This is a genomic window from Thioclava sp. 'Guangxiensis', from assembly GCF_045348365.1.
Lineage (GTDB): Bacteria > Pseudomonadota > Alphaproteobacteria > Rhodobacterales > Rhodobacteraceae > Thioclava > Thioclava kandeliae.
Window position 1 is genome coordinate 1,530,208 of record NZ_CP155822.1, and the last position, 55,821, is coordinate 1,586,028.

General features: G+C 63.4%; 51 protein-coding genes and 1 tRNA gene (2 of these 52 cut by a window edge). 16 read left to right on the forward strand and 36 right to left on the reverse strand.

The genetic code is table 11. From position 1 onward, the window contains the following. The 4 genes from ABEB22_RS07610 to ABEB22_RS07625 all read right to left on the reverse strand — a co-directional run. A protein-coding gene (locus tag ABEB22_RS07610; protein WP_339113474.1) for an FCD domain-containing protein crosses the window boundary here: on the reverse strand, positions 1–176 show its 5' end (the start). It extends 589 nt beyond the left edge of the window; the window shows 176 of its 765 coding nt (coding positions 1–176); the start codon lies at positions 174–176; its stop codon lies beyond the left edge, outside the window. Between the two features lie 112 nt (positions 177–288). Then, on the reverse strand, positions 289–948 hold the full coding sequence (locus ABEB22_RS07615; RefSeq protein WP_406869979.1) for an OmpA family protein: 660 nt from the start codon (positions 946–948) through the stop codon (positions 289–291). Positions 949–1,095: 147 nt separating this feature from the next. After that, positions 1,096–1,947: a methylated-DNA--[protein]-cysteine S-methyltransferase gene (locus tag ABEB22_RS07620; RefSeq protein ID WP_406869980.1), complete on the reverse strand. Its 852-nt coding sequence runs from the start codon at positions 1,945–1,947 to the stop codon at positions 1,096–1,098. A gap of 75 nt (positions 1,948–2,022) precedes the next feature. Further along, the gene (locus ABEB22_RS07625) at positions 2,023–2,952 is read right to left on the reverse strand and encodes a Hint domain-containing protein (RefSeq protein ID WP_406869981.1); all 930 of its coding nucleotides are present in this window, start codon (positions 2,950–2,952) and stop codon (positions 2,023–2,025) included. Positions 2,953–3,126: 174 nt separating this feature from the next. Between ABEB22_RS07625 and nth the strand changes: the two genes are divergently transcribed. Together nth and ABEB22_RS07635 are read left to right on the forward strand one after the other, a co-directional pair. Then, the gene (gene nth / locus ABEB22_RS07630) at positions 3,127–3,783 is read left to right on the forward strand and encodes an endonuclease III (RefSeq protein WP_339113470.1); all 657 of its coding nucleotides are present in this window, start codon (positions 3,127–3,129) and stop codon (positions 3,781–3,783) included. Beyond that, the gene (locus ABEB22_RS07635; protein ID WP_350934996.1) at positions 3,780–4,763 is read left to right on the forward strand and encodes an adenosine kinase; all 984 of its coding nucleotides are present in this window, start codon (positions 3,780–3,782) and stop codon (positions 4,761–4,763) included. The genes nth and ABEB22_RS07635 overlap by 4 nt, the downstream gene beginning before the upstream one ends. Before the next feature lie 91 nt (positions 4,764–4,854). On the opposite strand, the gene ABEB22_RS07640 is transcribed toward ABEB22_RS07635, so the two are convergent. Continuing rightward, positions 4,855–5,697 carry a phosphatase PAP2 family protein gene (locus ABEB22_RS07640; RefSeq protein ID WP_406869982.1) on the reverse strand — a complete coding sequence of 281 codons (843 nt, stop codon included), beginning with the start codon at positions 5,695–5,697 and terminating at the stop codon, positions 4,855–4,857. Further along, on the reverse strand, positions 5,669–6,487 hold the full coding sequence (locus tag ABEB22_RS07645) for a sulfotransferase family protein (RefSeq protein ID WP_339113467.1): 819 nt from the start codon (positions 6,485–6,487) through the stop codon (positions 5,669–5,671). Before ABEB22_RS07645 ends, ABEB22_RS07640 begins: the two co-directional genes overlap by 29 nt. A 145-nt stretch (positions 6,488–6,632) precedes the next feature. Here ABEB22_RS07645 and ABEB22_RS07650 point away from each other — a divergent pair, with 145 nt between their 5' ends. Beyond that, positions 6,633–8,207, forward strand: coding sequence for a DUF5928 domain-containing protein (locus ABEB22_RS07650; RefSeq protein ID WP_350935000.1), 1,575 nt, complete (start codon positions 6,633–6,635; stop codon positions 8,205–8,207). Positions 8,208–8,218: 11 nt separating this feature from the next. Continuing rightward, positions 8,219–8,584, forward strand: a complete 366-nt coding sequence (locus ABEB22_RS07655) for an HIT domain-containing protein (protein WP_406869983.1) — start codon at positions 8,219–8,221, stop codon at positions 8,582–8,584. Between the two features lie 101 nt (positions 8,585–8,685). Here ABEB22_RS07655 and ABEB22_RS07660 read toward each other — a convergent pair whose 3' ends face one another. Next, a complete protein-coding gene (locus ABEB22_RS07660) occupies positions 8,686–9,162 on the reverse strand; it encodes a transglycosylase SLT domain-containing protein (protein WP_406869984.1) in 477 nt (158 codons plus the stop codon). Positions 9,163–9,314: 152 nt separating this feature from the next. Continuing rightward, complete coding sequence (locus tag ABEB22_RS07665) at positions 9,315–11,747, reverse strand: heavy metal translocating P-type ATPase (RefSeq protein WP_406869985.1); 2,433 nt, start codon at positions 11,745–11,747, stop codon at positions 9,315–9,317. A 281-nt stretch (positions 11,748–12,028) separates the two neighbouring features. On the opposite strand from ABEB22_RS07665, the gene ABEB22_RS07670 reads away from it, so the two are divergent. Continuing rightward, a complete protein-coding gene (locus ABEB22_RS07670) occupies positions 12,029–12,616 on the forward strand; it encodes a L,D-transpeptidase (protein WP_406869986.1) in 588 nt (195 codons plus the stop codon). 100 nt (positions 12,617–12,716) lie between these two features. Continuing rightward, a tRNA-Met gene (locus ABEB22_RS07675) sits at positions 12,717–12,793 on the forward strand. 119 nt (positions 12,794–12,912) lie between these two features. Here the strand turns inward: ABEB22_RS07675 and ABEB22_RS07680 are convergent. The 10 genes from ABEB22_RS07680 to xdhA form a co-directional block, all read right to left on the reverse strand. Continuing rightward, entirely contained in the window at positions 12,913–13,140 is a 228-nt protein-coding gene (locus ABEB22_RS07680) for a hypothetical protein (RefSeq protein WP_406869987.1), read from the reverse strand. 138 nt (positions 13,141–13,278) lie between these two features. Continuing rightward, positions 13,279–15,561, reverse strand: coding sequence for an OmpA family protein (locus ABEB22_RS07685; protein ID WP_406869988.1), 2,283 nt, complete (start codon positions 15,559–15,561; stop codon positions 13,279–13,281). A 183-nt stretch (positions 15,562–15,744) separates the two neighbouring features. Next, positions 15,745–16,830, reverse strand: coding sequence for a BMP family ABC transporter substrate-binding protein (locus ABEB22_RS07690; protein ID WP_339113460.1), 1,086 nt, complete (start codon positions 16,828–16,830; stop codon positions 15,745–15,747). Between the two features lie 51 nt (positions 16,831–16,881). Beyond that, the gene (locus ABEB22_RS07695; protein ID WP_339113459.1) at positions 16,882–17,811 is read right to left on the reverse strand and encodes an ABC transporter permease; all 930 of its coding nucleotides are present in this window, start codon (positions 17,809–17,811) and stop codon (positions 16,882–16,884) included. After that, positions 17,808–18,170 (reverse strand): hypothetical protein, encoded by a 363-nt coding sequence (locus ABEB22_RS07700; protein WP_406869989.1) that lies wholly within the window; start codon positions 18,168–18,170, stop codon positions 17,808–17,810. Before ABEB22_RS07700 ends, ABEB22_RS07695 begins: the two co-directional genes overlap by 4 nt. Next, entirely contained in the window at positions 18,167–19,243 is a 1,077-nt protein-coding gene (locus ABEB22_RS07705; RefSeq protein WP_406869990.1) for an ABC transporter permease, read from the reverse strand. Before ABEB22_RS07705 ends, ABEB22_RS07700 begins: the two co-directional genes overlap by 4 nt. Continuing rightward, positions 19,240–20,757 carry an ABC transporter ATP-binding protein gene (locus tag ABEB22_RS07710; protein WP_406869991.1) on the reverse strand — a complete coding sequence of 506 codons (1,518 nt, stop codon included), beginning with the start codon at positions 20,755–20,757 and terminating at the stop codon, positions 19,240–19,242. The genes ABEB22_RS07705 and ABEB22_RS07710 overlap by 4 nt, the downstream gene beginning before the upstream one ends. Then, complete coding sequence (xdhC, locus tag ABEB22_RS07715; protein WP_339113455.1) at positions 20,754–21,692, reverse strand: xanthine dehydrogenase accessory protein XdhC; 939 nt, start codon at positions 21,690–21,692, stop codon at positions 20,754–20,756. Before xdhC ends, ABEB22_RS07710 begins: the two co-directional genes overlap by 4 nt. Next, the gene (xdhB, locus tag ABEB22_RS07720) at positions 21,689–23,986 is read right to left on the reverse strand and encodes a xanthine dehydrogenase molybdopterin binding subunit (protein ID WP_406869992.1); all 2,298 of its coding nucleotides are present in this window, start codon (positions 23,984–23,986) and stop codon (positions 21,689–21,691) included. Before xdhB ends, xdhC begins: the two co-directional genes overlap by 4 nt. Beyond that, the gene (xdhA, locus tag ABEB22_RS07725) at positions 23,983–25,383 is read right to left on the reverse strand and encodes a xanthine dehydrogenase small subunit (protein ID WP_350935022.1); all 1,401 of its coding nucleotides are present in this window, start codon (positions 25,381–25,383) and stop codon (positions 23,983–23,985) included. Before xdhA ends, xdhB begins: the two co-directional genes overlap by 4 nt. A 298-nt stretch (positions 25,384–25,681) precedes the next feature. On the opposite strand from xdhA, the gene dnaE reads away from it, so the two are divergent. Beyond that, positions 25,682–29,194 carry a DNA polymerase III subunit alpha gene (gene dnaE / locus ABEB22_RS07730; RefSeq protein WP_406869993.1) on the forward strand — a complete coding sequence of 1,171 codons (3,513 nt, stop codon included), beginning with the start codon at positions 25,682–25,684 and terminating at the stop codon, positions 29,192–29,194. An 81-nt stretch (positions 29,195–29,275) separates the two neighbouring features. Here dnaE and map read toward each other — a convergent pair whose 3' ends face one another. Continuing rightward, positions 29,276–30,088, reverse strand: coding sequence for a type I methionyl aminopeptidase (map, locus tag ABEB22_RS07735; RefSeq protein WP_406869994.1), 813 nt, complete (start codon positions 30,086–30,088; stop codon positions 29,276–29,278). Positions 30,089–30,205: 117 nt separating this feature from the next. On the opposite strand from map, the gene ABEB22_RS07740 reads away from it, so the two are divergent. Genes ABEB22_RS07740 through ABEB22_RS07750 form a run of 3 tightly spaced genes read left to right on the forward strand, consistent with a single transcriptional unit; the run spans position 30,206 to position 32,618 of the window. Beyond that, positions 30,206–30,949: a molybdopterin-binding protein gene (locus ABEB22_RS07740; protein ID WP_339113450.1), complete on the forward strand. Its 744-nt coding sequence runs from the start codon at positions 30,206–30,208 to the stop codon at positions 30,947–30,949. After that, entirely contained in the window at positions 30,946–31,668 is a 723-nt protein-coding gene (locus ABEB22_RS07745) for a GNAT family N-acetyltransferase (protein WP_406869995.1), read from the forward strand. Before ABEB22_RS07740 ends, ABEB22_RS07745 begins: the two co-directional genes overlap by 4 nt. Further along, a complete protein-coding gene (locus ABEB22_RS07750) occupies positions 31,665–32,618 on the forward strand; it encodes an OmpA family protein (protein ID WP_339113448.1) in 954 nt (317 codons plus the stop codon). The genes ABEB22_RS07745 and ABEB22_RS07750 overlap by 4 nt, the downstream gene beginning before the upstream one ends. On the opposite strand, the gene ABEB22_RS07755 is transcribed toward ABEB22_RS07750, so the two are convergent. The 4 genes from ABEB22_RS07755 to ABEB22_RS07770 form a co-directional block, all read right to left on the reverse strand. Further along, complete coding sequence (locus ABEB22_RS07755; RefSeq protein WP_339113447.1) at positions 32,619–33,524, reverse strand: LysR family transcriptional regulator; 906 nt, start codon at positions 33,522–33,524, stop codon at positions 32,619–32,621. It abuts the gene before it with no gap. A gap of 224 nt (positions 33,525–33,748) precedes the next feature. Then, complete coding sequence (locus tag ABEB22_RS07760; protein WP_406871136.1) at positions 33,749–34,402, reverse strand: HAD family hydrolase; 654 nt, start codon at positions 34,400–34,402, stop codon at positions 33,749–33,751. Continuing rightward, a complete protein-coding gene (gene rsmD, locus ABEB22_RS07765; RefSeq protein WP_339113446.1) occupies positions 34,402–34,971 on the reverse strand; it encodes a 16S rRNA (guanine(966)-N(2))-methyltransferase RsmD in 570 nt (189 codons plus the stop codon). Before rsmD ends, ABEB22_RS07760 begins: the two co-directional genes overlap by 1 nt. A 3-nt stretch (positions 34,972–34,974) precedes the next feature. Next, a complete protein-coding gene (locus tag ABEB22_RS07770) occupies positions 34,975–36,189 on the reverse strand; it encodes an NAD(P)/FAD-dependent oxidoreductase (protein WP_406869996.1) in 1,215 nt (404 codons plus the stop codon). A gap of 78 nt (positions 36,190–36,267) precedes the next feature. Between ABEB22_RS07770 and ABEB22_RS07775 the strand changes: the two genes are divergently transcribed. The 3 genes from ABEB22_RS07775 to ABEB22_RS07785 all read left to right on the forward strand — a co-directional run bounded on the left by ABEB22_RS07775 (position 36,268) and on the right by ABEB22_RS07785 (position 38,163). Continuing rightward, a complete protein-coding gene (locus tag ABEB22_RS07775; RefSeq protein ID WP_339113444.1) occupies positions 36,268–36,756 on the forward strand; it encodes a peroxiredoxin in 489 nt (162 codons plus the stop codon). A 107-nt stretch (positions 36,757–36,863) separates the two neighbouring features. Further along, the gene (locus ABEB22_RS07780) at positions 36,864–37,808 is read left to right on the forward strand and encodes an aldo/keto reductase (RefSeq protein ID WP_339113443.1); all 945 of its coding nucleotides are present in this window, start codon (positions 36,864–36,866) and stop codon (positions 37,806–37,808) included. After that, positions 37,801–38,163, forward strand: a complete 363-nt coding sequence (locus ABEB22_RS07785) for a YigZ family protein (RefSeq protein ID WP_406869997.1) — start codon at positions 37,801–37,803, stop codon at positions 38,161–38,163. Before ABEB22_RS07780 ends, ABEB22_RS07785 begins: the two co-directional genes overlap by 8 nt. Here ABEB22_RS07785 and ABEB22_RS07790 read toward each other — a convergent pair. From ABEB22_RS07790 to smc, 7 genes are all read right to left on the reverse strand, one after another. Then, positions 38,160–38,561 (reverse strand): 4a-hydroxytetrahydrobiopterin dehydratase, encoded by a 402-nt coding sequence (locus tag ABEB22_RS07790; RefSeq protein ID WP_339113442.1) that lies wholly within the window; start codon positions 38,559–38,561, stop codon positions 38,160–38,162. The two genes, ABEB22_RS07785 and ABEB22_RS07790, sit on opposite strands and share 4 nt — an antisense overlap. 67 nt (positions 38,562–38,628) lie before the next feature. Then, positions 38,629–39,567: a mechanosensitive ion channel domain-containing protein gene (locus ABEB22_RS07795; protein WP_339113441.1), complete on the reverse strand. Its 939-nt coding sequence runs from the start codon at positions 39,565–39,567 to the stop codon at positions 38,629–38,631. A 57-nt stretch (positions 39,568–39,624) separates the two neighbouring features. Next, a complete protein-coding gene (locus tag ABEB22_RS07800; RefSeq protein WP_350935043.1) occupies positions 39,625–40,791 on the reverse strand; it encodes a GNAT family N-acetyltransferase in 1,167 nt (388 codons plus the stop codon). Positions 40,792–40,836: 45 nt separating this feature from the next. After that, positions 40,837–41,604, reverse strand: coding sequence for a glycerophosphodiester phosphodiesterase family protein (locus tag ABEB22_RS07805; protein WP_406869998.1), 768 nt, complete (start codon positions 41,602–41,604; stop codon positions 40,837–40,839). After that, positions 41,597–42,061, reverse strand: a complete 465-nt coding sequence (locus ABEB22_RS07810; protein WP_339113438.1) for a RidA family protein — start codon at positions 42,059–42,061, stop codon at positions 41,597–41,599. Before ABEB22_RS07810 ends, ABEB22_RS07805 begins: the two co-directional genes overlap by 8 nt. 142 nt (positions 42,062–42,203) lie before the next feature. Further along, on the reverse strand, positions 42,204–42,680 hold the full coding sequence (locus tag ABEB22_RS07815) for a YbjN domain-containing protein (RefSeq protein WP_339113437.1): 477 nt from the start codon (positions 42,678–42,680) through the stop codon (positions 42,204–42,206). Positions 42,681–42,696: 16 nt separating this feature from the next. After that, on the reverse strand, positions 42,697–46,155 hold the full coding sequence (gene smc / locus ABEB22_RS07820) for a chromosome segregation protein SMC (protein WP_406869999.1): 3,459 nt from the start codon (positions 46,153–46,155) through the stop codon (positions 42,697–42,699). A 278-nt stretch (positions 46,156–46,433) separates the two neighbouring features. Here smc and ABEB22_RS07825 point away from each other — a divergent pair, with 278 nt between their 5' ends. Together ABEB22_RS07825 and ABEB22_RS07830 are read left to right on the forward strand one after the other, a co-directional pair. Further along, positions 46,434–46,790: a CidA/LrgA family protein gene (locus ABEB22_RS07825; protein ID WP_339113435.1), complete on the forward strand. Its 357-nt coding sequence runs from the start codon at positions 46,434–46,436 to the stop codon at positions 46,788–46,790. After that, positions 46,783–47,499, forward strand: a complete 717-nt coding sequence (locus ABEB22_RS07830) for an LrgB family protein (protein ID WP_339113434.1) — start codon at positions 46,783–46,785, stop codon at positions 47,497–47,499. The genes ABEB22_RS07825 and ABEB22_RS07830 overlap by 8 nt, the downstream gene beginning before the upstream one ends. Before the next feature lie 98 nt (positions 47,500–47,597). Here ABEB22_RS07830 and rnhA read toward each other — a convergent pair whose 3' ends face one another. The 4 genes from rnhA to trpS form a co-directional block, all read right to left on the reverse strand. Then, positions 47,598–48,056, reverse strand: a complete 459-nt coding sequence (rnhA, locus tag ABEB22_RS07835) for a ribonuclease HI (RefSeq protein ID WP_350935050.1) — start codon at positions 48,054–48,056, stop codon at positions 47,598–47,600. Positions 48,057–48,141: 85 nt separating this feature from the next. Beyond that, entirely contained in the window at positions 48,142–48,561 is a 420-nt protein-coding gene (locus ABEB22_RS07840) for a hypothetical protein (protein WP_350935052.1), read from the reverse strand. Further along, positions 48,561–49,508: a 4-hydroxy-3-methylbut-2-enyl diphosphate reductase gene (gene ispH / locus ABEB22_RS07845; RefSeq protein ID WP_339113431.1), complete on the reverse strand. Its 948-nt coding sequence runs from the start codon at positions 49,506–49,508 to the stop codon at positions 48,561–48,563. Before ispH ends, ABEB22_RS07840 begins: the two co-directional genes overlap by 1 nt. A gap of 136 nt (positions 49,509–49,644) precedes the next feature. After that, complete coding sequence (gene trpS / locus ABEB22_RS07850) at positions 49,645–50,697, reverse strand: tryptophan--tRNA ligase (protein WP_406870000.1); 1,053 nt, start codon at positions 50,695–50,697, stop codon at positions 49,645–49,647. 152 nt (positions 50,698–50,849) lie between these two features. Here trpS and ABEB22_RS07855 point away from each other — a divergent pair, with 152 nt between their 5' ends. Beyond that, a complete protein-coding gene (locus tag ABEB22_RS07855; RefSeq protein WP_406870001.1) occupies positions 50,850–51,533 on the forward strand; it encodes a rhomboid family intramembrane serine protease in 684 nt (227 codons plus the stop codon). Between the two features lie 44 nt (positions 51,534–51,577). On the opposite strand, the gene murJ is transcribed toward ABEB22_RS07855, so the two are convergent. Both murJ and ABEB22_RS07865 read right to left on the reverse strand, forming a co-directional pair. After that, the gene (gene murJ, locus ABEB22_RS07860; RefSeq protein ID WP_406870002.1) at positions 51,578–53,125 is read right to left on the reverse strand and encodes a murein biosynthesis integral membrane protein MurJ; all 1,548 of its coding nucleotides are present in this window, start codon (positions 53,123–53,125) and stop codon (positions 51,578–51,580) included. A gap of 13 nt (positions 53,126–53,138) precedes the next feature. Then, positions 53,139–55,821, reverse strand: the 3' portion of a protein-coding gene (locus ABEB22_RS07865; protein WP_406870003.1) for a [protein-PII] uridylyltransferase. Its footprint extends 107 nt past the window's final position; 2,683 of the gene's 2,790 nt are visible here — the last part of the coding sequence; the start codon falls outside the window, past its right edge; its stop codon occupies positions 53,139–53,141.

The window sequence follows — 55,821 nt, forward strand, 5'->3', positions numbered from 1 at the left end:
TGCAGCTCCGCAATCGCCTCCCGCAGAGACGGGCGCGAGACGCCGAGCCTGTCCGAAAGTTCGCGCTCGGAGGGCAGACGTTCACCCGGGCGCAGGATCCCCTGCAGGATCAGCTCTTCGATCTGGCGCACGATGGCCGTGGCAAGCTTTTCCGATTCGATTCTCTGGAACGGCATCGCAGGCACCTCCTTGGTTAGTTTTTCTAGCCAATCTATCCGAAGCCATGGGATCTGGTCAAAAGAAAGGGCCAGCAGATGCCGGCCCCTCCCAAATCGGTAATGGAAAAACTCAGTTGTTCGTCGGCGTGATGATGAACTCGACGCGGCGGTTCTTGGCGCGGCCTTCCGCGGTCAGGTTCGACGCGATCGGGTTCTCTTCGCCGCGACCATAGGACTGGATGCGCGAGGCGGGCACACCGGCCTGCACCAATACGCCGGTGACGGCATCGGCGCGGGCTTCCGAGAGGCGCTGGTTGTAAGCAGCTTCGCCGGTGTTATCGGTGTTGCCGACGACCTGCAGCGTGGAGTTCGGGTAGCGGTTGAGGCTACCGGCCAGCGTGTAGAGGTCGTTACGCAGGCTCGGGCGGACGGCCGAGCTGTCGGTATCGAACAGGATATCCTGCGGCATGGTCACGACAAGGTTGTTACCGTTGTTGACGACCGAGGTGCCCTGTGCGTCGAGATCGCGGCGAAGCTCTTGCGCCTGCTTGTCCATCTGGTTGCCGATGGCGCCACCGATCAGGCCGCCCACGGCGGCACCGGCTGCAGCTTTGGTCAGACGCTCGTCACCACCGGACATGGCGCCTGCGGCACCGCCCAGAAGAGCGCCTGCGATCGCGCCGCCACGGGTGTTCTGATAGGGGTCGTTCGGGTCGGCGGGGGTGGTCACACAGCCTGCCATTGCAAGCAAGGCGACACCTGCCACACCAGGGGAAATCTTCTTGTTCATCTCGTTCCAGCCTTTGTTCACGCGCCCGTATTCTCGGGCGTCCGGTGGATATTACGTCCGAGAGAAGGGGAAGTTCCATCGCGCTTCAATAGCTGGGCGGCATTTTGCCGAAGGGTTCCGGCAAATGTTATCCGCCGCGAGCCAGCGCTACAGCATAGGCGAACGCTCGGCTTCCGAGCGGGCCGCTTCGCGCGCCAGAAGCACACGTTTGGTCGTCAGCCCCCAGTGATAGCCGCCCAGTCCGCCCGATTTGCGAAGCGCACGATGGCAGGGAATCAGCGCGGCAATCGGGTTCTTGCCGATGGCGGTGCCGACCGCGCGGGTGGCCTTGGGCGAGCCGATGGCCGTGGCTATGTCCTGATAGGTGGAGACGGCGCCTTCGGGGATCTGCAGAAGCGCCTCCCAGACCTTGATCTGGAACGCGCCGCCTGTGAGGGTCAGTGAGACGTCCCCCCGCTGGGCGAAAGCTGCCGCGACCCAATTTCCGAGTGCGGCAGGGTCCTCGCGGAACTGCGCGGCAGGCCAGCGTTTTGCCAGATCGGCAAAGGCCAACGCCTCTCCCATTTCTTCGGTAAAGGCCATCCCGCAGATGCCACGCCCGGTGCCCATCGCGATCACAGGACCATAATGTGTCTCGAAGCGCCCCCAATGGATCGTCAGCCCCGCTCCCGCACGCGCGAACTCGCCGGGCGTCATGGCCTCCCAGCGCAGGATCAGATCATGCAGGCGGGCAGAGCCGGAGAGCCCCGTAGCGGCTGCCACGGCGATCAGCGGATGCCGTTTGCGCAGGAGATCTTTGGCCAGATCCAGCTTGAGGTATTGCATGTAGCGCTTGGGAGAGACACCGGCCCATGCGGTGAAGCATTTCTGGAAATGCGCCTCGCTCAGGTTCAGGCGCTGCGCCAGATCGGCCAGCGAGGGTGTCAGCCCCTCGGCATGGGCGGCATCGATCTCGGCGATGGCGCGCGCGATCAGGCGGTAATGATAGCGGTCTTCCATGGGGTAGGGCCTTTTGCGGTTTGGCCCAGATTAAATCGGGCCGCGCCGGAGCACGACCCGAAACCTGTGTGAAATTCAGGCAGCGATGCGGTCCTGACGGGCGCGGCGGTCCTTGCAGAACATCTCTGCCTCCCAATCGGCGAGCCAGACGCGGGCCGACAGGTCATGATATTGCGCCAGCTGCGGCGCAAGGCTGGTGCGCACGCGCGGCGGCATCAGCGACATATAGGGGGAATCTGCCTGAACGGTCGCAACCCACATCCCCTCGGCCAGAACCAGCTCGGGCGCGGTAAAGAGGAGCGAATAGACCATGCGGCGGCCTTCGAGGCGCGGGCTATGGGGCGCCAGATGATCGGCCTGTGCCAGCATCTCGGCCTCTGCAAACCACAGTTCCAGTTCGGGTCCCGCCAGCAAGACACCGGTGCGCGGGCTCATCACCAGCTCGCGCTCGGGCAGGTTTGGGCCGAGCAGTTCGGCGGAGACGGACATCAGCTGCGTGGCCAATGGCGCACGGCGCGGCATGGTGTGATGACCAAGCCAGAGAAGCGGCTGGTAGCCATTATCGCGGGTCAGCACACGGTCACCGGGGCGCAGCCAGTCGATGGGCTGGGGGCCTTCATCGGTGGCAATCAATGTGCCGCCCGCGAGGCAGGGCATGTTTGAGATTTCTTCGGGCGAGGCGGCGCGCGCACCGCTCGAGCTTTGGGAAGCCTCCCGGTAGGGGATGCCGGGTGTCATCACGTCGGAGGGGATATAGAGACAGAGCTGTCCGTCGATTTCGATCCGGTCAAGGCGCAATGTCCCCGAGGTCGATTCGAGCAGAACGGGGATATCGGCGGTCAGATAACCACGGGCCAGCGCTTGACCATCAGGGTCGCGCAGCACCGCGATCTCACCCTCGAACAGGATCTCCAGCATGTTTTCCGGCTGAAAATCGTTCCGCAATGTCCAGACCTGTTCGTCGCGATCCCGTATGATTGCCGAGATCGGATAGCCCATATCCATCTGCACCTCCTCGTATCTGTGCCCCGCATCCTCAATCTGCTTCGAGGATGGATAACATCTGCTTAACGGAAATGACGTTAATGATGATTTCGTGAGTTGCTCCCGGGTTTGACTAGAAAGAAGACAGCGCTGAATGGGCTTGCGATGGAGAGCTCATCTGGGCATAGCTGGACCATGAGCAAACAAAGCGTCAAACAGTTTGGATATAACGAAATGTGCGAGGTTTTCGCACGTTTCCAGGCTTCCGAGGCCGAGCCCAAGGGCGAGCTGGACCATGTGAATGCCTATACGCTTCTGGTGGCGGTCGCGCTCTCGGCGCAGGCGACGGATGCGGGGGTGAACAAGGCCACAAGGCACCTCTTCCCGATCGCCGATACGCCGCAGAAGATGCTGGATCTGGGCGAGGAGGGGCTGACCGAGCATATCAAGACCATCGGTCTGTTCCGCCAGAAGGCCAAGAATGTCATCAAGACGGCCAGAATTCTGGTCGAGGAATATGGCGGGGAGGTGCCATCGTCGCGGGCGGCGCTGCAATCGCTGCCCGGCGTGGGGCGCAAGACGGCGAATGTGGTGCTGAATATGTGGTTCCATTATCCCGCGCAGGCGGTTGATACGCATATTTTCCGCATCGGAAACCGCTCGGGCATCTGCCCCGGCAAAGACGTGGACGCGGTCGAGCGCGCCATCGAGGATAACGTCCCTGTGCAATATCAACATCATGCGCATCACTGGCTGATCCTTCACGGACGCTATATCTGTGTCGCGCGTAAACCGAAATGTGGTGCCTGTCTGATACGCGACCTGTGCCAGTTCGAGGAGAAAACCTTATGAGCAAATATGATGTCGTGGGTATCGGCAATGCGATTGTCGATGTGATCAGCCGCTGCGAGGATGCGTTTCTCGACAATATGGCGATCGAGAAGGGGATCATGCAGCTGATCGAGACCGATCGCGCGGAGCTGCTTTATGGCGCGATGGACGAGCGCAACCAGATCCCGGGCGGCTCGGTGGGCAATACGATTGCGGGCATCGGTAATCTGGGGCTGAAATCGGCCTTTATCGGGCGGGTGCGTGATGACGGTCTGGGCCGGTTCTACGAGGCGGCACTGAAGGCCGAGGGCACCGATTTCCCCAATCCGCCGGTGAAGGCGGGCGAACTGCCCAGCTCGCGCTCGATGATCTTTGTGACGCCGGATGGCGAGCGTTCGATGAATACCTATCTCGGGATTTCCTCGGAGCTGTCGACCGAGGATGTCCCCTTGGACGTCGTCGAGAACACGCGCTACCTGTTCCTCGAGGGGTATCTGTTCGACAAGGATAAGGGCAAGGCCGCGTTCCTGAAGGCGGCGCAAGCAACGCGCCGGACGGGCGGGCAGGCAGGGATCGCGCTGTCGGACCCCTTCTGCGTGAACCGTCACCGCGAGGATTTCCGGCGCCTTGTGCGCGACGAGATGGATTTCGTGATCGGCAACGAGCATGAGTGGGAAGCCCTCTACGAGACCGATCTGGCATCGGCGCTGGAGCAGGCCGCGCAGGAATGCGCGCTGGTGGTCTGCACCCGCGGCGGGGCCGGTGTGGTGATCCGTCGTGGCAACGAGACAGTGGAAGTGCCGGTAAAAGCGGTGACGCCGGTCGATGCGACAGGCGCGGGTGACCAGTTCGCGGCAGGGTTCCTGTATGGTATCGCCACGGGCGCGTCGCTCGAGGAGGCCGGCCGGATGGGGTGTGTGGCGGCGGGCGAGGTGATCACCCATTACGGTGCACGGCCGGAAGTGGATGTGAAAGAGCTCTTTGCCGCAGCCGGTATCTGAGCGATATCATCGGGGCGAGTGTCCGAGGGGGGAGCCTTCCTCGGGCGCCCGAGGGCGCCGCTCACGCGGCTCCGCTGCCGCGCGTAGGTGGTTAGTCCTGCGGGGGAATGTCGGGTTTGGGTCGCGTGGGGAAGAGCCAATCGGCGATCAGCATGCACGCCACCGCCCATGCAGCCCCGATGGACCATCCCGCCAGCACATCGGTCGGCCAGTGCACGCCCAGGGCAACGCGGCTGATGCCGACGCTGACGGCAATGAGCACCGCTACCGAAATCAGATAGGCCCGTGTCCGACGGCGGGCCTGTAGGCGCGCCAGCATCACCGCAAGGGTGAGCCACGTGATCGTGGCCATCATCGAGTGGCCCGACGGGAAAGAGGCCGAGGTGACATCGGTCCCGTGCGGCACCAGGTCGGGGCGGGTCCGATCAAACAGCATCTTGGTGATATTGGAGACAACCTGCCCGCCGATGACGGCGGCCAGCAGCACCCAGACCTGACGCCGATAGCCTTCCATCAGCAAATAGCCCGCGGTGAAGACGGTCAGCGCGCCGAGGACCGTGACCCCGCCAAGCGCGGTGATATCGCGCACCACGGTTTCCATCCATGCAGGCCCGTTGAGCACTGCCAGATCATCGCCATTGCGGAACCACAGAAGGATTGCGCGATCGAAGGCGGTGGTGTCGCCCTCGGTCATCTCGGCGGCGATGGCGCCGAAGGCCCAGATGCCGCCTCCGATCAGGATCAGGCTGAGCAGCACTCCGATCTCGATGCGATCCAGATGCCGCCCGAGCCATGGCCCGACAGGGGCGGGCAGGCGGGCGGCGAGGCGGGCGGGTAGGGTGGGAGCTTCATGCGACATATCCGGCCAACGCAGCTTTCCTAAGCGGGTTCCCCAGCCCGAGAAATTATTGCCCGAGCTTGGCATGGACCTCATCGAGGTCCACCTCTCCCAGAGGCATCTTGTTGTCGGGATTGTCAAAATCATATCTGAAGAGCTGGAAGTCCTTCTTGTAGATCTCCCAGACCAGATGGCGCGAGAGATCATCGAAATAATCGCTGATCGGATGGGCGCGCTTGGGGCCGTGGCCTTCGGATTCGTTGAATTTCGGCACCGCCGAAAGATCCACTTTCACCGGCGTCTGGATATCGTCGAGCACGCTTTGCATGCCCTCGTTGAACTTCTCGGTGAAGAAGATGTTGTTGTAGCGGCCGCCGTTGACGATGAAAGTCGAGATATGGCCGGACATGGCCGACCAGTGGATGTCGGGCTCCATCGGGCGCCGCCAGCGGATGGTATCACGCGCAAACAGCAGGAAGCGGCGGAAGCTCTTGATCTGATCGAAGTCGAAATTATCTTCCGGGGAGCCGACATCGATCCCGTATTTCTGGATCAGCTGCGGCACCAGATTGCCGCGGTAGCGGCGGCCATTGCGCTGGATGCCGGCGATCTTGTCGAAGAAGGATGACAGGATCCGGCCATAGGGATTGCGCACACAGGTGAAGGAATAGGCCTGACCGCCTTTGACGACCCGCTCGATCGGGCCCTGGCTATGCTCTTGCGACCATTTGTGCAGCCCTTCTTTCGAATCGTGGATGTCACCATCGAAGAACCGCCCGTGATCGGAATAGAACATGATCTGGCCGATCGACGAGCAGGCGCATTTGGGCACCACGCGATAGACCACGCTTTCGCTTTCCGTCATCCACGTTCCGGGAAACCCCATCTGTCTGCTCCTTTAACCCGGTGCGCTTATCGTCACCTTTACGCAATGATTAGTCTGAAAAAGCAAACAAACTTTATATTTTCAATGTCACTCGCCGCAAAGAGGGGCGATAGTGGCGTAACCGACATAAGCGACGCCCGAAATCATGGTCCAGATTGCCTTTATCCTCCTGACACACAAAGACCCCGAAACCGTGATCCGTCAAGCGGCACGGTTAACGGCGGCGGGCGATTGTGTCTCGATCCACTTCGATGCACGGGCGAATCCCAATGATTTTGTCAAAATTGCCGATGGTCTGGCCGATAATCCGCAAGTGACCTTTGCCAAGAAGCGGCTCAAATGCGGCTGGGGCGAATGGAGCCTTGTGGCGGCAACCCTCGAGGCGGTGAAGGCGGCAGTGGAGGCGTTTCCCGAGGCCACGCATTTCTACATGCTCTCGGGGGACTGCATGCAGATCAAATCCGCCGAATACGCCCATCAGCGGCTTGCGGACGAGCAATGCGACTATATCGAGAGCTTCGATTTCTTCAACTCGGACTGGATCAAGACCGGCTTCAAGGAAGAGCGGCTGATCTACCGCCACTGGTTCAACGAGCGCACCCATAAATGGTGGTTCTACAAGAGCTACGAGTGGCAGAAACGGCTCGGGATCACCCGCAAGGTGCCTGCCGATGTAGAGATGATGATCGGCTCGCAATGGTGGTGTCTGCGCCGCGATACGATCCTGAAAGTCCTGCAATTCTGTGTGGACCGCCCAGAGGTGATGAAATTCTTCTCCACGACATGGATCCCCGACGAGACCTTCTTCCAGACGGTGGTGCGCCATGTGGTTCCCGAGCGAGAGATCCGCTCGCGCACACTGACCTTCCTGATGTTCACCGATTACGGCATGCCGGTGACCTTCTATAACGACCATTACGACATGCTTCTGGCGCAAGACTACCTGTTTGCCCGCAAGATCAGCCCGACGGCGAAAGAGCTGAAAACGCGGCTCGGCACGCTCTGGGGCGAGGAGGGGATGGCGTTTCCGATCTCCAATGAGGGCCGCGCCATGTTCGGCTTCCTTACGCAGAAGGGCCGCGAGGGACACCGGTTCGCGCCGCGCTTCTGGGAGACCGAGGCGACCCTTGGCCGCGATCGCGCACTCTATGTGGTGGTATGCAAGAAATGGCATGTGGCCAAGCGCCTCGTCGAGCAGATCCGCACGCGTAGCGACCTTCCTTGCGTGAACTATCTGTTCAATGAGGAGGAGGAGCTGCCGCCTTTGGGGGGCATCGAGAAGACGCTTGAAAAACGCAACCGTCACCGTCGGGCACTGCTGCGGATGCTCTTGGAATATCACCGCAGTGACCGGCTGCTGATCTGTGTCGACCCGTCGGATTTCGATCTACTGCGCGATCTGACCTCGGATAAATCCGAGACGCGGATTCTCGAGATCCAGACGGAGTTCTCGGACGACTATCTGGTGGGCCATGCGCAGCGGATCGGGCTGGCGGGCCATGACAGCCCGCCGCAGATCTACGAGCGTGTCCTTCCGACGATCCGCTACGATCTGCGCTACGAGAGCGAGCGGATCCGCGATGCGGAATTCGAGCATTTCTGGCGCATCCGCGAGGCATCGGGTCTTGCGGGTAATGCCGAACCGCTTGCGCAATTCCTGAAGATCGATACCGATACCGCTGCCGAAATAGCGGCAACCCACTACCTGTTTTCCGACTGAGGAGGCTTCCCTTGTCCTATTCCTACGATAGCGAGAATATCTTCGCCAAAATCCTGCGCGGCGATATTCCCAACGCGACCGTGCTCGAAACCGATTACACGCTGGCCTTCAAGGACATTACCCCCAAAGCACCCGACCATGTGCTGGTCATCCCCAAGGGGGCCTATGTGAATTACGACGATTTCTGCCAGAACGCCTCCGACCCAGAGATCCTCGATTTCATGCGGGCCTGCGGGCAGATCTGCAAGGATCTGGGCGTCGAGAACAAGGGCTTCCGCGCGATCACCAATGCGGGCGAGCATGGCTGTCAGGAAGTGCCGCATTTCCACATGCATATCCTAGCGGGCAAGGTGATGGGGCCGCTTCTGGCCGAATGATCCGTGCCTGAATGATCCCTGAATGAGCAAGGCACCGGTTCGCGCCGGTGCCTTCGGGACATGGGTGGGGCTATAAGGTCGGCTCGGTTACAAGGTCCGGCTCAGTTGCGCAGGCCGGTCTCTTTCAGCATCCCGCGGCGCTTGGCCTCATAGTAATAGCCGCGCGAATAAAGCGAGACGGCCTTATCGCTCGAGCCATCCGACAGCAGCCAGGCGCCGCGGAGGTATTTGCCCGCATATTTGAGATTGGTTTCGGCATCCAGAAGGTTGCGCGGTGCGCCACTGAAGCCCATAGCGCCTGCGGTCTGGGGCGAGATCTGCATCAGGCCGTAGTAGCTGCCATTGCGCGCCTCGGGGCGGTAGGAGCTTTCTCGGGTGACCACACGGTGCATCAGCGCGCGCGGGATCTCGTATTGATCGGCATAGCTGTTGATCATTCTGCGTAACTCGGGCGTTTCGTTGGGGCGCAGGTTCATCTGCTGGGGGGCCGCCTGTTTCTGGGGCGTGCTGCATGCCGCCATCCCGAACAGAGCCACAAGGAACAGCCCGAAAACAATGATCCGCTTTGTGAAATGCATCTATCTGCGCGCTCCGGAGAAACCGATGGCGGCAGTTAGCCACAAGTTTACGGTGGGGAAAACCTGGCAGATCCGCCCGCCAGAGACAGGGGATGCCGGTTCGGCGATGTTTCGCCCATAGGATCGGCGGGGATCTGCCTATGCGGCAGATCTCAGAGCTTCAGTCCCCGCAATCTTAACGCATTGGCCACCACGAAGGTCGAGGAAAACGCCATCGCTGCCGCCGCCAGCAGAGGCGACATGCCCGGCCCGCCAAAGGGTTTGAGCACGCCCATCGCCACAGGAATCAGCGCCACATTATAGGCAAAGGCCCAGAAGAGGTTCTGGCGGATATTGCGCATGACGGCGCGCGAAAGCCGCACTGCCTGCCCCACGCCGCGCGGATCGCCCTGCATCAGCACGACCTCGGCGGTCTCGATGGCCACATCCGTGCCGGTGCCGATGGCGATGCCGATATCGGCGGCAGCCAGAGCAGGCGCGTCATTGATGCCATCGCCGACAAAAGCGGTGGTGCCCTTGGCTTTCATCTCCTCGATGGCGGCCACTTTGCCATCGGGGAGCACGCCAGCCACCACACGGGTGATCCCCAGCCCCTGCGCCACGCTTTGCGCTGTGCGTTCCAGATCGCCCGAGATCATCGCAGTCTCTACATGGGCGCGGTTGAGCGCCTGCACGACCTCGCCCGCCTGCGGCTTGATCGGGTCGGAGACGGCCATCAGCGCTACCAGCTCCCCATCCACAGCCACCCAGATCGGAGTCTTGCCCTTGGCGGCCAAGGCTTCGGCCTCGGTGCGCAGCGCATCGGTGGCGATGCCGGCTTCGGCCAGTGCCGCCGCATTGCCGATCACCAGCTGGTGGCCATCGGCCTCGCCGGTCAGACCACGGCCCGTCTGGCTGCGCACGCGTCTGGCAGCGGCGGGCGAGAGCCCCCGCGCCTCGGCCCCTGTCACGATGGCCTGCGCCAGCGGGTGTTCGGAGCGCGCCTCGATCCCTGCCGCCAGCCGCAATGCTTCTGTCGCGGGCAGGCTGTCTTGGGCGGCAATAAGGTCGGTCAGGGTCGGGTGGCCCTCGGTCAGGGTGCCGGTTTTGTCAAACGCGACGGTCTTCACCTCGGCCAGCCGTTGCAGAGCGTCCCCACGCCGGAACAAAAGCCCCATCTCTGCCGCGCGCCCCGTGCCCACGAGGATGGAGACGGGCGTGGCCAGCCCCATCGCGCAGGGGCAGGCGATGATCATCACCGAGATCCCCGCGACCATCGCGTGGGTGAAGCCCTGACCGGCGATCAGCCAGATCAGGAAGGTCAGCACCGAGAGCGCGATCACCACCGGCACGAAGACCCGCGTCACGCGGTCCACCAGCGCCTGCACCGGCAGCTTGCCGCCCTGTGCCTCCTCGACCATCGAGATGATACGCGCCAGAACCGTCTCGGGGCCGGTGGCGGTCACGCGATAGACCAGAGGCACGGTGCCATTGACCGTGCCGCCGGTGATGGCTGTGCCCTCGGTCTTGGCCACGGGGGCGGGCTCGCCTGTGAGCATCGACTCGTCGATCCAGCCTTCGCCCTCCGTCACGATCCCGTCTGCGGCGACCCGCGCCCCGGGGGGCAGATGGACCAGATCGCCCGCCGCCAGTTCGGCCACGGGGAGGTCGATGATTTGATCTCCACGCTCCACGCGGGCGGTGTCGGGGCGCAGCCCCACCAGCCGCGAGATCGCCTCGCCCGCTCGGCCTTTGGCACGGGCCTCGAACCAGCGGCCCAGAAGGATCAGTGTCACGATGGTGGCGGCGGCCTCGAAATAGACGCCGCGCGCGGCTTCGGGGACAACAAAAGGCAGCAGGGTGACCAGCGTCGAATAGCCCCATGCCGCCAGCGCCCCGAGCGCCACCAGCGAGTTCATCTCGGGCGAGCGCCTGAAAAGCGCGGGCAGCCCGAGATCAAGGAACACTTTCCCCGGGCCGAACAGCACGGCAGTGGTCAGCACCAGCTGGATCACCCAGGACACACGCTCGCCGATCGTCGCCTCGATCAGATGATGCATGCCGGGGATCAGGTGGCTGCCCATCGCCAGCACGAAGACCGGCAGCGTCAGCACCGCCGACAGGATCACGTCACGGCGCAGCTTGCGGGCCTCGGCTTCCTGCTTCTCGGCGCGGTCGGGCAGGGGGCTTTCGTCCTTGCGGGCGGTGGCGGTGATCCCGAGGGGGGCGATCAGCTTCACCATCTCGCTCGGAGCAATCGCACCTTGGGCATAGCGGATACGGATCTCGCGGGGGGCGGGGGTGGCCTGCAGAATGGCGGGATGGGCCAGCAGAGCCTCGCGCAGGGCGGTCTGCTCCTCGGGGCTTGCCTCGCGCGCGAGCGCCAGAACGGTCTCGGCCTCGGCAATGGGATAGCCCGCCTGATCGAGCGAGGCGGCCAGGTCGGCAGAGGCAGGCCCGTCAAAGACCAGCGTGACATTGCGCGCCATCAGGTTGGCATTGGCTTGCGATACACCCGGCACCGCCAGAAGCGCGCGTTCCACACGGCCCGTGCAGGCCCCGCAATGCATCCCGTCCACGATGAACCTTGTGCTTTGCTCTGTCATGATACCCCCGCTTGCAGATGTCCTGTCTTCAGATAGGCAACAAAATTGTCTGATGCCACCGGTCTTCGTGCAAATTCGGGAGAGGAGCGGGGGAGGGCCGCTTCTGACCTGTGTCATCTTTGCGATGTGTGAAGAATTTCTGGGCTAGCATCTTGGCAAGGGCCCCCGATTGCCGCTCCAATAGGGGTAAGAAGTTTTGATAGAGATGCGGAATTTTACCGCCTGTTCGGGTTTTATGTGTACGCGGTTGACCTGCATCTGACTGTAACAGGAGGTTACATATGAAGCGTCGTTGCGTGATTTCTGGCTTGGCGAGCCTGCCTGTTCTGGCCTCTCCGGCCCTGTCGTTCGCTCAGGAGGTGGAGACCGCCTCTGCCCCCGAACCCAAGATCTGGCCGATTGCCGAGCAGTATTATCCGCGCGAGGTGCGGGTGAAACCCGAACTGGCCGTGGGCTCTATCATCGTGCTCTCGGACAAGTTCTTCCTCTATCACATCACGGCCCCCGGCGTCGCGATGCGCTACGGGGTGGCTGTGGGCAAGAGCGAGCTGGTCTTCCGCGGCGAGGCGACTGTTGCCCGCAAGGTGAAATGGCCGAGCTGGACGCCGACCCCCGATATGATCAAGCGCGAGCCCGACCATTACGCCAAATATGCCGATGGCATGCCGGGCGGTCCGACCAACCCGCTGGGCGCGCGGGCGATGTATCTCTATCAGGACGGGCATGACACGGCGATCCGGATCCACGGCACCACGCAACCCAGCTCGATCGGCCATGCGGTGTCGAATGGTTGTCTGCGGATGGTCAATGACCATGTGATTGCGCTCTATGATACCGTCGAACTGGGCACGCCGGTGACTGTCTATTGATGGCCTGTTTCGGGCGCTCCGAAAGAAAAACGAAAAAGATGACGTTTTTTCAAAATCGGGGTTGACGGTCCGATGCCCAGACCGTAGATAGCCGCCCAGTGGCTAGGTAGCTCAGCTGGTTAGAGCACACGACTCATAATCGTGGGGTCGGGGGTTCAAGTCCCCCCCTCGCCACCACTTCCAAACTTCCAGCGAAATCAAAGACTAATGCCTTCGGGCAACCGCCATATGATCCGGTGGCCAAGTCTGTGCGCAGGTCGTCCTGATGTCCGGATTGCTGTGAAAAAGGCGGCCTTTCAGCCGCCTTTCTGGTCCATATCCGCCCCGTTCAGTCTGCCATGCAGCGCCTCCAGCGCGGCGATCGTGTCGTCATAGCTTTGCAATGATTTCGGATGATCCTGACGGTTCCGGCGGTAGAATGCGATCCAGTCGGAAAGCTCCCCGACAGGATAGGTATTGAACCACACGCCAACTGTCAGGGTGAAGGTCTTGCCGCCTTCGTCGAGTTCGGCTGTTGCTGGCATCTTATGCTCCGTTTGACTTCGGGCCGTCTGTCTTTGGGCCGTCTTACTGCGTGGTTCTAGCCGAAAGACGCTGCCATGACAAAGCCCGAGGTCCGGGGCACAAAGTAAAGGGCGCCGCATGGGCGCCCTTTAAAATGCTTAGTTCGAGGCCACGCGCAAAAGGTCGGTCACGCGGCGGACTGTGACGCGGCGGTTCTCCTCGGAGGCACCTTGCGTGTCGACCTTCAGATACTCTTCGCCATAGCCCTGCACCACGAGGTTCTCCGGCGGAATGTCGAAATATTCCGTCAGTGCCAAGGCCATGGATTCGGCGCGGCGGTCCGAGAGCGCCAGGTTATAGGCGGCATTGCCAATAGCATCCGTGTGACCCTCGATCAGGAAGATCTCGCGCGGATTGTCGTCGATGCGCGCTTTGATCGCCTCGCCCAGCTGTGACAGCTCCTCGGCCTGTGCGGGCCGGATCGCGGCAGAGCCGGTCTCGAAGGTCACATTCTCGACCGAGATCGCGGGGGCAAGATCGCGCACATCTGCAATCTGGCGAACCTGCGACAGGGTGAAGCCACGATCGGTGTCGGCGCTGCGAGCCAGCGCATCGCGCAGGGCGTCCTCGTCGCTCGTGCTCGAGACATCGCGGAAATTCGCGCGTGGCAGGTCGGAGACCCGAACCGGCTCCGCCCCTTGGCTATCGTCGATCAGCACATAGCGTGTCCCGTCCGGTTCGATCCGCGTGCGCTGCACGATGCGGCGCTGGGCGTCATAGACCGTCACGATCTGGGCGCCGTCCTCGCGGCGGGTGATCGTGCGGGTCGAGCCGTCATCATAATTGCGCGTGCTGATCCGCGCGCCCGGTTGACGCAGCAATGCGTTATCATCCTTGATCAGCCCGTAGGAGCCATCAGGGTTCTGCACGACGACACGGTCGCCGGAATTCACCGCAACTTCCGAGCCGTTATTCAGGATCGCGCCAACGGCCAGAGCCCCGAGACCCGCAATCGCGACCTTCTCGAAATCGGACAAACCCTCGTCCTTATCATCGCGGTCACGGTCCTGCGCCTTGGCGTTGACGGCCGTGGTGAAATCCTCGTTCGAAGAACGGGCATTCTCCTTGGTGATGACCTCTTCGGTCATTTTCGGATCATCCGCAGGTGCGGCTTTGGCGTCGCCATCGCGCGGCATCTCCGCCTCGGCGGCGAGGGCCTCGTTTTTCACGGGAGCGCCTTCGCTGGCCCGCTTCTGGGCATCCTCGGTCGCGGCAAGGGCTTCCTCGACGCGGCGCGACTCATTGGCCTTGGCCGCGTCATCCGTCTTGGCCGCGTCATCTGACTTGGGCTGTGCATCTTTGGTCCCGGCGTCAGCCGCTTGCGGGTCGCGGGGCTCGGGCGCGGCCTGCGTATCGGCCTGAGCTTGGGCATCGGCATCCGCTTTGGCCTCGGGCTTCACATCGGCATCGGGCGCGTCCTCTTTCCCGGCGAGCGCTTTGGCCAGTGAGTCGGGATCGGTCCGGCCATTGGCCTTGTTAGGCGCTTCCTCTTCGGCACTTTGCTGCGGGGAAGGGGGCGCCATGTCGCGATCCGCGGATTTCTCCTCTGCGGGCATGTCGGCTTTCGCGTCCGCGTCTGCTCGGGCCTGCGCGGGTGTCGCATCAGAGGGCCCTGCATCGGCAGCCCCTTTATCGGCGGCCCCGGCATCAGCAGATTGAGCGTCGGATGCGGCTTTGGTCGCTGACGGTTCTTTTGCCTGCGCCTGATTGTCCTGTGCCTTATCGGCACCATCCGTCGTCTTGCCTTCCAGCTTTCGTTTCAGCGCATCGACCTTGCCGCCCTCGGAGGGCGTCTCGCCGGTTGCGGCTTCCTGCGCTCGGGGCTTCGTGTCCTCATCCGTCTGGGCCTGCTTCTGGACACCGGATTTCGCTTCGGCATCCTTACCGGGCGCCGTGGTCACCTCGGCCTTGGCTGTGCCTTTGGCAGCCGGCTTGGCCTGTGCCGTATCATTTGCCGCATCATCCTGTGCGGCGGCTTTGGCATTGCCGCCACCCATGGCTTTACGCGCCTCTTCGGTGCTGTCCTCGGCCTTTTGGCGGGCCTGTTTCTGGATGGCATCCTCGCTGCGCTTCTCGGCCTCCGAGCCGGGGGCGCTTGCGGTCATGCCCTCGCACAGATCGGCGGCCGCCTTGGCGGAGACACCATTCTGGCTCTGGGTCTCGATACAGCTGTTCTGGCGGGCCTGACCGCGGGGCTTCTCTTCCGCGCCGGTCGACACGCGGCCATGATCGGGGTCCGATTTGCCTTCGGCCCCTGTCTGGCCTTCTGCCTGCGCCTGTCCTGCCGCCAGAGGGGCGGTCTGGGCCATGGTCAGGCCGGGGGTGACGGTGGCAAGAGCCGCAATCAATGCGGTGGTGCTACGAAGTGTACTCTTCATCATTCCTCCAAGGTGACAGCGCTCCAATGGCTAGATACTTTGGCTGGGGCTGTCTTTTCAGGCGGATAACACCGAGAGAATGATAAATGTTCCTGATGTGCCGGAATGGCGCTTCCGGATCGGCGGATTTTTGCACGAAAAAGGGGCGCGATAATTCGCGCCCCTTTTTAAATCAATGGGTTATTGTTAGCTTGGCATCTCTGCGGTGATGCCGTCAACATAGAAGTTCATTCCCGCCAGCGTGCCGTCATCGGCCACTTCGCCGTCGGCCAGCCAGTCCGATCCATCCTGTTTTTTGAGCGGACCGGTGAAGGGATGATACTCGCCCGTGCGCATCGACTCGATCAGCGCCTCGGCCTCTTCCTTCACTTCGGCGGGCACGGCATCGGTGATCTCGCCGATCTCGACCATGCCGGTATCGATGCCCCCCCAGGTCGCATCCGATTCCCATGTGCCATCCAGAACCGCCTGCACGCGCTTCTTGTAATAGGGCGCCCAGTTGTCGATCGTGGAGGTCACGCGCGGCTTGGGCGCGAAATTCGACATATCCGAGGCTTGACCGAAGGTGATCACATTGCCCGCTTCCTGAGCCTTGGCTTGCGGCGCGGTGGAATCGGTATGCTGCATGACCACATCCACACCGCTTGCGATCAGCGCGCCTGCGGCATCGGCCTCTTTCGCCGGATCGAACCAGCTGTTGATCCAGACCACCGACATCTCGACATCGGGATTGACCTTCTTGGCGTGGATATAGGCCGCGTTGATGCCCTGAATACATTCGGGGATCGGGAAGGAGCCGATATAGCCGATCTTGTTCGACTTGGTCATGCGGCCCGCGATGGTGCCCTGAACGGCGCGGCCCTGATAGAAGCGCGCGTCATAGGTGCCCACATTCTCGGCGCGCTTATAACCGGTCGCGTGCTCGAATTTCACATTAGGGAATTTCTTGGCGACGTTCTGGACCGCATCCATATAGCCGAAGGAGGTCGCGAAGATCAGCTCGTGGCCTTCCAGCGCCAGCGAGGTCAGCGAACGCTCGGCATCGGGGCCTTCGGGCACGGATTCGATGAATTTGGTCTGGATCTTGTCGCCAAATTCGGCTTCTAGCGCCTGACGGCCCTGATCATGCTGGTAGGACCAGCCCATATCGCCTACCGGACCGACATAGATGAAGCCGACTTTCAGCGGGTCGGCCTGTGCAAAAGCGGGCGCGCCACTGGCTGCGATGCCGGCCATAGCGGCCGAGGAGGCAAGGAAGGTTCTGCGTTTCATGGAGGGTTCCCCTTGGATGATGGGCATCTTGATGTGCCCGAAGTTAGCCCCTTAGCGGGAGGCATGGAAGGATTTTCCGAGGCTGCCCGGTCCGGCCTGAGCGCCGTTGCGATGCATCGCGGAAAGAAGGACGAGAGCGAGGATGGTCACCAGATAGGGCGCCATCGACAGCAGGTGGACGGGGATCGCATAGCCCGCGGCCTGTAGCTGCAATTGCAGCGCGGTGATCCCGCCAAAGAGATAGGCTCCGATCAGCGCGCGTTCGGGCCGCCACGAGGCAAAGACGACGATTGCCAGCGCGATCCAGCCCGCGCCTGCGGTCATGCCCTCGGTCCATTGCGGCACACGCACGAGGCTGAGATAGGCGCCGCCAATCCCTGCCAGTGCCCCCCCATAGGCCAGCGCCATGAAGCGCACGGCCACCACGCGGTAGCCGAGCCCGTGAGCCGCGTCATGGTTCTCGCCCACGGCTTTCAGGATCAGCCCGCCACGGGCGAATTTCAGGAAGGCCCATGTGGCCGCGCACAGGATCAGCGAGAGATAGACCACCCAGTCATGCGAGAAGAGAATACGCCCGAGCACCGGAATATCGGAGAGCGGGCCGAAATCGAGCTTGGTGGTCGGCGGCGGGCGCACACCCTCGAAGGGCTTGCCCAGAAGCGCCGAGAGCCCCAGCCCGAAAAGCGTGAGCGCCAGTCCCGTGGCCACCTGATTGGACAGAAAGACCTGAGTCAGAAGCCCGAACAGAAGCGCCAGCACCACTCCCGAGAGGGCGGCTGCGATAAAGCCCAGGACGGGGCTGCCGGTGGCCACGGCCGCGGCAAAGCCGCCGATCGCGCCCATGACCATCATTCCCTCGACCCCGAGATTGAGCACGCCCGAGCGTTCGACCACCAGCTCGCCCGTGGCCGCCAGCAGAACGGGCGTCGAGGCGGTCATCAGCATGGCAATCAGCGTGACGATATCGATACCACCGATCATTGGGCGTCTCCGTAAAGGCTTGTGGGGTCGGGGATAGGCCCCCAGAGAAGATAGGCGATGGCCAGCCCGATCAGGCAAGCCACGGCAAAAAGAACCAGATCCGCGCGCGAGCGGCGCAGGGCACGGGCCGCGCGACCGGCATGGAAAGCCTCGTCCTCGGTCGCGGCCACGTCCAGCCGCTTGCGGGCCAGATCCGAGAGGCGGCGGGTCACCTCCAGCACGGCCAGAAGCCCGATGGCAATCGGCACATAGAGGATGGCTGAGGCCGACCAGACCAGTAGATAGTAAAGGGCCAGCCCGCCAAGCACCCCCATCCCCCCCAGAACGGGACGGTGGAGCGAGGGAAGCCTGCGGCTCATACCGCTTTCCCCAGTTTCACGCGGTAATTGGTCAGCACGTCAAACCCCAGGAGGAAGAACAGGAGCATTCCCTGGAACACCTGGATTGCGGCGGGGGGCAGTTGCAGCATCAGCTGGGCCACATCACCGCCGATATAGGTCAGCGCCATCAAAAGCCCCGCCAGCAGGATGCCTACCGGATGCAACCGGCCCAGAAAGGCCACGATGATCGCGGTGAAACCATAGCCCACATTGAACCGGTCGGTGATCTGGCCTGCAGGCCCCGCCACCTCGAAGAGCCCCGCAAGCCCCGCCAGCGCGCCCGACAGGCACAGGCAGGTAACGATCAGTTTTGCGGGCACGACGCCTGCAAAACGCGCCGCCCTTGGTGCCTCGCCCGCCACGCGGATACGAAAGCCCATGATATGGCGGTGCATCAGGATATAGGTGAAGATCACCGCAATGAGTGCGGCGACCACGCCCCAATGCGCGCCGGTGCCCGCGATCAGCTCCCCGTTGAAGGCCGAAGGATATTGCTGCAGGTTACGCGAGCCGGGCATGCCGAAGCCTTCGGGATTTTTCAGCGGACCGAAGGCCATATAGGCCAGAAAGTTCTCGGCCACATAGACCAGCATCAGCGACACGAGGATCTCGTTCACCCCGAACCAGACCTTCAGGAGCGCGGGGATCAGCCCCCATACGAGCCCGCCCAATGCGCCCAGCACGATCATGGCCGGAAAGAGCCATGCGGCTTCTGCGGGATACATATGCAGCGCGAGCCACGCGCCCGCGAGCGCGCCCATGATATACTGGCCCTCGGCGCCGATATTCCAGATCCCTGCGCGGAAGCCTACCGCCAGCCCCGTGGCGATCAGGATCAGGGGCGCAGCCTTCACCAGAAGCTGGCTGCGGAAATAGGCGGCATTGGGGCCGAGGATCGGGTCCCAGAAGATTGCCTTGATCGCGGTGAACGGGTTGGTGCCAAGCGCGGCAAACAGCAGCCCGCCGGCGATCATCGTGGCAATCACCGCAAGGATCGGCGTGGACCATGCCCAGTGGCGCGAGGGGGTGGGGCGGCGGATCAGCGTGATCATGCGCTGGCCTCCTGCATCCCGTGGGCACCGCCCAGCATGAGGCCGATCTCTTCGATCGTCAGGCCCTTGGTCGGGCGCGGTGCCGACAGGCGTCCTGCATTGAGCGCCGCGAAATGGTCGGAAATTTCCATCAACTCGTCCAGATCCTGAGAAATCACGATGACCGCGCCCCCTTTGGCCGCCACATCCAGCAGTGCCTGCCGGATCGAGGCGGCAGCAAGCGCATCTACCCCCCAGGTGGGTTGGTTCACGATCAGCACCGCAGGCTCCTGCAGCACCTCGCGGCCCACCACGAATTTCTGGAGATTGCCCCCCGAAAGTGCGCGCGCCGCCACATGCGGCCCCGGAGTGCGCACATCGAAGGCCTTGATGATCTCCTCGGCAAAGGCGCGGGCGGCGGCCATATCGACCATGCCTCCCTTGGCCAAGGGGCGCCGGATCGTGCCGGTCAGCAAGGTGTTCTCGGTCAGGCTCATGGCGGGCACGGCGGCATGGCCCAACCGCTCCTCGGGCGCGGCCAGAAGGCCGAAGGCGCGGCGCTCGTTGGGGCCGAGCCCCGAAAGGTCACGCCCCGCCAGCACTACGCTGCCCGCAGCCGAGGGGCGCTCGCCCGCCAGCGTGGCCAGAAGCTCTTCTTGCCCGTTTCCGGCCACACCGCCTATGCCCAGCACCTCGCCCGCGCGCAGACGCAGGGACACATCCTTGAGGGATGGACCGAATTGCGAGAGGGGGGCAAGGTCGAGCCCCTGCACCTCCAGAACCACATCCCCAAGCGTGCGCCCCTCACGGTCGGTCACCTTCAGTTCGGCCCCCACCATTAGTTCGGCCAGCTCGCGGGCGGATTTCTCGCGCGGGATCGCATCGCCCACCACCTTGCCGCCGCGCAGGATGGTCGCGTGGTCGCACAGCGTGCGGATCTCCTCGAGCTTGTGGCTGATATAGAGGATCGCCGTGCCTTCCGCCGAGAGCTGGCGCAGGGTGCGGAAGAGGATCTCCACCTCCTGCGGCGTCAGCACCGAGGTGGGTTCATCCATGATCAGAAGCTTCGGGTCCTGCAGCAAGCAACGCACGATCTCCACGCGTTGCCGCTCCCCCGCCGAAAGGTCGGCCACAAGGCGGGCAGGGTCCAGCGGCAGGCCGTATTGGGTGGAAATCTCACGGATACGCCGGGCAAGCTGGCGCATGGGGGGCGGGTTCTCCATCCCCAAGGCCACGTTCTCGGCCACATTCAGCGCATCGAATAGCGAGAAATGCTGGAACACCATCGCCACTCCGCTCGCGCGTGCGGCGCGGGGTTCGGGCGGCGCATAGGGCATGCCGCGCAGGGTCATGGTGCCCTCATCGGGCTTCACCAGCCCGTAGATCATCTTCACCAGCGTCGATTTGCCCGCGCCATTCTCGCCCAAGAGCGCATGGATCTCGCCCTGACCGATCTCGAAGCCGACATTGCTATTGGCGATCACGCCCGGATAGGCCTTGGTCAGGCCCTCAAGTTTCAATAGGGGATCGCTCATGCTTCTCTCGCGTCCTGACTGTCGGGTTTTGACCGGATGGTCGTTTCTTGTCTCAATACTCCGGCAGCGACCCCGATCGCAATGGCCTGCGGATGTTTGCCCAAGGAAGGATCGCCGATGGGGCATTGTATTTGCCCGATTTTCTCTGCGCTATGGCCCAGATCCCGCAACCGGCCCCTGAACCGCGCCCATTTGGTCTCTGATCCGATCAGCCCCAGATGGCCGAAGCCATGGGTCAGCAGCCGGTGGCACAGATCCAGATCCAGCGCATGCGAATAGGTCAACACATAATGATGCGCATGACAGGGCGCGAGCGGCACCAGATCGGCGGGGTTCTCGGCGATCAGGGGTGTGACACCCTGCGGCAGGGTCGCAGGGAAGCGCGTGGCATCGGTATCGGCCAGATGGATCGCATAATCGGGGAAGGGCGCGAGGGTGGCGGCAATCGCGCGCCCCACATGGCCCGCGCCCCAGATCCATACGGGCAGGGCGGGGGGCGCCACTGGCTCCACCAGCCAGCCATCGACCAGAAGCTGCGGCACCTGCCCGCGGTCGCGGTGGCGGGACAGCGCACGATGGACTGAGAGCGGCATCTCGGCAGGCCCGTCGAGGCGGCGGGCATGGAGCGGACCGAAGCTGCGGTCCAGATCCTGCGCGGTTATCGCTTCATAGGCCAGGGTTACCGCGCCGCCACAGCATTGGTTCATCGCAGGGCCAAGCGGGATGGAGTGGCGGCCTGTCCGGCCTGCGCGGGCTGCCTTGATGGCCGCATATTCCAGCGCGCCGCCGCCGATCGTGCCCTCGATATGGCTTGCAAAGACCAGCATCTCGGCGCCTGTCTCGCGCGGGGTCGAGCCCTTCACACCTACCACCAGCACGCGGGTGAAAGGCCCGCGCGTGGCGGCCTCGCGTAGGCGCGTCGGATCGAAGCTCATGCGTCCTCTCCGGTGCCTTCGGCGCGCGCGATCGCATCGAGGATCGCCTCGGGCGTGGCCGGTGCGCGCAGCGCGGGCCAGTGCGGGCCACAGGCCGCCACCGCATTCTGCAGCGCGAAGAAGACGGCATTGCCATGCATGAAGGGCGGCTCGCCCACGGCTTTGGAACGGTAGATCGTGTCCTTGCGGTTGGGCTGGTCCCAGAGATCCACGTTGAAGATCCGCGGCCGGTCCGAGCAGGCGGGGATCTTGTAGGTCGAGGGCGCATGGGTGCGCAGCGCGCCCTTGTCATCCCAGACCAGTTCCTCGGTCGTGAGCCAGCCCGCGCCCTGCACAAAGCCCCCCTCGACCTGACCCTTATCGATCGCAGGGTTCAGCGAGGCGCCTGCATCATGCAGGATATCGGCGCGCAGGATGCGGTTCTCGCCGGTATGGCGGTCGATCACCACCTCGGCGATGGCCGCGCCATAAGCGAAGTAGTAGAAGGGGCGTCCGGTGCCCGTGGTCCGGTCCCACGAGATTTCGGGGGTGGCGTAATAGCCGGTGGAAGACAGGCTGATCCGCGCCTGATAGGCGGCCAGAACGGTTTCGGTGAAGGTGCCGCGATAGGCGCCTGCGGCCACGAACCCATCCGCGAAGGTAACATCCTGCGCGGCGCAGTCCTCACGGGCGGCGAGGAAGGTGGCGATCCGGTCGCGGAGTGTCTCGCAGGCGGCCTTGACGGCCATGCCATTGAGATCGGCGCCCGAACTGGCCGCCGTGGCCGAGGTATTGGGCACCTTGTCGGTATCGGTGGCCGAGATGCGGATCTGTCCCAAAGGCAGGCCGAAGATGCTCGCCGCCACCTGACAGACCTTGATATGCAGGCCCTGACCCATCTCGGTGCCGCCATGATTGAGCCGCACCGTGCCATCCTGATAGATATGCACCAGCGCGCCCGCCTGATTGAGATGGCTGAGCGTGAAGGAAATCCCGAATTTCACCGGCGCCAGCGCGATGCCCTTTTTCAGCACCGGATTGGCGGCGTTCCACTCGGCCACCGCCCCTTGGCGGGCGGCAAAACCGGCGCGGGTGGTGAGGTCTTCGGTCAGCGCTTGCAGGATGCTGTCCTCGACCGGCTGGCCGTAATGGGTGGGGGCAGGAGCCTCGCCCATCTCGGGATAGAAATTGCGCCGCCGTAACTCCAGCGGGTCGAGCCCCATCACCTGCGCCAGATGCTCGATCGCGGCTTCGGTGCCCAGAATACCCTGAGGTCCGCCAAAGCCGCGATAGGCGGTGTTCGATTGCGTATTGGTGCGCAGGCGTAGGCTTTCGACGCGCAAAGCGGGGATATGATAGGCGGCATCGGCATGCAGCATGGCGCGGTCGCAGACCGGCAGCGACAGATCCATCGACCAGCCGCAGCGGGCGTATTGGCGCAAGACCGCACCGGTGATCCGGCCATCGGCATCCGCGCCGATATGGTAGTCCACGCGGAAATCATGGCGCTTGCCGGTGATCGTCATATCGTCATCGCGGTCATAGCGCATCTTGCAGGCGCGGCCCGTGAGGTGGGCGGCCACGGCGCAGGCGATGGCGGGCTGGTTGCTCTGGCTTTCCTTGCCGCCAAAGCCGCCGCCCATGCGCCGCATCTCGATACGCACATCATGCATATGCAGGCCCAGAGCCTCGGCCACCTTATGCTGCACCTCGGTCGGATGCTGGCTGGAAACCCGCACGATCATACCCTGATCCTGCGGCTCGGCCATTGCGGCCTGACCTTCGAGATAGAAATGCTCCTGACCGCCGATTTCGATGCTCCCATGGGCGGTGAAAGCCGCCTGCGCCAAGGCTTCGGTCGGGTCGGCATTTTCCCAGATGATCGGGCCGCCCTCATACCAGCTTTCGCGGGCGATGGCCTGATCGATGGTCAGGACCGGCGCGCGGGGGGCATAGGTGATGCGGGCGCGGCGGGCGGCGATGCGGGCCAGACGGTGCGAGGTGGCGGCCACGATGAAAACGGGCTGGCCGATGTACTGCACCTCGCCTTCGGCCAGAAGGGGTTCATGCCAGCCTCTGTCGGTGGAGGCATCGTTTTCGCCCGGGATATCGGCGGCGGTGAGCACGGCGGTCACACCTTCGGAGGCATGGACATCCGTGAGGTCGATCCCGGTGATTTCGGCGCTGGCCTCGGTGGAGAGGCCGAAGGCCAGATGCAGGCAGCCTCTGGGTTCGGGCAGGTCATCGAGATAGCGCGCCTGTCCGGTCACATGCAGGCGGGCGGAATCATGAGGCAGGGGTTTGGCGACGCTCATGGTTGCACCTCCAGAATGGAGAGGTGCTGGCCGGTGAGATCCGCGAGATAGCGCAGGGCCAGCCCCTCGGCGGCTTTCAGGCGGTAGCGGGCAGAGGCGCGCATATCGGAGAGCGGCTGGAAGTCGAGGCCGAGCGCGGGCAGGGCCGCGCGGAAGGTCTCGTCAGAGAGCGGCTTGCCGGTAAGGAGCGCCTCGAAACCGCTGGCGCGTTTGGGGGTTCCGGCCATTCCGCCGAATGCCACGCGGGCCGACGCGATGGTATTTCCGTCGAGCGTCAGGTTGAAGGCCGCGCAAACGGCGGAGATGTCCTGATCGAAGCGCTTCGACAGCTTATAGGCACGGAAATGGGACGCGGATTTGGGGAAGGAGATGCTTTCGACAAACTCGCCCTGTTGGCGGTCCTGTTTGCCGTAATCGAGGAAGAAGTCCTCGAGGGGTAGCTCGCGGCGCGTGTCGCCCTGGCGCAGGGTGAGCGTGGCGCCAAGCGCGATGAGCGCGGGGGGCGTGTCGCCGATGGGCGAGCCATTGGCGATATTGCCGCCCAGGGTCGCGGCCTGCCGCACCTGCTCGGAGGCGAAGCGGCGCAGAAGTTCGGCGAGGCTTGGCAGATGCGGCGCGACCGCGTGACGGAGGGCCGCGATGGTGGTTGCAGCGCCGATGGTGAAATGGGTGTCGGTTTCCTTAATTAGGGCGAGGTCCGCGCATTGGCCGAGGAAGGCCACAAGCGGCAGATCCTGCAGCTTTTTGGTGACCCAGAGCCCGACATCGGTGGCACCGCCGATCAGCGTGGCCTGCGGGTGGGCGAGATACCAATCTGCCAGTTCTTTTGTGGAGCGGGGGAGGAAGGGAGGCTGTCTGCCTCCCTCTGGACCTTCGGTCCATTCACCCTCCGAGGATATTTCAGGACGCTGGAAGGGGGTGTCCATCCAGTCGGGTGCAGGCGCGTTGGCGGCCGCCTGGGCTGCGCGCAGAATCGGGGCATAGCCCGTGCAACGGCAGAGATTGCCGGCCAGAAGATCATCATGGTCGTGCTGGTTGTTCTGGTGCGCGCAGGCGAGAGAGGCGATGAAGCCCGGGGTGCAGAAGCCGCACTGGCTGCCGTGATGGGTGATCATGGCGTCCTGCACGGGATGGCATTGGCCTTGGGGACCGGTGATGCCTTCGACCGTGCGCAGAGCGCGGCCATGGAGTTGCGGCATCATCAGGAGGCAGGCATTGAGGGGTCTGGAGCGATCGGCATCGGTCACGATCACCGTGCAGGCACCGCAATCGCCTTCGTTACAGCCTTCTTTTGTTCCGGTCAGCCCTTCCGCGCGTAACCAGTCCAGCACCGATTGCGTCGGGTCGCTGATTGCGACCTGGCGGGTTTCTCCGTTGAGAAGAAACGTGATATCCATGAGAAGACTTTCGCCACGGTACAGCTGTGAAGTGCGGCCCCGCCCGATGTGGCGTAGAACGGGGGCGCGGTTCTGGGATGCGTGAACCTGTGCTCAGAAAAGCGTGGCCTGTGGGGCGGGTGCAAGGCTGAACTGACGGTTTGCGCCAGAATGGCGGGCGGAATGCCTTCAAATTGTGCGCATTGCCTGAAGAGTGGTCAATTGGAAATTCGCCTTGGTGGGTGGGGCGGGTGAAATTTGACCGGCCTTCCGCGTGATCGGCCTTTTCGCAGCCGCGCGGGCCGCATAGATTGGAGGGATGACAGAGCCTCGATTCATCCATCTCCGCGTCCATACCGAATATTCGCTTCTCGAGGGCGCCGTGCCCGTGAAGAAGCTGATCAAGATGTGCGATGCGGCCAATATGCCCGCAGTCGCTGTCACCGATACCAATGCGATGTTTTCCGCACTGGAGTTTTCGGTCACGGCCAAGGGGGCAGGGTTGCAGCCTATCTTGGGCTGTCAGGTCTCGCTGGCCTATGATCCGGCGCGTCCGGGCGAGAAGATCCGGTTGCCGGCACCGCTGGTGCTCCTTGCGCAGAACGAGAAGGGCTACGAAAACCTGATGGAGCTGTCGACCTGTCTTTATGTCGGCAAACATGGGGATCTGGTGCAGGTCACCACCGAACAGCTGGAACGGCATGCAGAGGGCATTATCTGTCTGAGCGGTGGGGCCGAGGGGCCGGTGGGCAAATTCCTCCAAGCCGGTCAGCCCGAACGGGCGCGGGCGCTGATGGAAGAGCTGGCGCGCATCTATGCGGGACGGTTCTATGTGGAGCTGCAGCGCCACCCGGGCGAGGACGGGCGCACCATGGAGGCCGAGCGGCTGACCGAGCGCGGCTTTGTCGAGATGGCCTACGAGATGGGGCTGCCACTGGTGGCCACCAATGATGTCTTTTTCCCCAAGCCCGAGATGTATGAGGCGCATGATGCGCTGATCTGCATCGGCGAGGGGGCCTATGTGGATCAGGCCGATCCGCGCAGGCGCCTGACGCCTGCCCATTATTTTAAATCCGAAGCCGAGATGGTCGCGCTGTTCGCGGACCTGCCCGAGGCCGTGGAGAATACGGTCGAGATCGCCCGGCGCTGCGCCTATGGCGCTTCGAAAATCGATCCGATCTTGCCGAAATTCGCCGATGACGAGATCGAGGAATTGCGCAAGCAGTCCTGGGAGGGTCTGCGCAAGCGTCTGGAGGTGATCGAGGCGGCGGCGCCTGTGGAGGAATACGAGGAACGGCTGAAATTCGAGCTCGGGATCATCGAGCAGATGGGCTTTCCGGGCTATTTCCTGATCGTGGCCGATTTCATCAAATGGTCGAAGGCCCATGATATTCCGATCGGTCCGGGGCGGGGTTCGGGGGCGGGCTCGCTTGTGGCCTATGCGCTGACCATCACCGACCTTGATCCTTTGCGCTACTCGCTCCTGTTCGAGCGGTTCCTGAATCCCGAGCGGGTTTCGATGCCCGACTTCGATATCGATTTCTGCATGGATCGTCGCGAGGAGACGATCAAATATGTGCAGCAGAAATACGGGCGCGAGAAGGTGGGGCAGATCATCACCTTCGGTGCGCTGCTCTCGAAAGCCGCCGTGCGCGATGTGGGGCGTGTGTTGCAGATGTCCTTCGGGCAGGTGGACCGCCTGTCGAAGATGATCCCCGTCGAGGGGGTGAAACCTGTCTCGATCGAGAAGGCGCTGGCCGACGAGCCGCGTCTGCGCGAGGCCGCAAAGAACGAAGAGGTGGTCGCCCGCCTTCTGAAATATGCCCAGCAGGTCGAAGGGCTCTTGCGCAATGCCTCGACCCACGCGGCGGGTGTGGTGATCGGGGACCGTCCGCTGGACCGGCTCGTGCCGCTCTATCAGGATCCGCGCTCGGATATGCCCGCGACCCAGTTCAATATGAAATGGGTCGAGAGCGCCGGGCTCGTGAAGTTCGACTTCTTGGGTCTGAAGACGCTGACCGTCGTGCAATCGGCGATGAACCTGATCTTCAAATCGGGCAGGCCGCTCCATGTGGATGCGCATGGCAATACGCTTTACGAGCCGGCGCCGGGCGGGGAAAACCAGATCAACCTTGTGCCTCTGGATGACCAGAAGACCTATGATCTTTACTCGGCGGCGCATACGGTCGCGGTGTTCCAGGTGGAATCCGAGGGCATGAAATCGGCGCTCCGGCAGATGAAGCCCACCTGTATCGAGGATATCGTGGCGCTTGTCGCGCTCTATCGTCCGGGTCCGATGGAGAATATCCCGACCTATTGCGATGTGAAACACGGGCGCAAGCCATTGGAGTCGGTGCATAAGACCATTGACCATATCTTGGCCGAGACGCAGGGCATTATCGTTTATCAGGAACAGGTGATGCAGATCGCGCAGGAGATGGCGGGCTATACGCTGGGCGGCGCCGACCTTCTGCGCCGCGCGATGGGTAAGAAGATCAAGGAGGCGATGGATGCCGAGCGCCCGAAATTTGAATCGGGGGCGGCGAAAAACGGGGTCGATAAGAAAAAGGCCTCGGAGGTGTTCGACCTTCTGGAGAAATTCGCCAATTACGGCTTCAACAAATCCCACGCCGCCGCTTATGCGGTGGTCAGCTATTACACCGCTTGGCTGAAGGCCAATCATCCTGTCGAGTTCATGGGCGGGGTGATGAATTGCGATATCCATCTGACCGAGAAACTTGCGATCTATGCACAGGAGGTCAAGAAGGGCTTGGGCGCGGAGATCGTGCCGCCTTGCGTCAACCGCTCGCTCTCGACCTTTGATGTGGTGGACCAGAAGCTGGTTTACGCATTGGGCGCGCTGAAGAATGTGGGCGTCGAGGCGATGGAACTGATCGTGCAGGCACGGCAGGTGGAGGGGAAGGACAAGCCCTTCCGTGACCTCTTCGATTTCGCGCGCCGCGTTGATCTGAAGCGGGTTGGCAAGCGGCCGCTGGAGATGCTGGCGCGGGCGGGAGCCTTTGACCAGCTGGACCCCAACCGCAAGCGGGTGTTCCAGTCGCTCGACAGCCTTGTGGCATGGTCGGGGGCGGTGATCGAGGCGAAGAACTCGGCACAGGTGTCGCTCTTTGGCGATGCGGGCGATGATCTGCCGCCGCCGCGTATGGCCGATACCGATGACTGGTTGCCGGGCGAGAAACTGGCCGAGGAGCATAAGGCCATCGGCTTCTATCTCTCGGGCCATCCGCTGGAAGACTATATGCCCGCGCTCAAGCGCAAGAAGGTGATGACCCTCGACGAGATCCATGCCAAGGCGGTAGGCGGGCCCTTTGCGGCGAAGATCGCGGGGGAAGTCGCCTCCGTGCGCGAGAAGAAATCGGCCAAGGGTAACCGCTTTGCCTTTGTGGCGCTCTCGGATGCATCTGGGCCCTATGAGGTGGCCTTCTGGTCCGAGGCGCTGGAGGCCTGCCGTCCGGTGCTCGAGACGGGGCGTCTTCTGGTGCTCAACGTCAAGGTCGAGGTGGATGGCGAGTCGGTGCGTATGGTGGCGGGCTCTGCCAGCCCCGTCGATACGATGGTGGCCGATGCCGGTGGCACGGGGCTGATGATCCATGTGGAAACCCCCGAGGCCGTGCCTTCGATTGCCTCGCTGCTGACGCGGCTCGAAGAGGAGGGCAAGGTGCGCTCGCGCGGACCGATCAGTTTCACGGTGTTCGATGCCGAGAAGAATTGCCGCTACGAGCTGGCCACGGGGCGGGATTTCCCGGTGAACCCGCAGATCAAGGGGGCGATCAGGTCCCTGCGCGGCGTGTCGATGGTGGAAGAGATCTGAGGGCGGGGTCGATTTCCTCGGGGCCATCGAGGCCCCGAAGAAATCGGTCAGGCCGCGCGCGGGCGCGACCTTCCTGCTGCCTTATCCCCAGGTCGGGTGGAAGCGGTTGGTTGCGCTGAGCGTGAAGATCTCGCAGCCATCCGCCGTGACACCCACGCAATGTTCGAACTGTGCCGAGAGCGATTTATCGCGGGTGACGGCGGTCCAGTCATCGGCCAGCACCTTGGTATCGGGACGGCCCAGATTGACCATCGGCTCGATGGTGAAAATCATGCCTTCCTCGAGCACGGCCCCCGAGCCCGCGCGGCCATAATGCAGCACATTCGGCGGCGCATGGAAGACGCGGCCTACGCCATGGCCGCAGAAATCTCGCACCACGCTCATACGGTTGGCCTCGACATATTTCTGGATCGCATGGCCGATATCGCCGAACGTATTGCCCGGCTTCACCTGTTCGATGCCGATCATGAGCGCGTCATAGGTGACCTGGATCAGGCGTTCGGATTTGCGCGAGAGATTGCCCGCCACATACATGCGCGAGCTGTCACCATACCAGCCATCCTTGATGACGGTGATGTCAATATTGAGGATGTCGCCATCCTTGATCACCTTGTCACCCGGGATGCCGTGGCAGACGACGTGATTGACCGAGATGCAGGAGGCATGCTGGTAGCCGCGATAACCGATCGTTGCCGAAGTGGTGCCGAGTTCCTCGACGCGCTTGCGGATGAAGGTTTCCAGATCCATCGTGGTGATGCCGGGGCGGACATGCTGGGCCACCTCGTCGAGGATCTGCGAGGTCACCGCACAGGCGGCGCGGATGCCGTCAAAATCATCCGTGGTATTATAGATGCGGATCCCGTCTTTCGTCACGCGGCCTTGGGCTTCATCCACCGGCTCTCTCCTTCAATCGCTTATGCCTAGTTAATCACAAAATGATGCCATGACTAGGGCTTGGGCTTTTCGCTTATGTCAACCCGGCCTATACCTGTGCACAAAGGAGATAAACCCATGTCTGACGCGAAGAAGCCCAATCCCACTGCTGCTATCCTCATCATCGGGGATGAAATCCTGTCGGGCCGTACCCGCGAGGGCAATGCCTATTATCTGGCAGGCGAGCTGACCAAGGCGGGGATCGACCTGAAGGAAGTGCGCATCGTGTCCGATGATCAGGACCAGATCGTGGGCGCGATCCATGCGCTGTCGAAAGCCTATGACACGCTTTTCACCTCCGGTGGCATCGGGCCGACCCATGACGATATCACCGCCGATGCGGTGGGTGTGGCCTTTGGCGCGAAGGTCGATGTGCGCGACGATGCCAAAGCGCTGCTGGCCGCGCATTACGCCCAACGCGGGGCGGAGTTCACGCCGGCGCGGATGCGGATGGCGCGGATCCCCGAAGGGGCCACGCTGATCGACAATCCCGTCTCCGTCGCGCCCGGCTTCACCATGGGCAATGTGCATGTGATGGCGGGCGTGCCCAATGTGTTCCAGGCGATGGTGGCAAGCGTGCTGCCCACGCTCACGGGCGGTGCGCCGGTCCTGTCGCGCAGCCTGCGGGTGCCGCGCCCCGAATCCGAGATTGCCGAGCCTTTGCGGGATCTGGCCGAGACCTATTCCGACCTGTCCTTCGGGTCTTATCCCTTTGTAACGGATGGAAATTACGGCGTGAATCTTGTGGTGCGCGGGCAGGACGAGACGCGGCTCGAGACCGCCTTCGCCGAGCTACAATCGGCGTTTTCGGAGGGGCAATGACCTCTGGCACCGCGACCGGCTTTTATGAATTGATCGACGCCACATGGCCTGCCGCAGCCTTCCATAGGGCGGGCGGCTTTGTGGTGCGCGATGGCAAGGGGGGCGGCAGCCGTGTAAGCTCGGCAAGCCTCGAGGTGCCACTCTCCGAGGCCGATCCGGAGGCTGCGATTGCCTGCCATCGCGCTCTCGGGCAGCCGGTCAAGTTCCAGATCCGCGAAGGTCACGAGGCGCTCGACGCAATGCTGGAGGCGCGGGGCTATGAGTGTTTCGATCCGTCGCTTGTCTATCGTGCCCCCGTCGTGGCTTTTCCGCAGGACATCCCCGAACTGGCGGCCTTCCCGCATTGGCCGCCGCTGGCCGTGACCCGCGAGATCTTCGAGGAGGATGGCATCGATGCGGCCCGTCAGGCAGTGATGGCGCGGGCACAGGGGCCTGCTTGTGTCATTCTGGGTCGTAACGGGGATCGCGCGGCGGGGGCTGCTTTTGCGGCCTGTGCGGGGCGCGAGGCCATGATCCATGCGCTTACGACCCGCCCCGAGTTCCGCCGTCGTGGCGTGGCGGGCCATATTATGTCCGAGGCGGCCCGCTGGGCGGGGGCGAACGGGGCCACCGCGCTCAATCTTGTCGTGCGCGCGTCCAATACAGGGGCGATCACGCTTTACGAACGGCTGGGGATGACCCTGCAGGGCCGCTATCATTATCGTCGGGAAATCCTATGACCATGTTTCGTTCCGCCTTGCTTTCGATTGCCCTTTCGGGGCTGGCCGTCGTTGCCGCCCGCGCCGAGCCCCTGCAGCTCGATCTGCCGGAAGATGCCACGATCAGCGCCTCCGATAGTAACCCGGCCACCGATTACAGCCTGCTGACCGGGCCGTGGACCTCTGCCGCTCCGGCTTCGGCACGGGCGCTGGAGGGCACGCGGATCGATACCGCATGGCGGCTGCGCGGCAACCAGCAGACCACGCTGCAGATCATGGCGCCCTTGCGGAGCCAGATCGAGAATGCGGGCTACAAGGTGCTTTATGATTGCGCGACCGAAGCCTGTGGCGGGTTCGATTTCCGCTACCAGCTCGATCTTCTGCCCGAGCCTGGGATGCATGTGGATCTGGGAGATTTCCTCTATCTTGCCGCGCGCAAGGGGCCGGAATATCTGGCGCTGACAGTGAGCCGCTCGTCGAATTCCGGTTTTGTGAACCTCACCACGCTGAGCGCCGGTGTGGTCGATGCCGCGCGTCCCGATAATCCGCTGCAGATTACCACAACCAAGGGGACAGGGCAGGAAAGCCGCCCCATCGGGACGCTTTTGCAGACCGAAGGTCATGGGGTTCTGGACGGGCTCGATTTTGCAAGCGGTGCCGACGAGCTGAAACCCGGCAGCTATAACAGTCTCGCGGCGCTGGCCGATTATCTGGCCTCGGCGCCCGAGGCCAGTATCGCACTCGTGGGGCATACCGACATGGAAGGCGCGCTTGCAGGCAATATCGATCTGTCGAAACGCCGTGCAGAGGCGGTGCGGCAGCGCCTGATCAGCGATTACGGCATCGCCCCCGAGCGGATCGTGGCCGAGGGCGCGGGGTGGCTTGCGCCCATCACCACCAACCTCACCGAGGAGGGGCGGCGCACCAACCGGCGTGTCGAGGCCGTGCTGACCTCGACCTCGCTCGAGTGATCACCAGTTGTTCGGTCCGCGATCCTGAAAGGTATCCACGAGGAAATCCATGAAGGCGCGGACTTTGGGCTGGGTATAGCGGCCCGGGGGATAGATCGCATAGATCCCCATCGTGTCCTCGGGCAGATCGGGCAGGGCTTCCTCGACGATCCCCTTCTTCAGCGCCTCTGCGCACAGGAAGGAGGGTAGGTAGGCGATGCCCAGCCCGCTGATGGCCGCCTGCAGGAGCGATTGCCCGTCATTCACCGTCAGCCAGCCTGCCGAGCGCACCTGACGACGCTCGCCGGAGGGGGCGGTGACCTTCCAGACATTGCCGGTCGACTGGTTGGAGTAATGTAGAAGTTTGTGGCTGTTGAGATCGTCGATCTTCATCGGACGGCCGTATTTCTGGAAATATCCGGGGGCCGCGATCATCTTCTGTCCGGTCTCGGTCAGCTTGCGCGCACGCAGGCTGCTATCTTCCAGCTCGCCCAGACGGATCGCCATATCGAACCCTTCCGAGATCAGCTCCACATAGCGGTTGTTGAGCACCATATTCACATTGATCTCGGGATAGGTGCTCAGAAACTCGCCCAGAACCGGCGAGAGAAGATGCACACCGAAATCCGTTGCAACCGAGATGCGCAGTGTCCCCGAAGGCGCCGTCTGCATAGAGGTGACCAGCGCGTCGGCCTCGCCCGCATCGTTGAGAACCCGTCGCGCGCGGTCATAATAGGCCATCCCGATCTCGGTCGGCGAGACACGGCGCGTGGTGCGGTTCAAAAGCCGCGCCCCCAGCCGCGTTTCCAGCGCGGAAACATGTTTCGAGACCGCAGATTTGGAAATTCCCATCTTTCTGGCCGCGTCGGTAAAACCGCCCTGATCCACGACCGTGGCGAAGGCTTCCATTTCTGTCAGACGGTCCATGCTCGGCAACCCTTGATTCATTTCGACTTTTCGAAGATCGGGGCCAAATCGGGCTGAATTGGGGCTACGAATGGACAATACAGGGGAATCGCCAAAATGGGTGCGCTGACGGAAACGGTTTCACCCTTTATACACGCTGGGGTTGGGCCGGAGGCGCGTTAGCGCCGAGCGGATCTGGCAGGGCCTCAATGGCGCTGCCAGATCCGGCACCCTTTGCGGTAGGCTCAGGCAGGGAGACCGATCAACGCGGGCACTTGGGCCATATCGTTAAACAGCTCCGCCCCTGTCGCAGCAAGCTTCGGATACTCGCCCTGTGGCGCATAGCCCAGACAACGCATGCCTGCCGCCGCGGCAGCGTCTGCTCCCGGCGGACTGTCTTCGATAACGACACAGTGCTCGGGCGCAACCCCCAGCACGGCGGCGCAATGAAGATAGAGATCGGGCGCGGGTTTCGGGCGGACGACATCCTCCTGACCGGAAAACAGCCGCCCTTCCAGCTTGGCACGGATCTCGGGATGCTGGCCGAGGGTCGCATCCATCTTCACATGCCGCCCGTTCGAACCTACCGCATAGGGGACGCCCGCCGCATCCAGCCGCTCCAGCAGCTCGGGCACACCGGCCATCAGTGGCGTGCCGGCCCGCAGACGCTCGCAAAGCGTGGTGTAATAATGATCGGCCCAGTCTTCGGGCAGGGTGGCGCCCATCTCCCGGGCACGCATCGCGCAGCCCTCGATCGTGCCGCCGATGAACATCCCCTCCATCTCGTGCCGTTCCAGTTCCAGCCCGTGGGCCGCGAACTCTTCCTGTAGCAGCTCGAAGGTCATCGGCTCGCTATCCACCAGCACCCCGTCGCAGTCGAAAATTACCGCCTTGATCATCATTCTTCCTCCGCCATTACGGCCAGTGTCACGATCGTGTCGCCATATTTCCGCTGGTCCACCTGTTCCAGCGGCGCCGGCACCACAGGCGCCACATTCTCTTCCCAGACCACCATCGCACCGGGCGCGATCCAGCCGTTCTCCACGCAGGACGCGATCGCCTTCTCGCCGAGCCCCATGCCATAGGGCGGATCAAGGAAGATCAGGTCATAGCCCTCGCCACGGCAGGGTCCCATCTTTGTCGCATCGCGCCGCCAGAGGTCGGTCACCCCCATCGCCCGCATCAGCTCGATATTCTTGCGCAAAAGCACCCGCGCGGGCGTGCCCTCATCGACAAAAGCCACGCGCTTGGCTCCGCGCGACAGCGCCTCCAGCCCCAGCGCACCAGTGCCCGCAAACAGATCCAGCACCCGCGCCTCGGGGATCGGGTTGCCATGCGTGCCATTGACCAGCAGGTTGAAGATCGATTCGCGCACGCGGTCCGTCGTGGGGCGCAGATGGCCCTTGCTATCGCCTTCGCCCACTTCGGTCAGTTTCAGCCCGCGCTTCTCGCCACCAATAATCCGCATTTTTTACCGCCGCATCAGGGATTTCAAATCAGCCGCCGCCTCGATCTCGGCGGGCGTCACATCGGACCCCGCCTCGATCAGGCGCTTGCCCACCATATAGGCCCGTGGCGCGTCGAGCGCATCCACCGCAATCAGGTGATCCTCGCGGAAATACCAGAAGCTCTCGCCATCCACATCTTTCGCGATCACGCGGGTATAGCCGCCATTCCAGCCCGCAATCTGGAGTTTCGAGGCAAACATATCCGACCAGAACCACGGTTTCGGCTGGTAGGTCTCAGCGGCGCCCAGCATGTTGCGCGCTACCAGTTCGCCCATATCGATGGCGTTGCCCACCGATTCCAGCCGCATCCGCGCGCCGTGCAGGTCGATCTCGGCGCAATCGCCCGCCGACCAGATATGCGGATCCGAGGTGCGCCCCTGAGCATCGGTCACGATCCCGTCGCCCAGAACCAGTCCGGCTTCCTCGGCAAGCCGCACCGAAGGCGTGACACCGATGCCCACCACCACCAGATCGGCGGGCAGGACTGTGCCATCGACCAGCTCGACGCTGTCCACCACGCCTTCCCCGCGTAAGGTGCGCAGGCCGGTGCCCTCCCTGATTGTTACGCCTTGGGCCTGATGCAGCGCGCGCACGGCATCCGCCGTCTCGCGGCAGGCCACACGGCGCAGGATACGCTCGGAGGCCTGCACCAGCACGACATCCAGCCCGAGCTTGCGGGCCACAGCGGCGGCCTCGAGCCCGATATAGCCGCCGCCGATCACGACAAGCCGTTTGCCCGCCGCCATCTGCGGCTGGAGCGCTTCGATATCGGCCAGTGTGCGGATGGTGAACACATTCCCCAGATCACCACCCAAAGCTGCCGGCAGGCGTTTGGGGTCGGCGCCTGTGCAAAGCGCCAGCTGGTCATAGCGGATCCCGGCCTTTGCGGTATGCACAACGCGCGCCGCCGGATCGATGCGCAGGGCCGGCTCGCCCAGCCGCAGGGTGACATTCTGTTCGGCCCAGTATGCGGACGCGCGCAGGGTGAGCCGCTCCAGCGGCATCTCGCCCAGGAGATAGGCTTTGGACAGAGGCGGACGCTGATAGGGCGCCACGGGTTCCTCGCCGATGATCGTCAATGCGCCGTCATAGCCTTCGGCACGCAGCTTGGCCGCCATCGAGGCCGCTGCCTGGCCGCCCCCCACGATGACGATGCCCCCGTTCACGATCTCCGGCATTTCTCTTTCCCTCTGGTGCTTTGTTGGACGAACCCTATATCGTGCGGGCAACCATGTGCAACGCGACAGGAGAGCGACATGACAATCAGTGAAGGCGACGTGCTTCCCGGGGCCACCCTTTTGACGGTTGGTGCCGAAGGCCCGACCACCGTATCTTTGGGCGACAAGATGAAAGGCCGCAAGGTCGTTATCTTCGGTCTTCCGGGCGCGTTCACCGGCACCTGCACCACCGCCCATGTGCCGAGCTTCATGCGCACCCGTGATGCCTTTGCCGAGAAGGGCGTGGACGAGGTGATCTGTATCACCGTCAATGACCCCTTCGTGGTCGATGCGTGGTCGAAAGCGACCGGCGCGGGCGAGGCGGGTCTGACCATGCTGGCCGATGCCGAAAGCGCCTTCACCAGCGCCATCGGCATGAATTTCTCGGCCCCCGCCATCGGCTTCAAGGACCGCTCGGCCCGCTACGCGATGTATGTCGAGGATGGCGTGGTGAAGGTTCTGCACAAGGAAGAGAATGCCGGCACCTGCGAGATCTCGGGTGGCGAGGCGCTTCTGGCGGCGATCTGAACCGGCCCATCTTGAAAAGTGCGGTAAATCCCGTCACCAATGGCCCTTCGGGGCCATTTTTTATTTCTTTTTCCGCACGGGCGGCCCTTCTGTATAGGATGACCAGTATGCTGCACAAACCGCTCGGCCGTTCGGGCCTGACTGTCTCGCCCTTCGTGTTCGGCGGGAATGTTCTGGGATGGACCGCGGATCGGGCGACCTCTTTTGCCATGCTGGACCGGTTGGTGGAGGCGGGGGTAACCTCGATCGACACGGCCGACAGCTATTCCTACTGGGGCGAGGGGATGAAGGGCGGCGAGTCCGAGGCGATGATCGGCGACTGGCTGGCCCGCCGCAAGCGCCGCGACGATGTGGTGATCTATACCAAGGTCGCCAAGCTCTCGTGGCGCAAGGGGCTGCGGCGCGACAATATCCTTGCCGCCATTGACGAGTCGCTGACCCGACTGCGCACCGATTATATCGATCTCTATTTCGCCCATGCCGATGACGCGGATGTGCCGCAGGAAGAGGTGCTCGAGACCTTCGAGATGCTGCGCGTGCAGGGTAAGATCCGCGCGGTGGGGGCGTCGAATTTCGCCCCCGACCGTCTGGCCGCGGCTCTGGCACTGGCCAAGCAGATGAATGTGAAGGGCATCGAGGTGATCCAGCCCGAATACAGCCTGAGCACGCGCGAGAGTTTCGAGAAAGAGCTGCTGCCGCTGGTCAAATCGCAGGAGTTGGGGGCTGTGACCTTCTTCACGCTGGCGGCGGGGTTCCTGTCGGGCAAATACCGCACGCAGGCCGATTTTGCGGGGATCCCGCGCGCGCGCCATGCCGCGAAATATCTGGATGCGCGGGGCTTGCGCATTCTGCAGGCTCTGGCGGAGATCGCCGATGGCGTCGGCGCCCCCATGGCGCAGGTGGCAACCGCCTGGGCGATGGCGCGCGAGGGCGTCTCGGCCCCTATTGTCTCGGCCTCGAATATGGATCAGCTCGATACGCTTCTGGGCGCGATCGACCTGCAGCTGTCTGATGAGGCGATGGCCAGCCTCGAGGCGGCCTCCGATGGGTAAACTGACCACTATCGACGGGATCATCAGCGATCGCGGGTCGAAATATGCGGTCTCCGGCGCGCCTTGTGCCTCGGAAGACGAGGCCAAGGCCCTGATCAAGGATCTGTGCCGCACCAAGAAATTCGCCAAGGCCACGCATAATACATGGGGTCTTCTGACCTCTGATGCGCCGGTGAAAAACGATGATGGCGAGTCGGGGGCGGGCATGGTGATCCTGCGGATGCTCGAACGCGAGGGGCTCGAGAACCACCTGATCGTGGTCACCCGCTGGTATGGCGGCAAGCATCTGGGGGGCGACCGCTTCCGCCATGTGCAGGAGGCCGTGCGGATCTATATCGAAGCACTGGCCGGTTAATCGAGCAGATCCTCGCCAAGATCTGGGCGTGGATCGGGCTCCTCCACCTCGTCCTGACCGGGTTCGCGCTCGAGCAGCGGCGACTGGAACAGCACCTTGCCCTTATGCGGAATGGCATCGAGTGCGCGGGCCAGTTCGAAATCCAGAATGCTCAGACCCTTGCAGGAATGGGTCGAGAGCTCGATATCCACCACGTTATAGACATTGCGCCAATCGGGGTGGTGATCCATCTTCTCGGCCAGCAGGGCCGCCTGTGCCATAAAGCCCCAGGCCTGTTCGAAATTCTCGAATTTCCAGACTTTGCGGATCGCGTCGGATTGTTTGGCCATGCGCCAGCCGCTTTCTTTCAGCAGGGGCATCAGGGAGGCGCGTTCGTCCTGATTGAGCTTCGTGGCCATCGTGTTTTCCCTATATCGAAACGGGCAGGAAAACCCTGCCCGTCTATGAGTTTACCCGAAATCCGGCCTACTTCAATTTATCTTCCGCAGCGGTTTGCGAAACAGGGGTTTCGCTCGGCGCGGACAATTCCCTGACCGATACTTTCGGCTTGGCCATCTCCAGCTTGTTGTCGAAGATGATCTCGCGGGTCGGGAAGGGAATGCCGATGCCGTTGGCATCGAATTCGCGTTTCACGACTTCGAACAGCTCCCAGCGGAACTTCCAGTAAACGTCCGTCGTGGCCCAGGCGCGGAATAGCAGGTTGATCGAGCTGTCGCCCAGCTCCTTCACGCCGATGGTAGGGGCGGGGTCTTTCAGAATGCGCGGGTCCTCGTCCACGATCTTCTGCAGGATGTCCTTGGCGACCTTGATATCGCTGTCATAGGAGATACCGATGGTCAGATCCATCATGCGGGTGGTGTTGGCCGAATAGTTGGTAATGGCCGAGGACCAGATATCCGAATTCGGCACGACGACCTGAATGCCATCATAGGTTTTCAGGATCACATAGAAGAGCGAGATCTCGGTCACGGTGCCCGCATTGCTGCCCGCCTGCACATAATCGCCCACACGGAAGGGGCGGAACATGATGATCATCACGCCTGAGGCGAGCGAGGACAGCGTGCCTTGCAGCGCCAGACCGATGGCCAGACCGGCGGCACCGATCAGTGCGGCCAGCGAGGTGGTCTGGATGCCGAAGCGGTTGAGAATGAAGATGAAGCCGATCGCGAGGATCAGGTATTTCGCGATATTGCCCAGAAAGCCGAACAGCGTCGCATCCAGGCGCTTGTGGCGCGCGGCCAGATTGCCGATGCGGCCCTTGGCCCAGCCCGAAATGACCAGCGCGACGATCAGGATGACCAGCGCGGCCAGCACGTTCAGCGTGCCCAGCACCACGGCATCAATACGTTCGGGGGTGATCCACTGGCTCACATCTGTCAGGTTTTGCAGGTTCAACTCGTCCATGCGTCTTCAGGTCCTTTGTTTCGTTCGGGCGCGGCCTAGGGGGCATGGTGCCGAAGATCAACCCCCGCTGCGGAAGGGCCCCATCTCGGTCATCACCTCGACATCCTCGTCGATGGCCGCGCGTTCGGCCTCCAGATAGTCCGAAATCGCGCGCCGCAAACCCGGATGGGTGATCCAATGCGCGGAATGGGTGATATGCGGCAGATAGCCGCGCGCCAGCTTGTGCTCGCCCTGCGCGCCCGCCTCGACCCGCGCCAGACCATGCGCCAGCGCATAATCCACCGCTTGGTGGTAGCAGAGTTCGAAATGCAGATAGGGGTGATCCTCGATGCAACCCCAATAGCGGCCATAAAGGCAATCGCGCCCGATCAGGTTCAGCGCGCCCGCCACAGGGCGGCCCTCGCGGAAAGCCAGCACGAGCAACACATCCTCGCGCATCCCGTGCAGCGCATCGAAAAAGGCCCGCGTCAGATAGGGCGTGCCCCATTTGCGCGCGCCGGTATCCTGATAGAACTCCCAGAACGCATCCCAGTGTTCGGGCCGGATCTCGTCGCCGGTCAGTTGCCGGATCTCGCCGCCGAAGGCTTGCGCCCTTGCGCGCTCCTTCTTCAGCGCCTTGCGCTTGCGCGAGGAAAGCTGTTCGAGGAAGGCGTCGAAATCGGCATAGCCCTGATTGTAGAAATGGAACTGTTGCCCGTGGCGGTGCAGATAGCCCGCGCCCTCGGCCAGATCGGCCTCGTCTTCCGGGCAGAAGGTCATATGCACAGACGACAGCCCGTTGTTTTCGGCCACTTGCGCCATGCCCGCCAGAAGGGCGGCACGGCCTGCCTCGGTCTGGCCCGCTGCGGTCAGCAGGCGCCGCCCCGTGCAGGGTGTAAACGGCACCGCACATTGCAGCTTGGGATAATATTGCCCGCCCGCCCGCTCGAAGGCATCAGCCCAGCCGTGGTCGAACACATATTCGCCCTGACTATGGGATTTGACGTAAAGCGGGGCCACGCCCAGAACGGTTCCGCCTGCCCGTGCCACAATAGGCCGCGGGTCCCAGCCCGTGCCGCGTCCAACCGAGCCCGAACTCTCGAGCGCCGAGAGGAACCGGTGCGTGGTGAACGGATCATAGGCCCGTCCGCCATCCGCCACTTCGGGGCAGGCACAGCTATCCCACAAAACGGGGTCGATGGCCGAGACACCCCCGGCCAGTTCCAGTTCGATCGTGTCACTCATCGCAGGCTCCTGTCGGGGCTGATGATGACGGCATCGGGCGTGAGGTCAAGCGTCGGGCAGGGCCGGGGCATAGCCTTCGAAGGTCACGTTTTCGGCAACCTCGCGCGCCTTGGCCTCGGCTTCGGGCGAGCGGATCGTCCAGCACAGGATATGCGCACCCTCGGCCTTCAGCGCTGCCACCCGCGCCATCCCGAGGTCTTTCCAGTGATGCGAGATGAACGAGGCGCCCACTCGGTCGTAATCGGCGATCTCGCGCAACCGGGCGCGTTGATCGTCGTCAAGATCGGGGAAGTCTTCCGCCGACCATTCGGCATAGGTGGTCAGGCCAACGGTCACTTCGGGGGCGGCCGCATGGAAAAGCGCAATGGTCTCGGGGTTGAACCCCATCACCGCCACGGGGCCCTGATAGCCGCGCAGCGCCTGTGCGGCGGCGTCCTCCAGCGGGCCCAGCCCCGCGCCATTGCGGTCGTTCTGGTTCTTGATCTCGACCAGAAGCGGCACTTGGCCGGCCACCAGATCGAGCACCTCGGCAAAGGTCGGGATGCCCTCATCGGCATCGCGCAAGGGGATCGCCTGCAACTCGGCGGCGGTGCGGGCATGGAGCGGGCCGGTCTCGCCGGTCAGACGGTCGAGGAGATAGTCATGGAAGACCATCGCCACACCATCCGCCGAAAGCTGCAGGTCGATCTCGATCCCGTAACCTGCCGCAATCGCCGCCCGGATGGCTGCGAGGCTGTTCTCGGGGCGGCGTTGCGCCCGGTCATGATAGGCCCGATGCGCGATCGGCAGGCTCAGGAATCGCGGATCAAGCATCTTTGATCTCGAAGACCGCGTCAATCTCGACCGCCACACCAAGGGGCAGCGAGGGGGTCGCCACAGCCGAGCGTGCATGGCGGCCCACATCTCCGAAGACCTCGACCATCAGGTCCGAGCATCCGTTCACGACCTTGGGCTGATCGGTAAAATCGGGGGTGGAATTGACGAAACCGCCCAGTTTGACCACGCGGGTGATCCGGTCCAGATCGCCAAGCGCGGCCTTTGCCTGCGCAATCAGCGCCAGCCCGCACAGGCGCGCGGCGGCAGCGCCCGCTTCGACATCCATATCCTCGCCCAGACGGCCTTTCACCAGACCATCGGCGCCCGAGGAGATCTGGCCCGAGATGAACAGCTGGTTGCCGGTGATCACGAAGGGCACATAATTGGCGGCCGGCGCGGGGGCTGCGGGCAGGGTGATGTTCAGTTCGGACAGGCGGGATTCGATCTTCGACATGGGGTCCTCTTTGTCAACGCGGTGGAATGCCGGTTCGGCGGCGCAATTCGCACCGGACGCTAGGCGCGCATCCCGAAAGGCGCAAGCGGAATGCGCCTGCAAAGCGGAGTGTCATCAGAATATCACAGGCCGTGGGCAGGGCTTACCAGCCGATGAAGTGCTCGAAGTCGCGGGTGACAGTCTGCCAGAGGCCGAGCGAGGTGGAGAAGTTCTGTTGGGTCACTCCATTGCCTGCCATATTGATATCCATCTCGATGAAGGGATCGCCGTCGTCATCGAGATAGGCGCGGCCGAAGCGGTTGTCGCGGTTCCAGTCGTTGATCCGGCGGGCGTCGAGCGGTCGGTCAAGGTCATACCCCGTCGAGAACTGGATGTTCTGGCACTGCGCGCCACTTTTGCAGCCGTAGAAATAGACCGAGAAATGGGTGCCGTTCAGCTGGCTGACCAGCATAGGCGCGCCGTAATCATCGGTTTCCTGCTGGGCCTGCAGGCCATCGGCCCGCATCGCGGCAAGAATGGCCGCGGGAGTGGCGGTGACGGTATTGGCCAGCGCCGGAGAGGCTGTAAGCGGGGCTGCCAGACCGGCCAGCATGGCCAGTGATACCAGAAGCTGTTTCATGATTATCCTTCAGGTCTCAGGCGACCATTGCCTCGGCCTTCTTGAGATCGACCGATACCAGCTGGCTTACACCCTGTTCCTGCATTGTCACACCAAAAAGACGGTCCATCCGGCTCATCGTGACCGCATGGTGGGTGATGATGAGGAAACGGGTCTCGGTGCGGCGCGTCATCTCGTCCAGAAGGTCGCAGAAACGGGTAACATTGGCATCGTCCAGGGGCGCGTCGACCTCGTCGAGCACGCAGATCGGAGCGGGATTGGCCATGAAGACGGCAAAGATCAGCGCCATCGCGGTCAGGGTCTGCTCGCCGCCCGACAGCAGCGATAGCGTCGAGAGCTTCTTGCCCGGCGGCTGGCACATGATCTCGAGACCGGCCTCGAGCGGGTCATCGGATTCCACCAGCGCCAGACGCGCATCGCCGCCCGAGAAAAGATGGGTAAAGAGCTGGCGGAAATTCTGGTTCACCTGTTCGAAGGCCGCCAGGAGGCGCTCGCGCCCCTCGCGGTTGAGCCCGTTGATGCCGCCGCGCAGCTTGGCGATGGCATCTTCCAGATCGCCTTTCTCGGTGAACAGCGTGTCATGTTCTTCCTGAATGCTTCGCGCGTCTTCCTCGGCGCGCAGGTTGACCGCCCCCAAAGCATCGCGGTCGCGTTTGAGGTCGGCCACCGCCTTTTCCAGCTTGGCAATGGTCGGCATATCCCCAGGCGCGATATCGAGGGATTTCAGCAGGCTCTCCGGGGCCAGATCCATCTCGTCGCTGATCCAGTCGACGGCCAGCGTCAGCGCCTCGCGGGCGCTCTCCACGCGCGTTTCGGCCCGCGCGCGGGCCTCGCGGATCTCGGAGGCCTGTTTTTCCGTCTCGCGTTCGACGGTCTGGGCCGTGCGCAGGCGGCTTTCGGCATCCTGAAGCGCGGTGGTAGCCTTGGATTTGCGCGCCTCCGCCTCCTGGATCTGCTCGCGCAGTTCGTCGCGGCGCTCGTTCAGCTCCTCGGGCAGGGCCATAGCCTCCTCGAGTTCCTCCAGCGCCTCGGCGCGGCGCTCGGCCAGCTCGGCCCCATGGCGTTCGGCGGTGGCCAGACGGGTCTTCCAGCCGCCCAGCTGCTCGGTGATCTCTGTCTGGCGACGGGTGCGGGCCTCGCCTTCGCGGCGGACCTCGTCCTGTGCCGAACGACGGGTGAGCATGGTCATCCGCGCGGCCTCGACCGTGATCTTCACCTGATCCATTTCCTCGCGGGCGCGCGACAGGGCGGGCAGGGCATTGATCGCGGCCTGTGCCTCCTCGAGGGTCGCGCGTGCGGCACGGGCCTCCTCGGCATGGCGGCCCTCGGCCTGACGGGCGGCTTCCAGACGGCCTTCGGTGACCGAGCGGTCGGCCTCGGCCTTGGACATCAGGCGCTGTGCCTCGGCGAGGCGCTTGTCGGCCTCGCGGCGGGTGTCGCGGGCACGTGCATAGGCCAGATTGGCATCGGCAAGCTTCTGTTTGAGCTGTTCGTGATTGCGCACGGCGGATTGCGTCGAGGCTTCGGCCACGGCCAGATCGGCGCGCAGATCGCTCAGGCGGTTCTGCTGGCGCAGGCGTTGGGCCGCGGCAGAGGGCGCATCCTCGGCGCCCGCGCGTAGCCCGTCCCAGCGCCAGAGATCGCCCGCAAGCGTGACAATCCGCTGGCCGGGACGCAGATCCTTGTGGAGCGCATCGCCCTGATCCCAGCTTTCCACCACACCGATCTGGTTCAAACGGCGGGTGAGCGCCTCGGGTGCCTGCACATAGCGCGCGAGTGCCTGCAGACCTGCAGGGAGCGCAGGTGCGTCGCTATAATCGGGCAGGGTCAGCCAACCCGAGCCTGCATTTCCTGCCGCTTCGGGCGCGTTCAGGTCATCGGCCAAAGCCGCGCCCAAGGCGGCCTCATAGCCTTTGGAGACGCTAATCCGGTCAAGGATCTGCGGGCCCGACATGGCGTCGCGGTCCAGAAGCCGGGTGAGGGCCGAGACCTCGGATTTCAGCGCGCTCATCTCGCCTTCGGCCTCGGCGCGCGCCTCGCGCGCCTCGGCCTCGCGGGTTTCCAGCGTGCCACGCAGATCATCGGCGCTATGGAGCGCCTCTTCGGCCTGATCGGTCATCTCGGTGGCCTCGGAGGCGGCTTCCTGCGCGGCCTCGATCCGGCTATTGACCTCGGCCAGCGCTTCCTCGGCCTCCGTTGCATTCAGTCGGGCAGTAGCGGCCGCACGGTCGAAGCGTTCGGCGCTTGCCTGACTGTCGGCCAGTTGCCGCTCGGCAGACTGGTGACGGGCGGCCAGCTGGGCCACATCGCCGGTCAGCTGGTCAAGGATCTCCTCGCGGTCCCGCGCGATCTCGGCGGCCTCTTGGGCGGCCTCCTCGGCGGCGGCCAGCGCATCCTCATGGCCGGCGCTGTCGCGCGCGATCTGGCGCAGCTCGTATTCCAGCCGCTCCAGCGTCTCGCCCGCGTCGCGGTTGAGGCTGGTCTCGCGTTCCATGTCGCGGTCGATCTGGGCAATGCGGCCCTTGAGCGTCTCGATCTGGCTGCGGGCCTGGGCTTCCTGTTGCGAGAGCTGGTCCTGTGAGAGAACGAGCCGCTGCAGAATGGCGGTGGCCACGGTATCCTCCTCGCGCATGGGCGGCAGGATCTCTTCGAGGTTGGCACGCAATTCGGCGCTGTCGCGGGCGGCGCGCTCGGCCACGCCGGCATTAGCTATGATCGCGGAAAGGGCCTTCTCGGCCTCCTGACGGGTTTCGTCTGCCTCGAGCCAGCGGCGATAGAGGAGCATCCCCTCGGAGCGGCGCAACTCCTCGCCGATCTGGCGGTATTTCGCGGCCTGCCGCGCCTGACGGGCCAGGCTGTTGAGCTGTCCGGCCAGCTGGTCGATCACATCATCGATCCGCTCGAGATTGGCCTCGGTGGCCTTGAGCCGCAGCTCGGCCTCGTGGCGCCGCTGGTAGAGACCCGAGATCCCCGCGGCCTCCTCGAGAATGCGGCGGCGGGCCTTGGGTTTGGCGTTGATCAGCTCGTTGATCTGGCCCTGACGCACCAGCGCGGGCGAATGCGCCCCTGTGGACGCATCGGCAAAGAGCATCTGCACGTCGCGGGCGCGCACGTCCTTGGTATTGACCTTATAGGCCGAGCCCACATCGCGGGTGATGCGACGGGTGATCTCCAGCAGGTCGCTATCGTTGAAGCCCGAGGGCGCGAGGCGTTCCTCGTTGTCGATCTGCAGCACGACCTCGGCAAAGTTGCGCGCGCCGCGGGTCGAGGTGCCCGCAAAGATCACGTCTTCCATCCCGCCGCCGCGCATCGCCGAGGCACGGTGTTCGCCCATCACCCAGCGCAGAGCCTCCAGAAGGTTCGACTTGCCGCAGCCATTGGGGCCGACCACGCCTGTCAGCCCGTCCTGAATGACGAGATCGGTCGGGTCGACAAAGCTTTTGAAGCCGTTCAGACGCAAGCGGGTGAAACGCAAGGGCACCATTCCTTCCAAGGCAGGCATGCGCGGGGGCGCATCTGTCCCGCAGCCTATGCCGCCGCGGGATTTGGGCGCCTTTTCCCAGCCGATCCGCGATGTGTCAATTCAAAGACACAGTCGCGCGCGGGGAAAGGCCGATTTATCCCCAGATTATCGCATTTATCGCGGGGCTGTGTATTGGTTCGAGTTGTCCGGACCTTGTGGAGACGGGATGGCGGTGCCATACCGACGCTGCGGGAGGACAGGTATTCACGGTTTTGCACACCGGAGGGATTATGGTCGCTGCCTTTGCTTTCATTCTGTTATTCCAGCTCGTCGGAGAGGTGCTCTCGCGCGGGCTCGGCCTGCCGCTTCCGGGGCCTGTCCTGGGCATGATCTTCATGCTGGCGTCGTTCTTTGCCTCGGCGCGTCTGCGCGAGGTGGTGCAGCCCACGGCCAAGGGGCTCCTGTCGCATCTGTCGCTTCTCTTCGTGCCGATCGGGGTCGGGGTGGTGGCCCATATCCCGACTCTGATGAGCCATGGTCTGGCGCTGGGGCTGTCGCTGGTGCTGTCGACCGCGCTGGCACTTGTGGCGGGGGCTGCGGCCTTTGCCGTCACGCTGCGGCTGACGAAGGGGGCGGGCAATGAGTGATCCGTCCACCATCTGGTCCTATCTCGCCTCGCAGCCGCTTCTGTGGCTCTGTGCCACGCTCTTTGCCTATTGGGCGGGCGATGCGATCTTCCGCGCCTCGGGGCGACAGCCATGGGCCAATCCGGTGGCGATTGCGGTGGTGTTGCTGGGGGGGCTGCTCACGCTGACCGGTACCCCCTATGACCAGTATTTCGAGGGCGCGCAATTCGTGCATTTCATGCTGGGACCGGCGACCGTGTGCCTTGCGGTGCCGCTCTATGCCAATCGCCGTGAGATCCGCAAGACATGGCTTCCGATCGCGGTGGGGCTCGTGGTGGGCAGTTTCGTGGCGATTTTCTCGGCCTTGGGGATTGCCTGGGCTTTGGGGGCCGATCATGTGCTGCTGGCAACGCTGGCGCCGAAATCGGCCACCGCACCGGTGGCCATCGGGATCAGCGAGCGGATGGGCGGCGAGCCCACGCTGACGGCGGCGCTGGTGCTGCTGACGGGGATGATCGGGGCGATCATCGTCTCGCCTTTGCTGAACCTGATCGGGGTGCGCGACTGGCGCGCGCGGGGGCTGGCCACAGGGGTGGCCGCCCACGGGATCGGCACGGCGCGGGCCTTTCAGGTGCATGAGCAGGCGGGGGCCTTTGCCTCGATCGGGATGGGGCTGAACGCGATCCTGACGGCGATCATCGCGCCTCTGGTGATGGGCTGGTTTTTCTAGGCCAAGCGGTGCGCCGCTCCTGCGGGACAGCGCAAGATATACTTACGGCGCAGGCCCTATGCGGGGCCTGCGCGGCGCCCCTTGGCGGGTGTTTCGCGTTATTTCGAGGGTTTGAACGGGGCCATGCCGGAGCGGGCCAGCTCGTCGGCCCGCTCGTTTTCGGGGTGGCCCGCATGGCCCTTGATCCATTCCCATGTCACCTCATGGCGGGCTTGGGCCTCGTCGAGCCGTTGCCAGAGATCGACATTTTTTACAGGCTTTTTGGCGGCGGTCTTCCAGCCATTGCGCTTCCAGCCGTGGATCCAGCCGGTCACCCCGTTTTTCACATAGGCGCTATCGGTGATGATGGTGATCTTTGAAGGTCGGGCGAGGGTTTCGAGCGCCGAGATTGCCGCCAGAAGCTCCATGCGGTTATTGGTGGTCTCTGCTTCGCCGCCTTCGAGCGTGCGTTCTTTGAGGATCGTCTCGCCGTCCTTGGCCAGCATCAGAACCCCCCAGCCCCCGGGGCCGGGATTGCCGGAGCAGGCTCCGTCGGTATAGGCGAATAGATCGGGCATGGGGATCTCCTTTGGCGCGGGTGTAGCGGCTTGGCTACGCGTGGTTCAGAGGGAGCTTGGTGCGGAGGCGCTTGGTCCGGAGGACTTAGGGGATCAGCGCGTAGAGGCAGGCGAGGATCAGAAGGCATTCGCCCAGACGCAGGCGAGCCCACCCGCCGGGGCGGCGGTTTTTCAGGATCAGGTCGATGATGAGCGTGACCAGATGGGCAATAAAGAGGCTTTGTATGACCGGCATCCCCGCGCGTATGGCCGCGATGGTCGCAAAGAGGGGCAGGGTATGGGCGAGCAAGATGGAGGTGCTGGCCTGCATCTTTCGGGCGGCGCGGAAGGCCCAGAGCGCCAGCAGGACCAGAGCCCAGAAGGCGGCGATGTCGCGGGGCGTGGTGGAGACGGGCAGGGTCAGCCGCCCGTCGCGGGTGGCGATCACGGCCCAGACCAGTGGCAGGCAGAGAAGGGCGCTCAGGGCGAGGGCGCGGCGAGGCGCGCCGATGCCGGGCGCGCGCATCAGGCGGTTTCGCGCAGCACGCGGGGGACTTTGAACTCGACCCGTTCCTGCGCGGTTTCCACCTGTTCGACGGTCACGTCATAGCGGTCGCGGAAAGCGTCGATCACCTCGTTGATCAGCACTTCGGGCGCCGAGGCACCGGCGGTGATGCCGATGGAGGTGATGCCGTCAAGCGCGCGCCAGTCGATATCGGCGGCGCGCTGGACAAGCTGGCTATAGGCGCAGCCCTCGGAGGTGCCGACCTCGACGAGGCGGCGCGAATTGGACGAGTTGGGCGCGCCGATCACCAGCAGCGCGTCGATCTTCGGCGCGATGGCCTTGACCGCGGCCTGACGGTTGGTGGTGGCGTAGCAGATGTCTTCCTTGGCGGGGCCGACAATGGCGGGGAAGCGCTTTTGCAATGCGGCCACGATGCCTGCGGTATCATCGACCGAGAGCGTGGTCTGGGTGATGAAGGCCAGCGCCTTCGGGTCGCGCGGGGCGAGATGGGGCACATCGGCCTCGGTTTCCACCAGCAGGACCTCGCCCTCGGGCAGCTGGCCCATGGTGCCCAGCACCTCGGGGTGGCCGGCATGGCCGATCATGATCATCTGCAGGCCGGCCGCGTGGTGACGCTCGGCCTCGATATGGACCTTCGAGACCAGCGGGCATGTGGCATCCACATAGACCATCTCGCGGCGTGCGGCCTCGGCGGGCACGGCTTTGGGCACGCCATGGGCCGAGAAGATCACGGGGCGATCATCGGGGCATTCATCGAGTTCCTCGACAAAGACCGCGCCCTTGTCGCGCAGGCTGTCGACGACGAATTTGTTATGGACGATCTCGTGGCGGACATAGACCGGTGCGCCCCATTTCTCCAAAGCCATTTCCACGATCTTGATCGCGCGGTCCACGCCGGCGCAGAAGCCGCGGGGGGCGGCGAGATAGAGGTTGAGCGGCTGTTTCATGGAGATGTCCTTTGGGGCCTTTAGGCTTGAAGGTAGGCAGGATGGCGGGCTCTGCCAAGGGGGTGCGGGCTTCGGGGGCATCGAGCCCCCGTTCTCCCGCAGTTACGGGCCGGTGCGGCCCGTAACCCGGAAAAGATCAACGCGAGCGCACCATGCCCATGATGTCATAGGTTTTCTCGACGATCGGGCGGGCGATGGCATCGGCCTGCTCGGCCCCGTGACCAAGGATCCGGTCGATCTCTGTCACATCATCCATCAGGCGTTTCATCTCGGTGGAGATCGGCGCGAGCTTCTCGACCGCAAGATCGGCCAGAGCCGGTTTGAAATCGCCAAAGCCCTTGCCTGCGAATTCCGCCACCACCTGCGCGGCCGTCATATCGGCGAGGGCCGCGTAGATATTGACCAGATTGCGGGCCTCGGGGCGCTCCGACAGGCCCTCGACCGTTTCCGGAAGCGGCTCGGCATCGGTGCGGGCCTTGCGGAATTTCTTGGCGATGGTGTCGGCATCATCGGTCAGATTGATGCGCGAAGCATCCGAGGGGTCGGATTTCGACATCTTCTTCGAGCCGTCGCGCAGGCTCATGACGCGGGTGGCAGCCCCCTCGATCAATGGTTCCGGCTCGGGGAAGAAGTCGACACCGAAATCATGGTTGAACTTGTTGGCGATGTCGCGGGTCAGTTCGACATGCTGCTTCTGGTCCTCGCCTACCGGCACCATGGTCGCGTGATACAGAAGGATATCGGCGGCCATAAGCGCAGGATAGGCGTAAAGGCCGAGCGACGCCTTCTCGGCATTCTTGCCGGCCTTGTCCTTGAACTGGGTCATCCGGTTCATCCAGCCCAGACGCGCGGTGCAGTTGAAGAGCCATGCCAGCTCGGCATGGGCGCCCACTTGGGATTGGTTGAAGAGGATGGATCTCTTGGGATCGACGCCCGAGGCGATAAAGGCGGCCGCCGCCTCGCGGGTCTGGCGGCGCAGGGCTTCGGGGTCCTGCCAGACGGTGATCGCATGCATATCGACGAGGCAGTAGATCGTCTCGATCCCCTCGTCTTGCTTTTGGGCAAAGCGCTTGAGGGCCCCGAGATAGTTGCCCAGCGTCAGATTGCCGGACGGCTGGATGCCGGAGAAGATCCGCGGCTTGAAATTCGCATTGGGCGTTTCGGGCGGGGTTACGGTGGTGTCGCTCATCTTCGGCTCCCCTGCAGGCAGGCTGGAAATATCGTCCTTGTCCGCTTATCCCCAAATGCGGCGGGGATCAATGTCTGGACCGGTGCTATATCGGTTGAAGGGCGCCGGAATGTGCCCCATATCATCGGCACGCTTGAAGAGAAGGATCATCCATGCGCCCCGGTTACACTGAAGGCCCGCTTAACAAATTGCCGCCGATCGTCTGGATACTGGCCGCTCCCATTATCATCGGCGAGCTGATGTTCGGGCTGGGGCAGGCGGGGCTGTTCCAGAACGGGGTCGTCTGGCGGGCCGAGGCGCTGCAGCGCTTTGCCTATGACCCGAACCTGATGCGGGCGATGATGGAGGCGGGGGTGCATCCGTGGCGGCAGATGGCGCGGGTGGTGACCTATCCGTTTGTCCATGGCAGCTTCACCCATGCGGCTTTCGTGCTGGTCTTCATTCTGGCGCTTGGCAAGATGGTGGGCGAGGTCTTCCGTGGCTGGGCGGTGGCGGCGGTGTTTTTCGCCTCCTCCATTCTGGCGGCGCTGATCTATACCGCGCTGCCCTTTACCCAAGGCGCGCTCTATGGCGGCTATCCGGCGGCTTACGGGCTGATCGGGGCGTTCAGCTTCATCCAGTGGACCTATCTGGGCGCGACCCGTGGTAACCGGATGCAAGCGTTCCAGCTGATCGGGTTCCTGATGGGGATCCAGCTTCTGTTCAGCCTGATCTTCGGTGGCACCGATCAATGGATCGCGGACCTTTCGGGCTTCATCGTGGGCTTCGTGGTCAGCTTCTTCGTGTCGCCCGGTGGCTGGGGACGGGTGCTGGCCAAGCTGCGCAACCGGCGCTGATGGTAAAATGAAACGGCGCCTCGCGGGGCGCCGTTTCCGTTTGATTACTTCCTGCGGCGGCGCAGATTGGCCTTGAACTCGGCCAGCCCGAAAATGCCCAAGAGCCCCGCAACCGCGAAATAGACCACGATGCCCGATCCGCACAGGAGGCCCAAGGCTCCCCAGCGTGCGCCATGATCGGCCAGCATGGGCGCAAGCCAGCGGGCTGTATAGACGAGCTGCACCCCCATCACTGCGCAGGCAACGGCGATCTTCCACAGGCTCTTCCAGAAACGCGCATCGGGGCGCGCCGCCTTGCCCAGATTGCGTGCGCCCCACCAGAGCTGGCCGAGCATGACCCAGCCCGAGATCGTGGTGCCCAAAGCGGCCGCCGAGAACCCGATCAGCGGCATAAGGCCGATGGCGGCCACGGCATTCACCACCATCGAGACGACGGCGTAATGGAAGGGGCGGCGGGTGTCCTCGCGGGCATAGAACACCGGTTGCAGCACTTTTTGCAGCACGAACGCGGGCAGTCCCACGCCATAGATCGCGAGCACCAGAGCGGTGGCCACCGTATCCTCGGCCCGCCATGCGCCACGGTCATAAAGCACCGAGATCAGCTGCGGTGCGATCACAACCAGCGCTACCGCCGAGGGCAGGGTGAGAAACAGCGCGAACTCGGCCCCGCGCGAGAAACTCTCGCGGCCCTCCGCCTCCTCGCCCGCGCGCAGATGGCGCGAGAGGGTGGGCAGAAGCACCGTGCCGATGGCGATGCCCACTACGCCCAGAGGCAGCTGGTAGAGACGGTCGGCATAGCTCAGCCATGCCACGGCGCCTTCGGTAAAGGACGCCACCTGACGCCCGACCAGCAGGTTGATCTGCACCACGCCACCGGCCAGAACGGCGGGGCCCGCGATGACCAAGAGGCGCTTGAGTTCCGGCGTCATGCGCGGACGGCCGGGCAGGAGCGTATAGCCCAGCTTGCGCGCCGCAACCCATGCAAAGCCGAACTGCACGACCCCCGTGGCAGGCACTGTCCAGGCCAGCGTGGTGCCCATATCCCAGCCCGCGTAATTGGCCGCCATCATCGCGAGGATGAACATCACATTCATCAGGATCGGGACGATAGAGGCCTCGGTGAATTTCCCGAACGTGTTGAGAATGCCCGATAAAAGCGCCACAAGCGAAACGAAGAGGATATAGATGAAGGTGATCCTGCCGAAATCCACGGCCATGTCGAACCGTGCATCTCCCGCAAAGCCCGCAGCCATCGCCCAGACCAGCCACGGCATGGCGATCGTGCCGATGATCGTGAAGAGGAAGAGGACGGCAAAGAGCCCCTTGAACGCGTCGCGCGCAAGGCCATGCGGGTCCTCACCCGCCTCCACGCGTTTGGCGAACATCGGCACGAAAGCCATGTTGAACGCGCCCTCGGCAAAGAAGCGGCGGAACATGTTGGGCAGGGAAAACGCGACCATGAAGGCCTCGGCCACCGGTCCTGTGCCAAGGTAGGCCGCCATCATCATATCGCGCACAAAGCCCAGAACGCGGCTGCCCAGCGTCCAGAGGCCTACGGTCAGGAAACCCCTGACCAACCGTTCTGCCTTCATCGAATGGCCTTCATCAGTTATTCGCCCGCTTCGCACCGCTTTCGATGTAATCGCGCAGACGTTGTTCCAGTTTCTCGCGCTTGGATTGTGCGTGGAGCTTATGGCCGAACATATCCTTCACATAGAAGGTATCGACCACCTGCGCCCCGTAGGTCGCGATCTGCGCCGAGGCGATGTAGATATTGCTCGAGGCCAAGGCCCGCGTCAGGTCATAAAGGAGCCCCGGTCGGTCGCGGGTGTCCACCTCGACGATGGTGTAGAGTTCCGAGCCGTCATTATCGAACATGATATGCGTCGGGAAGCGGAATTCGCGCTCGCGTTTCTTGACTTTGTCGCGATCTTTCAGCGCATCGCGGGCCACGACCTCGCCCTTGAGGGTCTTGTCGATCATATTGCGCAGGCGCGGCAGGCGCGAGGCCTCGAAGGGGTGGCCTTCGGCATCCTGCAGCCAGAAGGCCGCCGTCGCATAGCCGTCCTTGGTGGTATAGGTGCGCGCGTCGACGACATTGGCGCCCACCAGTGCCACCGCCCCCGACAGTCGCGCGAAGATACCCGGATGATCCACCAGCGCAAAAGCTGCACGGGTAGCATCGTGATCGGCGTCGACCTGAACATCGATGCGGATCTCGTCATCGGGCAGGTCCCTGAGCAGATGGGCGAAGGCATATTGGGTCTGGGTCGAAAGCCCCTGCCAATAAGCGGGCGTGTGGCGGGCAACCTCGGCGCGACGCACCTTCGGGTCCCAGCCCTCCGCCTCCAGCCGATCGCGCAGCGCCTTTCGGGCATCCTGCGCGCGCTGGTCGCGGTTGATCGCCTCCAGCCCGTGTTCCAGTGCCTGCGCCGTCTCCGCATGCAGACGACGGATCAGAGTGGCCTTCCAGTTGTTCCACACATTGGGACCGACACCGCGGATATCGCAGACCGTCAGTACCGTCAGCAGGTCCAGCCGCTGGCGCGTTTTGACCACCTTGGCGAATTCCTTGATGGTGCGCGGGTCGGAGATATCGCGCTTCTGTGCCATGTCGGACATGACCAGATGGTTGCGCACCAGCCACTCCACTGTCTCGCATTCGGCCTCTTTCAGCCCCAGACGCGGGGTGACCGTGCGCGAGATCTTCGCGCCCAGGATTGAATGGTCCTCGGGGCGGCCCTTGCCGATGTCATGCAGCAGCAATGCCACATAGAGCACCTTGCGGTTCACGCCTTCCTTCAGGATCTCCGACGAAAGCGGCAATTCCTCGATCAGTTCGCCACGCTCGATCTGCGCCAGCGCCGAGATCACCTGGATCGTATGCTCGTCCACCGTGTAGCTGTGATACATGTTGAACTGCATCATCGCCACGATGGGCTCGAATTCGGGGATGAAAGCGCCCAGCACATTCAGCTCGTTCATCCGGCGCAAAGCGCGTTCGGGGTTGCCATGTTTGAGCAGCAGATCGAGGAAGATCCGCCGTGCCTCGGGGGTCTTGCGCAGCTTGTTGTCGAACAGATGCAGGTTGGACTGGATCAGCCGCATCACATCGGGATGGATCAGAAGGCCCGTGCGCAGCGCCTCCTCGAAGACCCGCAGGAGATTGAGCGGATCGGCAAGGAAGGACGCCTCGTCGGAGACGTTGATCCGGCGGATGTCATCGACGAAGGGCGGTTTCAGATGCCGTCTGCGGCGGAAGATGCGGGTGAGTTTGGGCGCATGTTTGACATGCTGTGCCTCGAGCTTGGTCAGGAAGATCCGCGTCACATCGCCCACGATCGTGGCGTGGCGGAAGTAGTCCTGCATGAAAACCTCGACCGCGCGGCGTCCGGCGGTATCCTCATAACCCATGCGTCCGGCCACCTCGACCTGCATGTCGAAGGTCAGCTGGTCGGCGGCGCGATGGGCGATCAGATGCAGATGGCAGCGCACCGCCCAGAGATAATCCTCGGCAGAGCGGAAGTTGCGGTATTCCTCCTCGGTGAAGGCTCCGAGGGCCACCAGCTCTGCGGCACGGTTCACCGAATGGACGTATTTCGCGATCCAGTAGAGGGTCTGCAGATCGCGCAGACCGCCTTTGCCTTCCTTCACATTGGGTTCGAGCACATAGCGCTGGCCTCCCTGACGCTGGTGGCGCTTGGCGCGCTCGTCGAGCTTGGCCTCCACGAATTCGGGCGCGGAATTGGCAAAGAGCTGTTTGCGCAGCTGGGTGGCCAGCTTGCGCGCCAGCGCCTCGTCGCCGCACAGGAACCGCTGTTCCAGAAGGGCGGTGCGGATGGTGAAATCCTCGCGCCCGAGCTGGATACAGTCATCGATGGTGCGCGAGGCATGGCCGACCTTCAGCTTCAGGTCCCACAGCATATAGAGCATGCTCTGGATCACGGCCTCGGTCCACGGGCTCAGCTTCTTGTCGCCCAAAAAGAGCAGATCGACATCCGAATGCGGTGCCATCTCGGCACGGCCATAGCCGCCCACGCCCAGCACGGTGATGATCTCGGGTGTCTTGCCAGCCTTGGGCGTTTGCGGGTTGAGGTAATCCGAGGCCACATGGACCACGGCGCGCACCATGCCATCGGTCATGCGCGCATAATGTTCGACCGTGCTCCGCGCGATGCGGGGATGGCCCGCCAGCTCCGCCTCGATCCACAGGCGCGCCGCATCGCGGGCGGTGTTGAGGAACCGCACCGTGGCGGTGCTGATCTCCTTGGGGTCGCTCAGGCCTTCC

What these genes read in the sequence shown, in the direction of transcription:
- ABEB22_RS07615 (WP_406869979.1), bottom strand. Translation starts at nt 948, where the DNA reads ATGAACAAGAAGATTTCCCCTGGTGTGGCAGGTGTCGCCTTGCTTGCA.
- ABEB22_RS07620 (WP_406869980.1), bottom strand. Translation starts at nt 1,947, where the DNA reads ATGGAAGACCGCTATCATTACCGCCTGATCGCGCGCGCCATCGCCGAG.
- ABEB22_RS07625 (WP_406869981.1), bottom strand. Translation starts at nt 2,952, where the DNA reads ATGGATATGGGCTATCCGATCTCGGCAATCATACGGGATCGCGACGAA.
- nth (WP_339113470.1), top strand. Translation starts at nt 3,127, where the DNA reads ATGAGCAAACAAAGCGTCAAACAGTTTGGATATAACGAAATGTGCGAG.
- ABEB22_RS07635 (WP_350934996.1), top strand. Translation starts at nt 3,780, where the DNA reads ATGAGCAAATATGATGTCGTGGGTATCGGCAATGCGATTGTCGATGTG.
- ABEB22_RS07640 (WP_406869982.1), bottom strand. Translation starts at nt 5,697, where the DNA reads ATGAGGTCCATGCCAAGCTCGGGCAATAATTTCTCGGGCTGGGGAACC.
- ABEB22_RS07645 (WP_339113467.1), bottom strand. Translation starts at nt 6,487, where the DNA reads ATGGGGTTTCCCGGAACGTGGATGACGGAAAGCGAAAGCGTGGTCTAT.
- ABEB22_RS07650 (WP_350935000.1), top strand. Translation starts at nt 6,633, where the DNA reads ATGGTCCAGATTGCCTTTATCCTCCTGACACACAAAGACCCCGAAACC.
- ABEB22_RS07660 (WP_406869984.1), bottom strand. Translation starts at nt 9,162, where the DNA reads ATGCATTTCACAAAGCGGATCATTGTTTTCGGGCTGTTCCTTGTGGCT.
- ABEB22_RS07665 (WP_406869985.1), bottom strand. Translation starts at nt 11,747, where the DNA reads ATGACAGAGCAAAGCACAAGGTTCATCGTGGACGGGATGCATTGCGGG.
- ABEB22_RS07670 (WP_406869986.1), top strand. Translation starts at nt 12,029, where the DNA reads ATGAAGCGTCGTTGCGTGATTTCTGGCTTGGCGAGCCTGCCTGTTCTG.
- ABEB22_RS07680 (WP_406869987.1), bottom strand. Translation starts at nt 13,140, where the DNA reads ATGCCAGCAACAGCCGAACTCGACGAAGGCGGCAAGACCTTCACCCTG.
- ABEB22_RS07685 (WP_406869988.1), bottom strand. Translation starts at nt 15,561, where the DNA reads ATGATGAAGAGTACACTTCGTAGCACCACCGCATTGATTGCGGCTCTT.
- ABEB22_RS07690 (WP_339113460.1), bottom strand. Translation starts at nt 16,830, where the DNA reads ATGAAACGCAGAACCTTCCTTGCCTCCTCGGCCGCTATGGCCGGCATC.
- ABEB22_RS07695 (WP_339113459.1), bottom strand. Translation starts at nt 17,811, where the DNA reads ATGATCGGTGGTATCGATATCGTCACGCTGATTGCCATGCTGATGACC.
- ABEB22_RS07700 (WP_406869989.1), bottom strand. Translation starts at nt 18,170, where the DNA reads ATGAGCCGCAGGCTTCCCTCGCTCCACCGTCCCGTTCTGGGGGGGATG.
- ABEB22_RS07705 (WP_406869990.1), bottom strand. Translation starts at nt 19,243, where the DNA reads ATGATCACGCTGATCCGCCGCCCCACCCCCTCGCGCCACTGGGCATGG.
- ABEB22_RS07710 (WP_406869991.1), bottom strand. Translation starts at nt 20,757, where the DNA reads ATGAGCGATCCCCTATTGAAACTTGAGGGCCTGACCAAGGCCTATCCG.
- xdhC (WP_339113455.1), bottom strand. Translation starts at nt 21,692, where the DNA reads ATGAGCTTCGATCCGACGCGCCTACGCGAGGCCGCCACGCGCGGGCCT.
- xdhB (WP_406869992.1), bottom strand. Translation starts at nt 23,986, where the DNA reads ATGAGCGTCGCCAAACCCCTGCCTCATGATTCCGCCCGCCTGCATGTG.
- xdhA (WP_350935022.1), bottom strand. Translation starts at nt 25,383, where the DNA reads ATGGATATCACGTTTCTTCTCAACGGAGAAACCCGCCAGGTCGCAATC.
- dnaE (WP_406869993.1), top strand. Translation starts at nt 25,682, where the DNA reads ATGACAGAGCCTCGATTCATCCATCTCCGCGTCCATACCGAATATTCG.
- ABEB22_RS07740 (WP_339113450.1), top strand. Translation starts at nt 30,206, where the DNA reads ATGTCTGACGCGAAGAAGCCCAATCCCACTGCTGCTATCCTCATCATC.
- ABEB22_RS07745 (WP_406869995.1), top strand. Translation starts at nt 30,946, where the DNA reads ATGACCTCTGGCACCGCGACCGGCTTTTATGAATTGATCGACGCCACA.
- ABEB22_RS07750 (WP_339113448.1), top strand. Translation starts at nt 31,665, where the DNA reads ATGACCATGTTTCGTTCCGCCTTGCTTTCGATTGCCCTTTCGGGGCTG.
- ABEB22_RS07755 (WP_339113447.1), bottom strand. Translation starts at nt 33,524, where the DNA reads ATGGACCGTCTGACAGAAATGGAAGCCTTCGCCACGGTCGTGGATCAG.
- ABEB22_RS07760 (WP_406871136.1), bottom strand. Translation starts at nt 34,402, where the DNA reads ATGATCAAGGCGGTAATTTTCGACTGCGACGGGGTGCTGGTGGATAGC.
- rsmD (WP_339113446.1), bottom strand. Translation starts at nt 34,971, where the DNA reads ATGCGGATTATTGGTGGCGAGAAGCGCGGGCTGAAACTGACCGAAGTG.
- ABEB22_RS07770 (WP_406869996.1), bottom strand. Translation starts at nt 36,189, where the DNA reads ATGCCGGAGATCGTGAACGGGGGCATCGTCATCGTGGGGGGCGGCCAG.
- ABEB22_RS07775 (WP_339113444.1), top strand. Translation starts at nt 36,268, where the DNA reads ATGACAATCAGTGAAGGCGACGTGCTTCCCGGGGCCACCCTTTTGACG.
- ABEB22_RS07780 (WP_339113443.1), top strand. Translation starts at nt 36,864, where the DNA reads ATGCTGCACAAACCGCTCGGCCGTTCGGGCCTGACTGTCTCGCCCTTC.
- ABEB22_RS07785 (WP_406869997.1), top strand. Translation starts at nt 37,801, where the DNA reads ATGGGTAAACTGACCACTATCGACGGGATCATCAGCGATCGCGGGTCG.
- ABEB22_RS07790 (WP_339113442.1), bottom strand. Translation starts at nt 38,561, where the DNA reads ATGGCCACGAAGCTCAATCAGGACGAACGCGCCTCCCTGATGCCCCTG.
- ABEB22_RS07795 (WP_339113441.1), bottom strand. Translation starts at nt 39,567, where the DNA reads ATGGACGAGTTGAACCTGCAAAACCTGACAGATGTGAGCCAGTGGATC.
- ABEB22_RS07800 (WP_350935043.1), bottom strand. Translation starts at nt 40,791, where the DNA reads ATGAGTGACACGATCGAACTGGAACTGGCCGGGGGTGTCTCGGCCATC.
- ABEB22_RS07805 (WP_406869998.1), bottom strand. Translation starts at nt 41,604, where the DNA reads ATGCTTGATCCGCGATTCCTGAGCCTGCCGATCGCGCATCGGGCCTAT.
- ABEB22_RS07810 (WP_339113438.1), bottom strand. Translation starts at nt 42,061, where the DNA reads ATGTCGAAGATCGAATCCCGCCTGTCCGAACTGAACATCACCCTGCCC.
- ABEB22_RS07815 (WP_339113437.1), bottom strand. Translation starts at nt 42,680, where the DNA reads ATGAAACAGCTTCTGGTATCACTGGCCATGCTGGCCGGTCTGGCAGCC.
- ABEB22_RS07825 (WP_339113435.1), top strand. Translation starts at nt 46,434, where the DNA reads ATGGTCGCTGCCTTTGCTTTCATTCTGTTATTCCAGCTCGTCGGAGAG.
- ABEB22_RS07830 (WP_339113434.1), top strand. Translation starts at nt 46,783, where the DNA reads ATGAGTGATCCGTCCACCATCTGGTCCTATCTCGCCTCGCAGCCGCTT.
- rnhA (WP_350935050.1), bottom strand. Translation starts at nt 48,056, where the DNA reads ATGCCCGATCTATTCGCCTATACCGACGGAGCCTGCTCCGGCAATCCC.
- ABEB22_RS07840 (WP_350935052.1), bottom strand. Translation starts at nt 48,561, where the DNA reads ATGCGCGCGCCCGGCATCGGCGCGCCTCGCCGCGCCCTCGCCCTGAGC.
- ispH (WP_339113431.1), bottom strand. Translation starts at nt 49,508, where the DNA reads ATGAAACAGCCGCTCAACCTCTATCTCGCCGCCCCCCGCGGCTTCTGC.
- trpS (WP_406870000.1), bottom strand. Translation starts at nt 50,697, where the DNA reads ATGAGCGACACCACCGTAACCCCGCCCGAAACGCCCAATGCGAATTTC.
- ABEB22_RS07855 (WP_406870001.1), top strand. Translation starts at nt 50,850, where the DNA reads ATGCGCCCCGGTTACACTGAAGGCCCGCTTAACAAATTGCCGCCGATC.
- murJ (WP_406870002.1), bottom strand. Translation starts at nt 53,125, where the DNA reads ATGAAGGCAGAACGGTTGGTCAGGGGTTTCCTGACCGTAGGCCTCTGG.